The sequence below is a fragment of the uncultured Plantibacter sp. genome (genome assembly GCF_963518075.1).
In the GTDB taxonomy this organism is placed as follows: Bacteria; Actinomycetota; Actinomycetes; order Actinomycetales; family Microbacteriaceae; genus Plantibacter; species Plantibacter flavus_A.
On the sequence record NZ_CAUQHZ010000001.1, the window covers coordinates 1 to 55696 of the forward strand.

General features: G+C 70.3%; 56 protein-coding genes (1 of these 56 cut by a window edge). 26 read left to right on the top strand and 30 right to left on the bottom strand.

Annotation, left to right across the window (positions count from 1 at the left end; translation table 11 throughout):
- A partial coding sequence (locus RWN05_RS00005) for a DUF222 domain-containing protein (protein ID WP_314137728.1) occupies positions 1 to 926 on the top strand: 926 nt, incomplete at its 5' end.
- Between the two features lie 186 nt (positions 927 to 1112).
- Here the strand turns inward: RWN05_RS00005 and RWN05_RS00010 are convergent.
- Together RWN05_RS00010 and RWN05_RS00015 are read right to left on the bottom strand one after the other, a co-directional pair.
- Positions 1113 to 1718, bottom strand: coding sequence for a maleylpyruvate isomerase family mycothiol-dependent enzyme (locus tag RWN05_RS00010; protein WP_314137729.1), 606 nt, complete (start codon positions 1716 to 1718; stop codon positions 1113 to 1115).
- Positions 1719 to 1738: 20 nt separating this feature from the next.
- A complete protein-coding gene (locus RWN05_RS00015) occupies positions 1739 to 2311 on the bottom strand; it encodes a YdeI/OmpD-associated family protein (RefSeq protein WP_314137730.1) in 573 nt (190 codons plus the stop codon).
- 85 nt (positions 2312 to 2396) lie between these two features.
- Here RWN05_RS00015 and RWN05_RS00020 point away from each other — a divergent pair, with 85 nt between their 5' ends.
- On the top strand, positions 2397 to 3359 hold the full coding sequence (locus RWN05_RS00020; protein WP_314137731.1) for a proline dehydrogenase family protein: 963 nt from the start codon (positions 2397 to 2399) through the stop codon (positions 3357 to 3359).
- On the opposite strand, the gene RWN05_RS00025 is transcribed toward RWN05_RS00020, so the two are convergent.
- From RWN05_RS00025 to RWN05_RS00050, 6 genes are read right to left on the bottom strand one after another with little or no spacing between them, the layout of a single operon-like run.
- Positions 3360 to 3899, bottom strand: coding sequence for a flavin reductase family protein (locus tag RWN05_RS00025; RefSeq protein WP_079001123.1), 540 nt, complete (start codon positions 3897 to 3899; stop codon positions 3360 to 3362). It lies immediately after the preceding gene.
- A gap of 59 nt (positions 3900 to 3958) precedes the next feature.
- A complete protein-coding gene (locus tag RWN05_RS00030) occupies positions 3959 to 4381 on the bottom strand; it encodes an HIT domain-containing protein (RefSeq protein ID WP_314137733.1) in 423 nt (140 codons plus the stop codon).
- Between the two features lie 40 nt (positions 4382 to 4421).
- Positions 4422 to 4928 carry a DUF6328 family protein gene (locus tag RWN05_RS00035; protein ID WP_314137734.1) on the bottom strand — a complete coding sequence of 169 codons (507 nt, stop codon included), beginning with the start codon at positions 4926 to 4928 and terminating at the stop codon, positions 4422 to 4424.
- Between the two features lie 12 nt (positions 4929 to 4940).
- Positions 4941 to 5522, bottom strand: coding sequence for an SRPBCC family protein (locus tag RWN05_RS00040; protein WP_314137735.1), 582 nt, complete (start codon positions 5520 to 5522; stop codon positions 4941 to 4943).
- Between the two features lie 35 nt (positions 5523 to 5557).
- The gene (locus tag RWN05_RS00045) at positions 5558 to 7036 is read right to left on the bottom strand and encodes an NAD(P)/FAD-dependent oxidoreductase (protein ID WP_314137736.1); all 1479 of its coding nucleotides are present in this window, start codon (positions 7034 to 7036) and stop codon (positions 5558 to 5560) included.
- A gap of 5 nt (positions 7037 to 7041) precedes the next feature.
- On the bottom strand, positions 7042 to 8040 hold the full coding sequence (locus RWN05_RS00050) for an SDR family oxidoreductase (protein ID WP_175116991.1): 999 nt from the start codon (positions 8038 to 8040) through the stop codon (positions 7042 to 7044).
- A 207-nt stretch (positions 8041 to 8247) separates the two neighbouring features.
- Here RWN05_RS00050 and RWN05_RS00055 point away from each other — a divergent pair, with 207 nt between their 5' ends.
- From RWN05_RS00055 to RWN05_RS00075, 5 genes are all read left to right on the top strand, one after another.
- A complete protein-coding gene (locus RWN05_RS00055) occupies positions 8248 to 8952 on the top strand; it encodes a GAF and ANTAR domain-containing protein (RefSeq protein WP_158596587.1) in 705 nt (234 codons plus the stop codon).
- A complete protein-coding gene (locus tag RWN05_RS00060) occupies positions 8949 to 9689 on the top strand; it encodes a GAF and ANTAR domain-containing protein (protein WP_064297058.1) in 741 nt (246 codons plus the stop codon). Before RWN05_RS00055 ends, RWN05_RS00060 begins: the two co-directional genes overlap by 4 nt.
- 169 nt (positions 9690 to 9858) lie before the next feature.
- A complete protein-coding gene (locus RWN05_RS00065) occupies positions 9859 to 10059 on the top strand; it encodes a DUF2795 domain-containing protein (RefSeq protein WP_158596586.1) in 201 nt (66 codons plus the stop codon).
- A 190-nt stretch (positions 10060 to 10249) separates the two neighbouring features.
- Positions 10250 to 10555, top strand: coding sequence for a hypothetical protein (locus RWN05_RS00070; protein ID WP_064297056.1), 306 nt, complete (start codon positions 10250 to 10252; stop codon positions 10553 to 10555).
- A 58-nt stretch (positions 10556 to 10613) separates the two neighbouring features.
- Positions 10614 to 10823 carry a hypothetical protein gene (locus RWN05_RS00075; RefSeq protein ID WP_121291689.1) on the top strand — a complete coding sequence of 70 codons (210 nt, stop codon included), beginning with the start codon at positions 10614 to 10616 and terminating at the stop codon, positions 10821 to 10823.
- A 66-nt stretch (positions 10824 to 10889) separates the two neighbouring features.
- Here RWN05_RS00075 and RWN05_RS00080 read toward each other — a convergent pair whose 3' ends face one another.
- Complete coding sequence (locus RWN05_RS00080; RefSeq protein WP_314137737.1) at positions 10890 to 11045, bottom strand: hypothetical protein; 156 nt, start codon at positions 11043 to 11045, stop codon at positions 10890 to 10892.
- Positions 11046 to 11119: 74 nt separating this feature from the next.
- Entirely contained in the window at positions 11120 to 11401 is a 282-nt protein-coding gene (locus RWN05_RS00085; RefSeq protein ID WP_064297054.1) for a hypothetical protein, read from the bottom strand.
- A 256-nt stretch (positions 11402 to 11657) separates the two neighbouring features.
- On the opposite strand from RWN05_RS00085, the gene RWN05_RS00090 reads away from it, so the two are divergent.
- Positions 11658 to 11981 carry a hypothetical protein gene (locus RWN05_RS00090; RefSeq protein WP_314137738.1) on the top strand — a complete coding sequence of 108 codons (324 nt, stop codon included), beginning with the start codon at positions 11658 to 11660 and terminating at the stop codon, positions 11979 to 11981.
- A gap of 22 nt (positions 11982 to 12003) precedes the next feature.
- Here the strand turns inward: RWN05_RS00090 and RWN05_RS00095 are convergent, their stop codons facing one another.
- The 5 genes from RWN05_RS00095 to RWN05_RS00115 all read right to left on the bottom strand — a co-directional run bounded on the left by RWN05_RS00095 (position 12004) and on the right by RWN05_RS00115 (position 17078).
- On the bottom strand, positions 12004 to 12270 hold the full coding sequence (locus RWN05_RS00095; RefSeq protein WP_175116988.1) for a Rho termination factor N-terminal domain-containing protein: 267 nt from the start codon (positions 12268 to 12270) through the stop codon (positions 12004 to 12006).
- 116 nt (positions 12271 to 12386) lie between these two features.
- The gene (locus RWN05_RS00100) at positions 12387 to 14021 is read right to left on the bottom strand and encodes an MFS transporter (protein ID WP_314137739.1); all 1635 of its coding nucleotides are present in this window, start codon (positions 14019 to 14021) and stop codon (positions 12387 to 12389) included.
- Positions 14018 to 15055, bottom strand: coding sequence for a glutaminase A (gene glsA, locus RWN05_RS00105; RefSeq protein WP_175116986.1), 1038 nt, complete (start codon positions 15053 to 15055; stop codon positions 14018 to 14020). The genes RWN05_RS00100 and glsA overlap by 4 nt, the downstream gene beginning before the upstream one ends.
- A gap of 143 nt (positions 15056 to 15198) precedes the next feature.
- Positions 15199 to 15945, bottom strand: coding sequence for a ThuA domain-containing protein (locus RWN05_RS00110; RefSeq protein WP_314137740.1), 747 nt, complete (start codon positions 15943 to 15945; stop codon positions 15199 to 15201).
- Entirely contained in the window at positions 15942 to 17078 is a 1137-nt protein-coding gene (locus tag RWN05_RS00115) for a Gfo/Idh/MocA family protein (protein ID WP_071261738.1), read from the bottom strand. The genes RWN05_RS00110 and RWN05_RS00115 overlap by 4 nt, the downstream gene beginning before the upstream one ends.
- A gap of 117 nt (positions 17079 to 17195) precedes the next feature.
- Between RWN05_RS00115 and RWN05_RS00120 the strand changes: the two genes are divergently transcribed.
- Entirely contained in the window at positions 17196 to 18392 is a 1197-nt protein-coding gene (locus RWN05_RS00120; RefSeq protein ID WP_314137741.1) for an ROK family protein, read from the top strand.
- A gap of 258 nt (positions 18393 to 18650) precedes the next feature.
- On the opposite strand, the gene RWN05_RS00125 is transcribed toward RWN05_RS00120, so the two are convergent.
- The gene (locus RWN05_RS00125; protein WP_314137742.1) at positions 18651 to 19655 is read right to left on the bottom strand and encodes an SDR family NAD(P)-dependent oxidoreductase; all 1005 of its coding nucleotides are present in this window, start codon (positions 19653 to 19655) and stop codon (positions 18651 to 18653) included.
- Positions 19656 to 19828: 173 nt separating this feature from the next.
- Here RWN05_RS00125 and RWN05_RS00130 point away from each other — a divergent pair, with 173 nt between their 5' ends.
- From RWN05_RS00130 to RWN05_RS00140, 3 genes are all read left to right on the top strand, one after another.
- Entirely contained in the window at positions 19829 to 20386 is a 558-nt protein-coding gene (locus RWN05_RS00130; protein WP_314137743.1) for a helix-turn-helix domain-containing protein, read from the top strand.
- Positions 20387 to 20511: 125 nt separating this feature from the next.
- The gene (locus tag RWN05_RS00135; protein WP_071261734.1) at positions 20512 to 21138 is read left to right on the top strand and encodes an MSMEG_1061 family FMN-dependent PPOX-type flavoprotein; all 627 of its coding nucleotides are present in this window, start codon (positions 20512 to 20514) and stop codon (positions 21136 to 21138) included.
- Between the two features lie 123 nt (positions 21139 to 21261).
- Positions 21262 to 22206 (top strand): PDR/VanB family oxidoreductase, encoded by a 945-nt coding sequence (locus tag RWN05_RS00140; RefSeq protein ID WP_314137744.1) that lies wholly within the window; start codon positions 21262 to 21264, stop codon positions 22204 to 22206.
- A gap of 246 nt (positions 22207 to 22452) precedes the next feature.
- On the opposite strand, the gene RWN05_RS00145 is transcribed toward RWN05_RS00140, so the two are convergent.
- Entirely contained in the window at positions 22453 to 23292 is an 840-nt protein-coding gene (locus RWN05_RS00145) for a MaoC family dehydratase N-terminal domain-containing protein (protein WP_314137745.1), read from the bottom strand.
- Between the two features lie 72 nt (positions 23293 to 23364).
- Entirely contained in the window at positions 23365 to 24639 is a 1275-nt protein-coding gene (locus tag RWN05_RS00150; protein ID WP_314137746.1) for a CoA transferase, read from the bottom strand.
- A 169-nt stretch (positions 24640 to 24808) separates the two neighbouring features.
- Between RWN05_RS00150 and RWN05_RS00155 the strand changes: the two genes are divergently transcribed.
- The 5 genes from RWN05_RS00155 to RWN05_RS00175 all read left to right on the top strand — a co-directional run bounded on the left by RWN05_RS00155 (position 24809) and on the right by RWN05_RS00175 (position 30305).
- Positions 24809 to 25819 (top strand): iron ABC transporter permease, encoded by a 1011-nt coding sequence (locus RWN05_RS00155; RefSeq protein WP_064297045.1) that lies wholly within the window; start codon positions 24809 to 24811, stop codon positions 25817 to 25819.
- Complete coding sequence (locus tag RWN05_RS00160) at positions 25816 to 26871, top strand: iron ABC transporter permease (RefSeq protein ID WP_314137747.1); 1056 nt, start codon at positions 25816 to 25818, stop codon at positions 26869 to 26871. Before RWN05_RS00155 ends, RWN05_RS00160 begins: the two co-directional genes overlap by 4 nt.
- Positions 26868 to 27719, top strand: coding sequence for an ABC transporter ATP-binding protein (locus tag RWN05_RS00165; RefSeq protein WP_314137748.1), 852 nt, complete (start codon positions 26868 to 26870; stop codon positions 27717 to 27719). The genes RWN05_RS00160 and RWN05_RS00165 overlap by 4 nt, the downstream gene beginning before the upstream one ends.
- Before the next feature lie 60 nt (positions 27720 to 27779).
- Positions 27780 to 28778: an ABC transporter substrate-binding protein gene (locus RWN05_RS00170; RefSeq protein ID WP_314137749.1), complete on the top strand. Its 999-nt coding sequence runs from the start codon at positions 27780 to 27782 to the stop codon at positions 28776 to 28778.
- A 162-nt stretch (positions 28779 to 28940) separates the two neighbouring features.
- A complete protein-coding gene (locus RWN05_RS00175; protein ID WP_314137750.1) occupies positions 28941 to 30305 on the top strand; it encodes an MFS transporter in 1365 nt (454 codons plus the stop codon).
- A 60-nt stretch (positions 30306 to 30365) separates the two neighbouring features.
- Here RWN05_RS00175 and RWN05_RS00180 read toward each other — a convergent pair whose 3' ends face one another.
- The 6 genes from RWN05_RS00180 to RWN05_RS00205 form a co-directional block, all read right to left on the bottom strand.
- On the bottom strand, positions 30366 to 31154 hold the full coding sequence (locus RWN05_RS00180; protein WP_085512081.1) for an ABC transporter ATP-binding protein: 789 nt from the start codon (positions 31152 to 31154) through the stop codon (positions 30366 to 30368).
- The gene (locus tag RWN05_RS00185) at positions 31151 to 33010 is read right to left on the bottom strand and encodes a dipeptide/oligopeptide/nickel ABC transporter permease/ATP-binding protein (protein ID WP_314137751.1); all 1860 of its coding nucleotides are present in this window, start codon (positions 33008 to 33010) and stop codon (positions 31151 to 31153) included. Before RWN05_RS00185 ends, RWN05_RS00180 begins: the two co-directional genes overlap by 4 nt.
- A 4-nt stretch (positions 33011 to 33014) precedes the next feature.
- Positions 33015 to 34067 (bottom strand): ABC transporter permease, encoded by a 1053-nt coding sequence (locus RWN05_RS00190; RefSeq protein WP_314137752.1) that lies wholly within the window; start codon positions 34065 to 34067, stop codon positions 33015 to 33017.
- Positions 34068 to 34069: 2 nt separating this feature from the next.
- Positions 34070 to 35662 (bottom strand): ABC transporter substrate-binding protein, encoded by a 1593-nt coding sequence (locus tag RWN05_RS00195; RefSeq protein ID WP_071261723.1) that lies wholly within the window; start codon positions 35660 to 35662, stop codon positions 34070 to 34072.
- A gap of 106 nt (positions 35663 to 35768) precedes the next feature.
- Positions 35769 to 37373 carry a hydantoinase/oxoprolinase N-terminal domain-containing protein gene (locus RWN05_RS00200; RefSeq protein WP_064296013.1) on the bottom strand — a complete coding sequence of 535 codons (1605 nt, stop codon included), beginning with the start codon at positions 37371 to 37373 and terminating at the stop codon, positions 35769 to 35771.
- Positions 37370 to 38506 carry a DUF917 domain-containing protein gene (locus tag RWN05_RS00205; protein WP_314137753.1) on the bottom strand — a complete coding sequence of 379 codons (1137 nt, stop codon included), beginning with the start codon at positions 38504 to 38506 and terminating at the stop codon, positions 37370 to 37372. Before RWN05_RS00205 ends, RWN05_RS00200 begins: the two co-directional genes overlap by 4 nt.
- 73 nt (positions 38507 to 38579) lie before the next feature.
- Here RWN05_RS00205 and RWN05_RS00210 point away from each other — a divergent pair, with 73 nt between their 5' ends.
- Positions 38580 to 40079, top strand: a complete 1500-nt coding sequence (locus RWN05_RS00210; RefSeq protein WP_064296015.1) for a CdaR family transcriptional regulator — start codon at positions 38580 to 38582, stop codon at positions 40077 to 40079.
- A 51-nt stretch (positions 40080 to 40130) separates the two neighbouring features.
- Here the strand turns inward: RWN05_RS00210 and RWN05_RS00215 are convergent, their stop codons facing one another.
- Entirely contained in the window at positions 40131 to 40979 is an 849-nt protein-coding gene (locus RWN05_RS00215; RefSeq protein WP_314137754.1) for an alpha/beta hydrolase, read from the bottom strand.
- Between the two features lie 156 nt (positions 40980 to 41135).
- Between RWN05_RS00215 and RWN05_RS00220 the strand changes: the two genes are divergently transcribed.
- Positions 41136 to 41783, top strand: a complete 648-nt coding sequence (locus RWN05_RS00220; RefSeq protein ID WP_314137755.1) for a pyridoxal 5'-phosphate synthase — start codon at positions 41136 to 41138, stop codon at positions 41781 to 41783.
- 38 nt (positions 41784 to 41821) lie between these two features.
- On the opposite strand, the gene RWN05_RS00225 is transcribed toward RWN05_RS00220, so the two are convergent.
- Together RWN05_RS00225 and RWN05_RS00230 are read right to left on the bottom strand one after the other, a co-directional pair.
- The gene (locus RWN05_RS00225) at positions 41822 to 44698 is read right to left on the bottom strand and encodes an MMPL family transporter (protein WP_314137756.1); all 2877 of its coding nucleotides are present in this window, start codon (positions 44696 to 44698) and stop codon (positions 41822 to 41824) included.
- Between the two features lie 63 nt (positions 44699 to 44761).
- Positions 44762 to 45409: a TetR/AcrR family transcriptional regulator gene (locus RWN05_RS00230; RefSeq protein ID WP_064296018.1), complete on the bottom strand. Its 648-nt coding sequence runs from the start codon at positions 45407 to 45409 to the stop codon at positions 44762 to 44764.
- 155 nt (positions 45410 to 45564) lie between these two features.
- Between RWN05_RS00230 and RWN05_RS00235 the strand changes: the two genes are divergently transcribed.
- Positions 45565 to 46791 (top strand): MFS transporter, encoded by a 1227-nt coding sequence (locus RWN05_RS00235; RefSeq protein ID WP_314137757.1) that lies wholly within the window; start codon positions 45565 to 45567, stop codon positions 46789 to 46791.
- Positions 46792 to 46816: 25 nt separating this feature from the next.
- Here the strand turns inward: RWN05_RS00235 and RWN05_RS00240 are convergent, their stop codons facing one another.
- From RWN05_RS00240 to RWN05_RS00250, 3 genes are all read right to left on the bottom strand, one after another.
- Entirely contained in the window at positions 46817 to 47686 is an 870-nt protein-coding gene (locus tag RWN05_RS00240; protein ID WP_314137758.1) for an AraC family transcriptional regulator, read from the bottom strand.
- Between the two features lie 113 nt (positions 47687 to 47799).
- On the bottom strand, positions 47800 to 48966 hold the full coding sequence (locus RWN05_RS00245; RefSeq protein WP_314137759.1) for a hypothetical protein: 1167 nt from the start codon (positions 48964 to 48966) through the stop codon (positions 47800 to 47802).
- A 50-nt stretch (positions 48967 to 49016) separates the two neighbouring features.
- Positions 49017 to 50687, bottom strand: a complete 1671-nt coding sequence (locus RWN05_RS00250; RefSeq protein ID WP_314138578.1) for a 2-isopropylmalate synthase — start codon at positions 50685 to 50687, stop codon at positions 49017 to 49019.
- A 138-nt stretch (positions 50688 to 50825) separates the two neighbouring features.
- Here RWN05_RS00250 and RWN05_RS00255 point away from each other — a divergent pair, with 138 nt between their 5' ends.
- From RWN05_RS00255 to kdpB, 6 genes are all read left to right on the top strand, one after another.
- The gene (locus RWN05_RS00255; protein ID WP_314137760.1) at positions 50826 to 51503 is read left to right on the top strand and encodes an FCD domain-containing protein; all 678 of its coding nucleotides are present in this window, start codon (positions 50826 to 50828) and stop codon (positions 51501 to 51503) included.
- Between the two features lie 134 nt (positions 51504 to 51637).
- Positions 51638 to 52588 (top strand): manganese catalase family protein, encoded by a 951-nt coding sequence (locus RWN05_RS00260; RefSeq protein ID WP_314137761.1) that lies wholly within the window; start codon positions 51638 to 51640, stop codon positions 52586 to 52588.
- Positions 52589 to 52691: 103 nt separating this feature from the next.
- Positions 52692 to 53516 (top strand): polyphosphate kinase 2, encoded by an 825-nt coding sequence (gene ppk2, locus RWN05_RS00265; protein ID WP_121291291.1) that lies wholly within the window; start codon positions 52692 to 52694, stop codon positions 53514 to 53516.
- A gap of 262 nt (positions 53517 to 53778) precedes the next feature.
- Positions 53779 to 53868, top strand: a complete 90-nt coding sequence (gene kdpF / locus RWN05_RS00270) for a K(+)-transporting ATPase subunit F (protein ID WP_056009336.1) — start codon at positions 53779 to 53781, stop codon at positions 53866 to 53868.
- Positions 53868 to 55541: a potassium-transporting ATPase subunit KdpA gene (gene kdpA, locus RWN05_RS00275; RefSeq protein WP_079001075.1), complete on the top strand. Its 1674-nt coding sequence runs from the start codon at positions 53868 to 53870 to the stop codon at positions 55539 to 55541. The genes kdpF and kdpA overlap by 1 nt, the downstream gene beginning before the upstream one ends.
- 94 nt (positions 55542 to 55635) lie before the next feature.
- Positions 55636 to 55696, top strand: the beginning of a protein-coding gene (kdpB, locus tag RWN05_RS00280) for a potassium-transporting ATPase subunit KdpB (RefSeq protein WP_314137765.1). Its footprint extends 2105 nt past the window's final position; the window shows 61 of its 2166 coding nt (coding positions 1-61); its start codon is at positions 55636 to 55638; the stop codon falls past the right edge of the window.

The following is a 55696-nucleotide window of genomic DNA, read 5'->3' on the forward strand; positions in this document are numbered from 1 at the left end:
GTATCTCGGCGCGGCACGCGCAGACGATCATCGACCAACTCAGTGACGTCCCGGTCGCAGGGCGGGCGGCGTTCATCGCGGAAGTCTTACCGATCGCGGAGGAGTCCACCAACGCGAACCTTCGCAGGCGCGCCCGCGTCCTGCGCGAACGACTCCACCCCGAATCCATCACCGCACGAGCCGTCCGCTCCGAGGCCGACCGCCGGGTGGCATTCGAGCCCGCGGCGGACGGGATGGCGTGGGTGCACCTCTTCACGACGGCACCGATCGCGCAAGGCGTCTCCGAACGGATCGAAGCGGCGGCAGCGGAGTCACGCGCCGCGGGCGACACCCGCACCTGCGCCCAGCTGCAGGCCGACGCCCTGGCGGCGCTCGCCCTGACCGGTGTGACGCCTGAAGACGTCCTGTCGAGCCCGGTCCTCCCGCACCCGATCGAGGTGCAGGAGCACATCACACCGACCGTGCAGATCACCGTCCCGGCACTCAGCATGGCCGGTGTGAGCGATGCCCCGGCTACCCTCGACGGCTACGGCCCGATCGACCCCGAGACCGCGGCGCGTATCGCGGTGAACGCACCGAGCTTCACCCGGATCCTCGTCCAACCGGAAACAGGCGCGGTCCTCTCCGTCGGCCGAAACCAGTACCGCGTCCCGGCCGATCTCCAACGGGCGGTGCGCTTTCGGGACGGCACCTGTCGGGCACCGGGCTGTGGCAGACGAGCCAGAGCCTGCGACCTCGACCACTCAGTCGCGTGGGAAGACGGAGGCACCACAGATGTCGGAAACCTAGCGTGCCTCTGCCGACATCACCACCGGATGAAACACCTCCCCGGATGGAACCTCGACCATCAGCCGGGCGGGGTCCTCGAGTGGACGACACCCGACGGCAAGCAGTATCGGACCGAGCCAGATCCTGCACCGTTCTGACCCCCGACGGTCCCTGAGCCTGTCGAAGGGTTCCTCGTGAGCACTTCGACAGGCTCAGTGACCGGGAGAGGCGAGCCCGGAACCAGTTCGGTCCCTGAGCCTGTCGAAGGGCAGGCGAGCCGAGTCACATCAGTGCCCGGGAGCAGCCTGCCCGTGCAACTCCGTGCCCCACGCCCTGCCCCGCGCTCACCTTCCGGGCAGAGCCGGCCCGGTCTCTCGCCCTGACACCGCGAGCAGCAGGTCGAGCGCCGATCCCCGGACCTCGTCGCCCTCACCCCAGCTCGTGCCGGCGTCCTCGGCGACGAGCCGGACGCCCTGGGCGCGTTCCTTGCCGCCGCCCATCGAGACACCGGTCCGGAGCTGGTACTCCAACGCCACCATGACCGCTGCTGTCGGGTACTCCGCGCGGATGCCGAGCGGCCGACGGACGTCCTCGCCGTGCACGATGGCCTCGACGAGCCTGGTCGCGAGGTTCGCCGGCGGAGTGCATGTCAGCTCGGTGGCGTCCGCCAGAGCCCGGAGCGTCTCCTGTGGATCGTTCCTCCGCTCCCGCTCGACCCCGTGTGCGTTGTCGAGGTCGAAGTCGAACCGCGCGGCGATGAGTCGTCGTACGAATCCCAGCCGCGTCGTCTTCGCCGAGTCGACGAGATGGGCCACGACATCATGCACGTCCCATCCCGTGCACAGCGACGGCGTCGCCCACTGCTCGTCGTCCAGCACCGACAGATCCGCGACAAGCCGCCGACGCTCCTCGTGGACGACCGGCCACACGGCTCCCGGTGAAACCCGCATCCCCGCCGATCCACTCACCATCAGCGGTAGTGCTGCTCGCCCCGGGCAGCCTTCTCGACCACGTCGGCGATGCGCGCCGCCCTGATCGCGGGCGTCTTGATGTTGCTCAGGCGGAAGAAGACGCGGAAGCGGTCGGTGCGGCCGAGCGTCGCGAAGTACGCCGCCGCCTCGGGGTTCGCATCGAGCGCCGCCTGGAGATCATCCGGTGCGACGGCGTCCTTCTGCCGGTACGCCACATCCCACCGCCCGTCGGCCTTGGCACGCTCGATCTCCGCGAGCCCGGCAGGACGCATCCGCCCCTCCTCGATGAGGCGGGCGACGTGCTCCCGGTTGATCTGCGACCACGGGCTGTTCTTCCGCCGCGGAGTGAACGCCTGCAGCGTGTAGTCGTCATCGAAGCGTTTGCTCTGTCCGTCGATCCATCCGTGGCAGAGGGCGACGTCGAGCGCCTCCGACCAGGTGATCCCCGACGCCTTCGAGGTCTTCTTCCGCAGCTTCAACCGAACACCCGCGTCGCTCGGCGCGCCGGAGAGGTAGGCCTCCCAGTCATCGAGCGTGAGGTCCAGGATCGGTTTCTCCTCGAAGCTCGCCACGCAAGCGAGCGTAGCGCGCACGGGCGACGCAGCCCAGACCTCGGTGCCGTCCGGACCGTCACCCGGGACTGGATAGGGTCGAAGCATGCTGATGAACGACGAGACGCTGTCGCGCGCCGCCGACACCCTGCGAGCCTGGGCCCTCGACGAGGACCTCAAAGCGCGAGTCCTCGCTCACCCGGAGTCCGCCGCCGTCGCCAAGCGGGCAGCCCTGCGATACATCGCCGGCGAGGACGCGGCCTCGGCCTTGCAACTGCTCGAAGCGAACGCCGATCGTGGGCACCGCTGGAGCATCGAGCTCGTCGGCGAGTCCGTCCGCGACGCACGTGTCGCCGACGAGCAGACCGCCGAGTTCGTCGACCTCGCCCGCCGGATCAGCGAATCCGACCAGATCGCGACGATCTCGCTCGACCTCTCCCACATCGGTTCAGTCGTCTCCCCCGAGCTCGGCCTGCGCAACGGCCTGGCGCTCGCGCAGGCGGCACGGGACGCCGACACCTCGCTCATGATCTCCGCCGAGGGTTCCGACCGCACGGACCTCGTGTTGTCCATCTACGAGCAGATCGCCGACGCCTTCCCGGAGACCGGCGTCACCCTGCAGGCGAGGCTGCACCGCACCCCCGCGGACCTCGACCGCGTGATGGATCGACCCGGGCCGATCCGCGTCGTCAAGGGCGCCTTCCTCGAATCGACCGAGGTGGCCCACCCCCGCGACTCCGCACCGATGACCGCCGCCTACATCAGCATGGTCACGCGACTCGTGGGATCGGGTCACCGTGTCAACGTCGCCACCCATGACGCGAACCTCGTCGCCGCACTCGAGGGTGCGCTCGGCGACGATCTCCGTCAGCCGCACGTGGAGTTCGAGATGCTCCAGGGACTCGGCACCGAACTCCTCGACGACCTCCGCCGCCGCGGGTTCACGACGCGCGAGTACCTCGTCTACGGACCCGAGTGGTGGCTCTACGTCCTCAACCGGATCGCCGAGCACCCCGAGCGGGTCATCGAGGCGATCGCCGACATCGGCCCGATCGCGCTCCTCGCCTGATCAGCCGAGCGGGTCGGACTCCAGGCGGTGGAAGTTGCGGTTCTGGTAGACGAGCGCCGGCGCGTCCGTGCCGGGCGGGATGACCTCCAGTACCTCGGCGATGACGAGCATCGAGCTGCCGGCCGGGACCGTCTGCACGATCCGGCAGCGCAGTGCCGCCCGGGCGCTCGGCAGGTAGGGCTCGCCGGTCGCGAGTCGCTCCCAGTGCTGTTCCGGCGTGAAGCGCGGCTCCCCCGTCTTGGCGAACGCCTTCGCGACCTCCAGGTGGTGGTCCGCCAGGAGGTGGACGACGACCGTCCCCGCACTGAGCAATCCGCCCGCGGACCCCGTCGCTCGCGTGACCGAAAAGGACAGCATCGGCGGGTCGACGGCCACCGATGCGACCGATGACGCCGTCAGCCCGACGTCTCCCTGATCGGTCGAGGCACTGATCAGTGCGACGCCGGCCGGGTGGTCACGGAACGCCGTCTTGAACCCGTCGACGGTCGCGGCGCGGGCGAGGGCATCGGGATCAGCGGACGGCGTGGTGGGAATGGTCATGCTTCAACCGTAGAACCTCAATCGGTCTTGAGGTCAACTCTAGGCGCGGCGATCTCCGGCTACTCGAACATCTCCGCCAGGAGCGCGTGTGGGTCGCCGTCGACCCGGTGCTCCGAGCGGCCTTCGGGCCAGAACGTGACCCCGTCGTCATCCCAGCACGGGACGACGTGGAGATGGAGGTGGGGGACGCTCTGCCCGGCATCGGCACCGGACGCGCTCAGCACGACGACGCCGGTCGCCCCAAGCGCCGCCCGCATCGCGCGTCCCACCCGCTGGGCGAGGGCCGTCGTCGCCTGCAGGGCCCGCGGGTCGGCATCCAGCAGCCCGACGCTGTGCGCTCGCGGCACCACCAGGGTGTGGCCGGGGGCGAGCTCCGACTCGGGCAATGGCCGGAAGGCGACCGCCTCGTCCTCGCGCTCCACCCAGGTGACGTCGTCGGGCTCGTCACGCAGGAGGCGGCAGAAGGTGCAGGTGTCGGGCATCGTCCCATTCTCGGCGCTTACCGCGGGTACGTCGAGCACCTCAGGACACGCGGTCGCTCGCGCCCCGGATCAGGCGCGGGCCGACGATCCACACCAGCCCGACGACGACGACCACGGCCCCACCCGCCCACAGCCCAACTGCAGGCGACGCGACGAAGTCGAAGACGAACAGGACGATCCCCGCGAACAGCAGCGAAGCCGCCCCGAGACACACCATGAGGATCCTGCTGGACAGCCGCACCAGCTGTGGTTTCTCCAGCCGTCCGAAGACCAGCCGGTGCAGGATGACCGGCGCGAGCGCCAGGAGCGTCACCGTCACGGCCAGGACCACGAGGACGAGGTACAGCACGTGGTCGAATCCACTGAGCTCGGTGAACCGCGCCTGGAACGGCAGCGTCAGCAGGAATCCCGCGAGGATCTGCGTGCCCGTCTGCAGGACGCGGAACTCCTGCAGCAGCTCCGACCAGTTGCGGTCAGAGCGCTCGTTCAGCGTCTCGTCGCGGCCGTCCCCGGGCAGGGCGTCGGCCGGGTCACCCGTGGCAGGCATGACCGGACACCGTCACCGGGCGAGCTTGCGCGCCACCGCGACCACCGGCACGGCGATGACGAGGACCGACGCCACCCGCGCGAACAACGACCGCTTCGGGAACTCGGCGTCCTTCCGGTCGTCCGCCGTCGGTTCTGCCGCCTCCACGAGGTGGGTGCCGCCGGCACCGCCCTCAGCGAGGTGGGCGAGCCGGCGCAGCGTCTCGACGTTGCGGATGTGCAGACCGATGTCGAGGAGCCAGACCGGGATCAGCGCACCAGGGCCCGTCACGGCATGCTCGTGCAGGTGGACGACGCACCCGCGCTCGTGCGGTTCCACCTCGATGGCGACACGGGCCTCACCGAGCGGCCACCCCTTCGGCTGGATGACGAAGCGGTGCGGAGCATCCCATTGGAGCACGGTGGTCTCGTCGTCCAGCACCGCCGGCCAGACACCGAAGGAGTGGTGCAGCTTCCCGCCCACGTGCGGCCACCGGTCACCGACGTCACGCATGCGGGACGCACCGACCACCCACGCCGGGAACAGCCAGCCGTCGGCGAGGACGGCGAAGACGCGGTCGGGCGGGCAGTCGAAGACCTTGGTGGTGTGGGACACGGTGGTGTTCCTTTCGCTGAAAGCGGGGATGGAGGTCAGGAGGGGCGCGCGGTTCGGTCTGGCGCGAGCGACGGCATGCGGTCGCGACCGAACACCGAGCGGAGGGCGCTGCGGGCGGCGTGCCAGCCTGCGAGACCGTGGACGCCCGGGCCCGGTGGTGTCGACGAGGAGCACAGGAAGATCCCCGGCGTCGGCGTCCGCCACGGGTCGTTCGAGAGCACGGGACGCGCGACGAGCTGCGCGAAGGTCGCAGCGCCGGCGGCGATGTCGCCGAGGACGTAGTTCGGGTTGTACCGCGCCATGTCGCGGGCGGTCATCGACGCCGACGTCAGGATCACGTCGCGGAACCCGGGGGCGAAGCGCTCGATCTGCCGGGTGATCGCCTCGGTCTGGTCGAGACCGGACCCGCTCGGCACGTGCGTGTAGGCCCAGAGGACCTGGGCGTCACCGGGAGCGCGACCAGGATCGCCGACGTCGGGCTGCGAGACGAGGACGTAGGGCGACTCGCTGTGCCGACCGCGGGCGACGTCGCGCTCGGCGGCGGCGATCTCCGGGCGGGTGCCGCCGAGGTGGAGCGTGCCGGCCCGCGCCAGTTCCGGGTTCCTCCACGGGACGGGACCTGAGAGTGCGAAGTCGACCTTGGCCACGCCGTCGCCGTACCGGAATCGGGAGAGACGACGGAGGTACGCGTCGGGCAGACGGCTGCCCGCGATCTCGGCGAGCGCCTTCGGGGTCGTGTCGAACAGGACGGCACGGGCGGACGGAAGTTCGTCGATGGAGCGCACCTCGGTTCCGGTGACGATCTCACCGCCGTGGGCCAGCAGGTCGTCCGCGAGCGCGTCGACGATCGCTTGGCTGCCGCCGACGGGGATGGGCCAACCGCGGGCGTGCGCATACGCGCCGAGCGACAGGGCGGCGGCCGAGGTGGACAGGCTTGGCATCGGCCGGATGGAGTGGGCGGCGACACCGCTGAGCATCGCCGGAGCGGTCTCCTCACGGAACCGGAGGTTCCAGGCCGGGCTGCCCTGCTCGAGCGCGCGGAGGCCGAAGCGTGCGACCGTGACCGGGTGGGGCGGCACCTGCAGGAGCTTGCCGCCGGTGAACTGCGAGACGCGGTCGGCGTCGGCGGCGAGCGGTCCCATGAGCGAGCGCCAGGCCCCGCCGTCCCGTCCGAGGGCGTCGGCGGTGCGGTCGATGTCGCGGTAGGCGATTCCGGCCCGGCCACCGTCGAGTGGGTGGGCGTAGGAGATCTCCGGCACGACGAGGTCGATGCGGCGCTCGAGGCCGAAGGACCGGAAGAAGCCGGAGGCGAGCGCCATCGGGTGGACGGCGGAGCAGATGTCGTGGTGGAAGCCGGGCAGCGTCAGCTCGGCGGTCCTGGCTCCACCGCCGATCGTGTCACCTCGCTCGACCACCTGCACGTGCAGGCCGGCCCGCGCGAGGGTCACCGCGGCGGCGAGCCCATTGGGGCCCGCGCCGACGACCACCGCGTCGAACTGCTCGCGCCGCGCCATCGCGCTCAGCGCCGCTTCGCCGCGCCGGCCACGAGGGCGACGCCCGCTGCGAGGGTGCCGGCGGCCGCCGCGTACACCCCGCGACGGTGGCGGATGGCCCAGGTCTGCGGGCTCCACGAGTGGGCCTTGTCGCTGAACACGCCGCGGGCGCCGTGGTCACCGGGGGCCGGCGTGTAGACGTTGTCCGGCAGGCGCGGGTCGTGCTTGTCCGGCGCAAGCTGCCCGGAGTATCCGGTCCTGGCGAGGAACCAGTCGAGGAAGCCGCCGGCGAAGCGGTCGCCGAGGATCGTGCCGACGGTGGACTCGCCTACCCAGGTGCGTCGCCGCGGGCGGTCGGCGACGTCCGCGATGGCGGTCGCGCCCACCTCGGGCTGGTAGATCGGGGGCACCGGCTGCGGGTGCTCGGGCAGCTGCGACTTCACCCAGCTGAACTGGATGGTGTTGAGCGCCGGCATGTCGACGGTCGAGAGTTTGACGTTGCTGCCGTCGTGGAGGAGCTCGGCGGTGACCGACTCCGTGAACCCGCGGGCACCGAACTTCGACCCGCAGTAGGCGGCCTGCAGCGGGATGCCGCGGTGGGCGAGGGCGGAACCGACCTGGATCACGTGCCCCCGGTCGCGCGGGACCATGCGCGAGAGGGCGGCCCTGGTGCCGTTGACGAAGCCGAAGAAGTTGACGGCGACGGCGCGCTCGAAATCCGCCGGTTCGGTCGTGAGGAAGTCCCCGAACACACCGACCATGGCGCAGTTCACCCACAGCTCGATCGGTCCGAGTTCCGCCTCGACCCGGTCCGCCGCCTGCTCGACGGCCTCCCGGTCGGCCACGTCCGTCGGCACGGCCAGCCCGCGACGTCCGGCCTGCTCGACCTCGGCGACGGTGGCTGCGAGTCCGTCCTCGCCGCGGGCCAGGATCGCGACGTCCCAGCCACGGGCGGCGAGTTCGCGGACGGTCGCACGACCGAGCCCTGCGGTTCCGCCGGTGACGACGGCGACCCCGCGGCTCATCGCGCCGACCGATCGGCTGCTGCGGACCGTTGGGCGGAGGGGCGCGGAGAGGGTGTCGTCGTCAGAGGCATGACGCCACGTTAGGCGAATCCACCCCGCCGGGGCGGCCCCTTGCTTTCCCAGGCAGGACGGATCACCACCCGGCGGTCGCGGCGGGATGGCCGTACGATGAACGGAGACCTCCCTCGAGCCGGAAGGAATGCGGACATGAGCGACACCTTCGCCATCGTGTACAGCGCACTCGACCGGGTCGACGAGGACGACCAGCTGGTGGAGCCGATCCTGCGGCTCATGCCGCTCAGCGGTGTCTCGATCGCGACGCTCGGCGACACCCTGAGCCCTGAGACGATCGCCGCGAGTGACGAGCAGATCGCGCTGCTCGACGAACTCCAGTTCGACCTCTCGGAGGGCCCCTCCTGGGACGCGGTCGGCAGCGGCCGCCCGGTGCTGGAGGAGGCCGTCAAGCGGACCGGCTACGACTCCTGGCCGTCGTTCACCGAGGCTCTCCGCGACCACGCGGTCGGCTCCATCTTCGCCTTCCCCCTCCGCGTCGGGCCGCTCCAGGTGGGTGCGGTCGAGCTGTACGACACCGAGGAGCGCACGCTGGACACGCAGGCGGTCGGGGCCATGATGTCCCTCACCCGCCCGCTCAGCCGGTACGTCCTCCGACGCACCCTCGAACTCGCGAGTCTCCCCGACACGACGCAGCTGAAACCCCACGCACGACGCCGGATCCACCAGGCGACCGGATTCGTGATCGCGCAGCTCGGACTCTCCCCCGACGACGCCCACCTGCTGATCCAGGCTCAGGCCTTCGCCCAGAACCGCTCGATGTCGGAGGTCGCGGAGGACATCCTCGAACGTCGCACCGGCTACGTGATGCGCGACGAGACGATCGAAGACGAGCGATGAACGCGCGCGGCGACGACGGGACCGGTTCCGAGCTCCGTCACTCGACCGCCCTGCTCGACGTGTTCGCGACGCTCGCCGACACGCTGGTGGACGACTACGACGTGGTCGACCTGCTGCAGATCCTGGTCGATGCCAGCGTCGACCTCCTCGACGTCCAGGCCTCGGGCATCCTCTTGGCGGATCCGCACGGCGACCTCGAGCTGATCGCGTCGACCAGCGAGTCCGGGAGGCTCGTGGAACTCATCCAGCTGAGCGCCGACGAAGGCCCGTGCATCGACAGCTTCCGTGCGGCGACGCCGGTGTCGATCCCCGAGATCGCCGCGGTCGCAAGCGACTGGCCGAGGTTCGCCGAGGTCGCGGCGACCGCGGGGTTCCGGTCGGCTCATGCCTTCCCGCTGCGACTCCGCCGGACCACCATCGGCACCCTGAACCTGTTCCGCACGGCTTCGGAGGCCTTCGACCGGTTCGAGTCACGGGCCGCGCAGGCGATGGCCGACGTGGCGACCATCGGCATCCTGCACGAGCGCACCCTTCGCGAGAGCGACGTGACCCGCGGTCAGTTGGAGTCCGCGCTGCAGTCGAGGGTCGTCATCGAGCAGGCGAAGGGCGTCGTCGCCTACACCGCTGCGATCTCGGTGGAAGCGGCCTTCGAAGTGATCCGCAAGTACGCGCGGAGTCGCCGTCGTCCCTTGGCGGACGTCGCCCGCGACATCGTGGAGCGTCGCCTCGAGCTCTGAGGATGCAGCGTACCCGAACGGGTAGCAGCTCGACGGCGGAAAGGCAAGAGCGCGCCGAACGGTCGAACGGCGACGACACTCGAAGGAGGGCACGGCGGTCCGACGACCGGTCGACGCAGCCGTCCCGCCTGACATCGGGTGCCACGACGCGCCCAGAGAGGAGATGCTCGTGTTCACCGAGCTCGACGAATTCCTACGCGGCATGGAGTACCCCTGCCGCCCCAGCGACCTGACGCGTGAGGCCCGCCGCGACCTGCTCCCGACCCACCTCGTGGAGGCGCTCCGCTCGCTCCCCGAGCGCAGCTACACCAGCCGCTGGGACGTCCTGCACCGCACCTCGATCGCGGAGGCGCTGCCGATCAGCGTCTGAGCGATCGCGCACCACGGCTGAGCGGCACCGGCATCGCGCCGGTGCCGCTCCGTCGTGTCAGGTCCACCGGCCGACTCCACCGGCCGGACAGGTCGGAGATCATGCGGCGGTTCGCAACCCCCTCGGGCATCGTGGCGGTTCCTGGGGGCCGGGCCTACCGTAGGAAGCCGAGAGCGGAGCAGGAGGACCCATGGGCAAGATGATCTACGACGCCGAGGTGTCGGTGACGTTCGACGACCGGGTGCTCGCCCACCTGCAGCAGGTCATCGGCGCCAAACTGCGTCGCGGTGAGGGGTTCTACTTCGGGTGGAAGGACGACCCGCGGGCCGGCGACGGCCGGACGACGATCTGGCTGCACCCCGCGATGTCGCTGCGATTCAAGTACGCGGGCAGCGTCCCCGTCGAACTCAACCGCGCATGGCTCGACGCGCTCGCCGTCAGCGCCGACTCGAACCACGGCCTGGTGCTCGTCCCGGAACCGGGCCCGCGCGTCTGAGGCTCCACAAGCCCTGAGGCCGAGCCCGGACGCCGGGTCCGTGCGCTATCGTCTCGACATGACCGACAGCGACCAGACTCCGCACACGCACGACGAGAACCGACACGACCAGCTGACGACGGCCCCGAACGCCACCGAGGAGGACGCCGCGCCCCGCATCGACGTCACTGATCAGGGCGACGGCGTCACCCGCATCGACATCCGCGACGACGCGGCGGTGCGCCCGGGCGCAGACCCCGAGGACACCGAGCAGACGGACCGAGCCTGAACCCCGCCTGTTGCACGACGAAGCGCCGCCGACCCGAGGGCCGGCGGCGCTTCCACGTCTGACGGCTCAGCGAGCGTCGGGGTCGTCGAGGGGTGCCGTGTCCGGCTGCTCGAGCACGTCCGCCTCGTCCTCGGTGTCCTCATCCGGGATCTCGGTGGGCGGCGTGCCGACCACCATGTCCGGGTCGGTACCCAACGCGTCTGCTCCGGTGAAGTCGCTCATGTCGCTCCTGCTTCCTGTGGTGGTGGTCTGGGCGGTGCTGGTCTCGGGGAGATGCTGCTCTCGGGAGGTGCTGGTCAGGCGACGACGACGTGCAACCCGCCGGTGATCTCGATCTCCTCGAGCATCTCGGCGGCCATGCGTTCGTCGATCGGCGGCTCGAACTCGGCGTCGAACGCGAAGACGATCGGCTGCTCGGGCGAGACCGTGACCGGTTCCGATGATTGGAAGCGCCCGCGATGGAGTTGCAGCCGGAACGAGCGCTCGCCGAGCATCCGCGTGAGGATCACGCGTTCCAATTGGGCGAGCGTCTGATCGTCGACCTGTGATCGGAGCGCACCGAGGCGGAGGAATCCCATCGTCAGCCCCTTTCTCAGGTGTGCCACGCTAGCGCGCAGAGATGGGGGCGCCCGGGCCATTGCGCGGATGGCCCGGGCAGCGGACAATGCGCGTGCGCGTCGTCGATCGAGCACCGCATCGTGGATAATCGGGCGCGCGCCAAGAATGTCTCGTATCCTGAGAGAGCGCTTCACCGACCCGGACCCCGTCGCGATGCGCGCCGTGTCGGCTGTCTACGTCGACGACCATTTCAGGGGTTGGAAGTCGAGGTTCCCAATGGGACAACTGGTCTACGGCACCGGGGATGCACGCGTGCGGCTCGACGACCGCATGCTCGCCCATGTCAAGACGGTCGCACTCATGAAGCTGCGACGGAACGAGTCGTTCGCGCTCACGGTGCGACAGGACTCCACCACCGACGGACGCACGACGCTCTGGCTGCACCCGGCGATCGCCCTGCAGTTCTCCTTCGACTCCGACGAGGTCGGCGAGATGGACCGCGCACTGCTCGAAGGTTTCATGCACGAGGCGAACACCGGCGAGGTCGTCGTCCACGCGACGACCGGCGACGACGCGACCGCCGGGTCACCGAAGCGGTGACTCCGGCGGCCGAGCCGCCTGTTCAGCTGTCGCGGAGCATCGCGATCAATTCGCTCTTGCGCTTGTCGGAATAGCCGGTGAGGCCGATCTCCTTCGCACGCTCGCGGAGCCGCGCGACGGTCCAGTCGTCGTACGACCCGGACTCGCCGCCCTTCTCCCCGATCGCCGAACGTCCCTGCTTGGCCGCCGCGTTCGAGATGCGTGCCGCCTTCCCCTTCGAGGCGCCCTCGTCGCGGAGCTTCTCGTAGAGCTCGGGGTCCTTGATCGCTGGGTTCTGCCGTTCAGGCATCGCTCCTCCTTCGATGGTCGGTCGGGTCGACTGCCGCCGCCCTCGTTCCACTGTCTCGTCGCCACCGGCATCGCGCACGGGGTGGTGGATTCCTCCTTCACGCGCTAGCAGCGTGGCTAGCGCGACCTCGATGGCGACGGGTCCGGCACCTCATGCGGCCGATATCCGGGGAGGCGACTCGCGGGCAGGATGGCGAGCGCACTGACCGCCGCCATCGCGAGCAGGCCGAGCTTCAGTGCTGACAACCGTGCCTGCGTGTTGACGTCCACGGCAGCGTCGACCTGCTCCGGTGTCGCGTCGGTCGTCTCCTCGAGCGCGGTCCGGAGTTGCTCGTTGCTGACGAAGTTGACGCTGTCGAGGTCCACCTGCGAGACGAGCTCCGGCGGCAGTTCGACCCGCTCGGCGACCGCGGCGCCGACGTTCACCCCGAGGATCGTCACGAGGAGGGCACCCGCGACCGCGGTACCGACGGCGGAGGCCAGGTTCTGCGTCGTCCCGCGGATCGATCCGACGTCGCCCGCCAGTTCCTTGGGCGACGCCGTCACCAGGACGTTGAAGACGAGGGTCACGAGCGCTCCCTGGCCGACACCGAACACGAACAGTCCGAGGATGGTGGGCAGCGTCTCCCAGTCGTTCGTGACGACGAACGCCAACCAGAGCAGGGCGATGGTGGTGAGCCCGAACCCGACCATGCCGATCGTACGGGGCGGGAACCGCGAATACAGCCGGACGACGAGGGTCGCCGTGACGAAGACCGTGAGGTTGAACGGCATCATCGCGAGCGAGGTGTCGAACGCCGTCCGTCCCTGGACGATCTGGATGTACAGCGGCACGGTGAAGTTCAGGGCGGCCTCTAGCGAGACGACGATGAACATCGCGTACACGGCTGCACGCTCCCTGACTGACCCGAGGACGGCGAGGCTCACGAGCGGAACCCTGCCCACGGCGGTCCGGCGGCTCGTCCAGAGGAGGAACGCCTGCCCGAGCACGAGGCCGAGCACGATGAGGAGCGGCGCCGGAGACAGCCCGAGGACGTCGAACGGGGCCGCAGCTTCGGCTTGGAACAGTCCCCACCCGTTGAGGTTGTTGAACCCGAGCGTGAGAGCGACGATGCCGCCGCCGATCAGCACCGCCGCCACGAGGTCGATCTTCACCTCGGGGTCGCCGGCGTCCGACCGCAGTCGGAAGCTGAAGAGGAAGACGGCGACCGCGAGCGCCAGCACGATGCCGAAGACCGGCCGCCACCCGACGAAGGTCGCCAGCGTTCCGCCGACGAGGAACGCGCTGACACCGGCGAGTGCACGCGCGGAGCCGAGCGATCCGATCGCGGTCGCCTGCTGCGCGCCGCGATAGTTCTCGGCGATGAGCGCCACGAGGGACGGCACGATGATGGCCGCCGACGCCCCGGCGAACGCCTGCGCGACGATGACCCAGGTGACCGTCTGCGCGAGGATCATGAGGAGCGCCGACACCGCGAAGAGGGCGACCACGATGCGGAACATGATGATCCACCCGATGCGCTGCCCGAGCTTGGCGCCGACCATGACGAGGGCGGCGACGACCAGCCCGTACGTGACGATGGCCGTGCTCACGCTCGTCGGAGGAACGCCGAAGTCGGCGACCATCCCACCCAACGAGACCGGCAGCGCCGAGACGTTGAAGGACATGAGGATCTGGGCCAGGAACAACCCGACCATCGGGATCCACGACGTCCGCTCCACCACCGTCGATGTGGTCTGGCCTACGCTCATCGTGCCCCTCCCCGGTCGCCGTCGGTCGATCCATCCGGCGGCGCGTCATGCGCGGCGGACGCGAAGATGTTGAGGCCGAGTGCGCGGGACAGGTACGCGGTGGCGCGCTGTCCCCGGACACTGTTCCCCGCCGGGTCGAGCCTCGGCGAGAAGACCCCGATCCCGCCCTTGCCCGGAGCGACGGTCACGATACCGCCGGCGACGCCGCTCTTGCCCGGTAAGCCGATCTCGAACAGCCACTCGCCCGAGCGTTCGTACAGGCCGGTGGAAGCGAGCACTGCGAGCGTGTCCCGACACACCTCCTGCGACACGACCTGCTCCCCGGTGACGGGGTTGACGCCGCCGTCGGCGAGGGTCGCGCCCATCACCGCGAGGTCCTCGGCCGTGACGAGCAGGGCGCACTGCCGGGTGTACACGTCGACGACCGCCAACGGATCGACGTCGACCCGTCCGTAGCTCTCGAGCAGCCGCGCGATCGCTCGGTTCCGATGGTTCGTGGCGGCCTCAGAGGCGTAGACGACCTCGTCCAGCTCGAGCGGTCGACCGGCGAACCGGGACAGTCCGTCCTGGACGACGTGCCACTGCGCCTCGGGCGACCCGCCAGGCATGAGCGCGGTGGTCGCGATCGCTCCGGCGTTGACCATCGGGTTCATCGGATGTCCGTCGTTCAACTCGATCGCGATGACCGAGTTGAACGCCAGGCCCGTGTTGTTCACCCCGATGCGGTCGCGCACCACCTCGTGACCGAGCGCGTCGCACACGAGCGCATAGACGAACGCCTTGGAGATCGATTGGATCGAGAACGGGACGGCGGCGTCGCCTGCAGCATGCACCGCACCATCGGTCTCGACCACGCACACCCCGAAGAGGTCCGGATCTGCGGCGGCGAGTTCGGGGATGTAGTCGGCGACGACACCGCCGGTCGCTCCACGACTCCGCTCGTAAGCCGCCGCGACGTGCTCCTCGACCGCGTCCCAGCCCGGAAGCGCACCGGTGGACACCCGTTGTTCGACGTCCTGCGTGTCCAGTTCCATGTGCACCGCCCCCTCGGGCCGGCGACGAGCCCGCTCGTGGAACCCATCATGGCCCGACGGCGCCCGCACCGGAAGTGCCTGTCCGGTCCCCTGCGGGTGTCGCAGTGGACCGGACAGGAGCCCCCGGTGTCACCCGATCCGGGTCAGGCCAGGAACCAGTCCCGTGGGTGCTGGTCCGCGGTCGGCGGCGTGCGCTCGATCGTCGGACGGGCCCATTCGGCAGCATTGGCCAGTACGCGGCGGATATCGGGGTGGTGGTAGACCGGGTACTCCTGGTCACCGGGTGAGAAGTAGAACACCCGCCCGCGCCCGCGGTGGTAGGCGACACCGGACCGGAAGACCTCGCCGCCGGCGAAGGTGGAGAGGAACACCTCCTCGTCGGGACGCGGGATGTCGAAGTGCTCCCCGTACATCTCCTGGCGGTCGATGACGATCGGGTGCGGGACACCCTGTGCGATCGGGTGGTCCGGGAGCACCGTCCAGACGAGTTCGCGCTCGCCGTCGTTGCGCCACTTGAGCGCGCAGCTCGTCCCCATGAGGCGTTGGAAGACCCGCGAGTAGTGACCGGAGTGCAGCACGACGATGCCCATGCCGGCGTGGACGTGTCGGACGACCCGCTCGACGACCTCGTCGGAGACCTGGTCGTGGGCGATGTGCCCCCACCAGAAGAGGACGTCGGTGTTCGCGAGGACCTCCTCGGTGAGACCGTGCTCGGGATCCTGGAGGGTCGCGGTCGAGACGGACACGGCGTCCCCGAGCGACTCCTCGAGGCCCGCCGCGATCACGGCATGGATGCCGTCGGGGTAGTGCCCCAGCACCACGGCGTCACCGCAGGACTCGTGGACGAACTCGTTCCAGACCCGGATGCGGATCGGCGTCGTGGTGCTCATGCGGGGACCTCCAGTTCGTGCCCGGCGGCGGCCGAGGCGTAGGCGGCGTCGATGACGCGGCTGCGGTGCAGTGCGTACTCGCCGTGGTGACCGGCGAAGCGGAGTTCGCCGCCGGCGGTCTCGCCCGCGCGGATGGTGTCGAGGAACTCCGCGATGACCGACTGGTGGTGACCGGCCGGGACCTGCACGGCGGGTCGTTCGATCGTCGGCGCACCGGCGACGTCACGGTAGATCGTGACCGTTCCTTCGGTGTTGTAGTTGTCGACGTGGAGGCGGACGCCACCCTCCGAGCCGAGCAGTTCGACCGAGATGTCCTCGTGCGCCTTCGAGTAGGAGGCCCACGACGCCTCGAGGTGCAGGCTGCCGCCGTCTTCGAACCGCAGGAGGGCGGACGCGAAGTCCTCGACGTCGAAGGCGTGGGAGGACCGGCTCGAGACCGGACCACCGCCGGAGGAGCCACCGCGGCCGGCGCGGCCCAGCTCGTTGTACGCGACGGCCGACACGTGCGTCACGCGCGGCTCACCGAGGAGCGAGAGCGCGATGTCGAGGACGTGGGACCCGAGGTCGATGAGCGGCCCGCCGCCGGCCGCGGCCTTGTTGGTGAACCAGGAGTCGATACCGGGCACACCCTGGCGACGCAGCCAGGAGGCACGCGAGTGGTAGACGCGGCCGATCGGCTCCTCGGCGAGGTACCGCGCGAGGTAGGCGACGTCGGCACGGCGGCGGTGGTTGTAGGCGACCTCGAGGACGCGGTCGGCGGCGGTCGCGGCCTCCACCATCTCGGCGGCGAGGTCGGCGGTCGTGGCGAGCGGCTTCTCGCAGAAGACGTGCTTGCCGCTTCGGAGCGCGGCCACGGCGATCGGGTGGTGCAGGGCGTTCGGCACGCCGATCGACACGATGTCGAGGTCGTCGCGGGCGACGAGGTCCTCCCAGTCGGCGTAGGTCTCGGGGACCCCGCGGCTCTCGGCCAGCTCGGCGAGGCGCGCCGGTTCCTGGCCGGACAGGGCGACGACGGTGGCACCGGGGAGCGCGGTGAAGGCGTCCAGGTGCGTGGTCCCGGCGAAGCCGAGGCCGATGACGCCGACCCGGAGGTCCGATGCGTCTGTTGTGGTCGGGGCGGTACTGGTGCTCATGCTCGGACGGTTCCTTTCGGGGTGCGGAGCCGAGCACTGTCGTGACCGGCGGTGGTCGACCTTCGCCACTAAATATAGCGGCCATATCTAGTAATGCAACCCTGCTACAGTCACCCCATGGCCGAACCGGGGATCGAGACGGGCAGGGCGAGCGTCGAACTCGTCGCCGCCTACGCCTTCGACCACGGTGCGTTCACGGCGAGCGACGTCATGGACGGGACCGGCCTGACCCGCGCCACCGTGCTGAACGCCTGCGACGCCCTCGCCGACCGCGGCTGGATCCGTGAGCTCGACGACGCCCGGGCCGCCGGTGACTACCGGCGGGGACGACCCGCCAGGCGCTACGAACTCGCCGCGGACACCGCGTTCGTGGTCGGACTCGACGTGGGGCAGCACCGGGTCGCAGCACTCGTCGCGACGCTCCGTGGTGAGGTCGTCGGCCGGGCCGAACGCCCCATCGTGGGCGGGGACGAGGACCCAGACCTCCGCCTCGCGACCGCACGGACCGTCGTCGAGGAGGCGACCGCGCAGGCCGGCGCGACCCCGGGCCAGGTGCTCGTGACCGCCGTCGGCGTCCCGGCACCGGTGGACGCGCACGGCCGCTCCCCGCGCGGCGATCACGACTACTGGGCCCGGATGAACCCCGACTTCGCGAGCCGCCTCGGCCCCTGGGGCGAGGTCGTGCTCGAGAACGACGCCAACCTCGCGGCCACGGCCGAGCGCGCCCTCGGGGAGGTGGCGCGCGAGTCCATCGCCGTCCTCCTGGCCGAGGCGAGTTTCGGGGCGGGACTCATCGTCGACGGTGTGCTGCTGCACGGCGGGGCGGGCGGCGCGGGCGAACTCCGCGTGCTCGGCATGGTCGAGGGCGTCGGTTCACCGGAGGGCCTCGACGGTGCGGCACGGTCGTGGCTGGAGGAGGATCAGCGATCCGGTGCGGTGCCGGCGTCGTCTCCCCTCGCACGGACACCGGTCGACGCGCTCGACGTCGGCTGCGTCATCGACGCCGCCGCCTCGGGCGACGCCTACGCCGGCAGACTCGTCGAACGTCTCGGGGAACGCCTCGGGCGGGTGTGCGTCCTGTTCGGCAGCCTGCTCGACGTGGACGAGGTCGTCGTCGCCGGCGGCGTGGCCCGCGTCGCCTCGCCCGTCATCGCCGCGGCTCAGACCTGGCTCGACGAGGGGACCTACGCGCCGACGCCGATCGTGCGGGCCTCGCGACTCGGCGCGGACGTCGTCGCCCTGGGCGCGATCACCCGGGCGGTCGGGACGATCCGCTCCCAGCCGTGGCGCTTCGCCGCTCCGATCCCGCGCTGAGTCCGCGCGCCGCCCATCGCAGGCCGGACACGGCGCAGGGCCCCACCTTCCGCCAAGATCGGTGGGGCCCTGTGAGCGGTGTCACCGCAGTGCGAACGATCGTTCCGGCCGTACTCGTTCAGAGCGTTCGCAGGTGACGGGCGACGCAGAGCGGGCCCGTGTGATTCAAGATTCGCAGCAGAAATGCGTTCATCCCGCCCTGAGCGACTGTTAAGAATCGCGGTTCTTACCGATTGCTGAAGTTCTGTGCAACGGCTGCTACTGAACCGACCATCCGCCGTCGGACGGCAGGATGACGCCGTTGACGTTCACTCCGTCGTCGCTCAGCAGGAAGGTGATGGACGCGGCGAGCTGCTCCGCGGTCGCGATCGTCGGGATCGCCGCCTGGAACGGGCCGAGCCGCGCCGAGCCGGCCTCGGAGACGTGCGGCGGGAAGGGGATCCCCGTGGCGACACCACCCGGAGCGACGGCGTTGACCCGGACGCCGTGCGGTCCGTACATGAAGGCGGCGCTCTTGGTCATGCCGACGACCGCGTGCTTCGAGGTCGTGTAGGCGTTCCCCGAGGCGTTGCCGCGCAGCCCGGCCTCGGACGCGATGTTGACGACCGAGCCGGATCCGGCCGCGACCATCGACGGCAGGACGGCGCGGGTCAGCTTGAACGCACCGGTGACGTTCACGCCCATCACCCGCTCCCAGGTCGCGTCGGAGGTCTCGTGGAGCGGGGAGAAGTCGTCGTTGATACCGGCGACGTTGGCGAGCGCGTCGATCCGCTCGCCCGCCGCAGCCACGATCGCGTCGATGTCGTCCTGCTTCGTGATGTCGCCGGCGACTGTGACGAGGTCGGCGTCCGGCAGGCTCGAGGCGAGGTCGGCGAGCTTGTCCTCGAAGAGGTCCACGGCCACGACCCGGCCGCCCTCACGCGCGACGCGGGATGCCGTGGCACGGCCGATGCCGGAAGCGGCCCCGGTGACGATCACGGTCTTCCCGGCGAACCGACCCACGGTGATGCGCTCCTGCCACCCCTGGGGCGCGTCGTCGACGGGTACGACGCCGTCGTTCGCGGCGAGCACGAGGTCGTCGATGAGCGACTGGGGCAGCTTGCCCTGACTCAGGGCGACGAGCTGCTGGAGCGGGAGGCCCGAGATCGGGGCGAGCTGCGATGCCTCGGTGCCCAGCTGGGTGAGGAGGCCGCGGATGAGCGGCCCACCGGTGGGGTCGGCGAGCCACGCGGCGATCGGGGTGTTGGCGGTGAGGGCGCTCATGGGGGTTCCTTCGTTCTCGGGAGGGCGATGAGCGGCGGGACCGTGTGGGCCTGGATCCATACCGGACATCATTGTCCGGTACACGTTACGCCGTCCGGGTCATGGCCACCAGCCCTCACGGCGGGCTCCCAGTCGGGTGCTCCGGAGCGGCCGCGCGGCGTTACGCTACCGGGATGTCGTCCACGCCCCCGAAGCCGAACCGAGGCCCGAGCGCAGGCCCCGAGAACCGCCGAGCGCTCGTCGCCGCGGCGCGTCAGGTGTTCGCCGCTGACGGCTTCAGCGCTCCCCTCAGCGCGGTCGCGAAGCGGGCCGGCGTCGGACAGGGCAGCCTGTACCGGCACTTCCCCGACCGACTCTCCCTCGCCCTCGCGGTGCTCGACGAGAACGTCGGCGAGCTGGAGGAGCACACCGGGCGACCCGATGCGACCCTCGACAGCCTGCTCGACGTCGTGATCGACCAGGCCCTCGTCACCTCGCCCTTCGTCGAGGCGATCCTCGGCGAAGGCGACGACCCCCGCGTGATCGCGCTCGGCACCCGCCTCGACCGCCTCGCGCACGCCCTGCATGCGAAGGAATTGGCTGCGCACCGCATCGCCGACCACGTCGAGCCCGACGACATCCTCATGGCGATCTCGATGGTGGGAGCGACCCTCACCCGCATTCCCAATTCACATCGAGCCGACACCGCGGCGCGCGCGAAGGCGATGTTCCGCCGCTCCTTCGGCCGATGAGCCGGGGCGGGATGATGGATGCGGCTGGGTCGGTGGCACAGGACACCCGCGAACCGTGTGCCGACAGCCCATTGAGGCGTGCGAAGGACGACCGTAGGGTCGGAGGGACAGAGAAGGGGTCCGCCATGCAGGCCAGCGCGTTCGCGTCGATCGACGTCGACACCATCCGTCGCTCCCTCGGTGAACCGGATCCCGCGGCGACGGCCAAGATCATGGACGAGCTCGACGAGAACTGCCTCGCCTTCCTCGCCCACTCGCCGTTCTGCACCATCGCGACGTCCGACGCCGACGGCCGGTGCGACAATTCGCCGCGCGGGGACTACCCGGGGTTCGTCCGGGCGCTCGACACCCGCACGCTCGTGATCCCGGAGCGCCTCGGCAACCGCCTGGCCGACTCCCTGCAGAACATCGTCCAGAACGGCCACATCGGCATGCTGTGCTTCGTCCCCGGCATGAGTGAGACCCTCCGGATCAACGGCACGGCCACCGTCACCGACGACCCGGCGCTCATGGCCATGCTCGAGCAGGACCACGTGACGCCGCAGCTCGCGATCGTCGTGCGCACCGAGGAGGTCTACCTGCACTGCGGGCGGGCGCTGCTCCGCGGCGGGCTGTGGGACGCCGAGATGCAGGAGCTCGCGGCCGAGGTGCCGAGCGCGGGCAGGATCTGGGCGAGCATGTCGGGCCTGAGCACCGAGGTCGGCGACGCCATCGACGAGGCGGTCGCCGTCGGGAACCAGAGCCTGTACTGATGGCTGGAAGCAACGGGCCTGCACTGATGGCTGGAAGCAGCAGGGTTTCCTGATGCGCGACCGCGCGGGCATGACCGGTCCGGATCTCCAGATCGGCGATGCCATCGACACGAGGGATTTCTGATGCGCAATCGCGCGGGCATGACCCCGCTCATCGTCCAGGAGATCGTGCGCGAGACACCGACGATCGTCAGCGTCGTGCTCGCCGATCCGGAGGGTCGCCGGCTCCCGCCGTGGGACCCCGGAGCGCATATCGACCTGCAGCTCATCACCCGCCACGAACGGCAGTACTCGCTCTGTGGTGATCCTGCGGACGAGTTCCGGTACCGGATCGCCGTCCTGCGGGAGGAGCACTCGCGGGGTGCCTCGCACTACATCCACAACTTCCTCAAGGTCGGTCGGAAGGTGTTCATCCGGCCACCAAGGAACCTGTTCCCACTCTCGGACGCGAAGCGGCACCTGCTGCTCGCGGCCGGCATCGGGATCACGCCGCTGCTCTCGATGGCGCGTCGGTTGGCCGCGGGCGACGCCGATTGGACCCTGGTCTACGCGGTGCGTACCCGGGAGGACGTCGCGTTCGCGCCGGAGCTCGAGGCTCTGGGCGACCACGTGCGCATTTATGTCAGCGCGGAGAGCGGCCGTCTCGACCTGGCCGGCCTCCTCGCGGGCCTCGAGCCGGGCACCGACGTGTCGGCCTGCGGGCCTCGCGGGTTCACCGACACCCTGACGAACCTGGCCGAGACGCTGCCCGAGGGCTGCCGGTTGCACCTCGAGAGGTTCGAGCCCAAGCCCCGCTCCTACCTGCCGAACACGGCGTTCACCGTCGAGTGCGCGAGGTCGGAGCGGACCGTCGAGGTTCCCGCCGGGCAGACGATGCTGCAGGCGATGCAGGCCGCGCGGGTCGGTGTCGCCGGGTCGTGCATGCGGGGCGTCTGCGGCTCCTGCGCCGTGCAGGTGGTGGACGGGACGCCGGAGCATCGCGACTCCCTGACGACCGACGACGCGTCGATGATCATGTACCCGTGTGTGTCGAGGTCGCTGACGCCGACGCTCGTGATCGACGCGTAGGCGGCGCGGCGCGGCGCGGCCCGGCCTCTCAGCACCCGAACCCGGCCCCTGAGCCGCATCCCCGGTCCCTGAACCGCATCCCCGGTCCCTGAACCGCATCCCCGGTCCCTGAGCCTGTCGAAGGGCGACGTCCCCCGTGAGCACTTCGACGAGCTCAGTGACCGATGGAGGAGGGCTCAGTGACCGATGGAGGAGGGCTCAGTGACCGGAGGAACGCTCAGCAGCCGGCGGCACGCACCCCGGTGGTCAGGGGCGCCAAGCGGCGTCGGCGGAGGCGAGGACCGTACCGTCGGCTGCACGCACGACGACCGAGGTGCCCTCCGGGCCGTCCGTCCCCGCGATGCGGAACGCCGTGTCGACGAGCACCGGTGCCTTCGCCCGGAAGCGGACCGACGCGAGCCGACGACCACCGGCGTTCGCCGTGAGGGCGTCGAGCACCAGGATGCGGGTGAGCGGACCGTGCACGAGGAGGTCGTCGAGCCCCTCGACCTCACGCGCCCACTGTCGGTCATAGTGGATGCGGTGCGTGTTGCCCGTGACCGCCGAGAAGCGGAACAGCTGGCGGGAGTCGAGCGACCGGGTCACGGTCCAGTCGGCTCCGGCGTCGGGATCGACGTCCTCGGCGGCCACCTCGGGCACCGCCGTCCGCGGGGAGGGCACCGCGGGCTGCGCCTCGAGGAACACATCGTGCCAGGTGCTGCGGACGGCGACCTCGCCGTCGACGAGGTACTCACGCACGAGGTCGGCGAAGACCAGACGGCCGGCCCGCCCCTGCTTCTCGACGAGCGAACCGAGGCTCGTACGCTGCGTCACCACGTCGCCGTAGCGGAGCGGCGCCAAGAACTCGGTGTCCTCCCCCGCGTACATGCGGCGCGGCAGGTCGATGATCGGCAGCACGCCGTCCTCCGCGGGTGAGCCGTCCTCGCGGAGCTGCGCGAACGGCGTCTCGAACGGGAAGTGGACGCCCTCCCAGCCGGCGGGGAGCTCCTCGCCGAGGACCGGTTCCGGTGCCGCGGTCGCGAAGGTGCTGCGATACCAGGAGGCGGGACGGAGATCGAGCTGCTCTGTCCGCTCGACGAGCCCCACTCAGATCACCCCGTCAGACCGCAACGCGGCCATGCGTTCGGCAGGCTGCTCCGTCCGCTCCACGACTCCCACTCAGATCACCCCGTCGGACCGCAACGCGGCGATGCGGTCGGCGTCGTACCCGGCGAGCGCCGTCAGCACGTCGTCCGCGTGCTCGCCCATGTGGTTCGCGGGGCGGTCGGTGGTCGCGGGCGTCGCGCTCAGTTTGATCGGCTGGCCGAAGGAGCGGAGGGTGCCGAAGGAGCCGTAGTCGGTCTCGACGACCATGTCGCGTTCGGCCGTCCCGGGGTCGTCGACGACCTCGCCGATGGTCTTCACGGCGGTGAGCGGGACGACGTCGCCGGCCAGCTCCTCGAGCTCGGCGCGGGTGCGGTCCGCGAACCAGGAGACGACGAGCGGCTTGACGCGACGGGCGTAGACCTCCTCGTCGAAGCGTTTGCGCATGGTGTCGATCTCGGGGTCGGCGATCGCCTCGGGCGTGCCGAACAGCTCGCAGCTCGCCTTCCAGAGCTTGTCGGTGTACGCGCCGAAGAACACCTGGCCGTCGGCACAGGGGAACAGCTCGTAGGGCCGGACCCAGGCGTGTTCGTTGCCGGACGGCGACGCGACGGTCCCGTCGACGGTGTAGTCGACGACGGCGGTCTCGGTCATCGCGATGATGCTGTCGACCTGGGCGACGTCGACGAGCTGGCCCACGCCGGTGCGCTCGGCGTGCCGCAGGGCGGCGAGGGTGCCGATGACGCCGAACATCGTCGCGGAGAGGTCGCCGATGGTGACGCCGACGCGCACGGGCGGCTGGTCCGCGTAGCCGTTCATGGACCAGAGTCCGCCGGCGGCCTGCGCCGTGTTGTCGAACGCCGGGCGGCGGCTGCGCGAACCCGTCTGTCCGTAGCCGGAGATCGCGGTGTACACGAGCTTCGGGTTGATGGCGGCGAGCGCCTCGTAGGACAGGCCGAGCTTGGCCATGGTCCCCGGGCGGAAGTTCTCGACGAGGATGTCGGCGCTCGCGACGAGGTCGCGCAGCACCTCCTTGCCGGCGTCGCTCGCGAGGTCGAGCGCCAGACCGAACTTGCCGCGGTTGTACTGGCCGTAGTAGCCGCTGAACTCCTCGTCGCCGTCGCGCAGGTAGGGCGGGAAGCCCCGGGAGACGTCGGGGTCGTTCGGGTTCTCGATCTTGATGACGGTCGCGCCGAGGTCGGCGAGCATCGATGCGGCGTAGGGGCCGGCGAGGACACGGGAGAGGTCGAGGACCACGACGCCCTCGAGCGAGCCGGGCGGGACGGCGAGTCGTTCCGTGGCGGCGAGGACCGCTTCGGTGTCGGCTCCGGTCGACGGCTGCTCGGTCATTCGTGTCCTCCTGATCGCTGTACTCCGTACCGGTCAACGGTATCGGGCGGTGGAGGCCTCACCCATGGGTGAACCGCACACCTCCCGCGCCGTTCCATGGATCACCCCTCCTTCGCCCCGGATGACGGGCGTGCATCGCGACCGGGATAGGTGAGGCTAGGCTAACTCCATGCGCAGCGCGACCCTCCTCCGATCGAGACGCGCGCTCGCCGTCGGCACGCTGGCCGTAGCGCTCCTCGTCATCGCCCTCGCGAGCCTGATGCTCGGCAGCAACCTCATCAGTCCCGTGGCCGTCCTCACCGCCCTGTTCGACCCCGCCCAGGACACCGGCGCCGTCGTCTGGGGGTCGCGGGTGCCGCGCACGGTGCTCGGCGTCCTCGTCGGCGTCTGTCTCGGCATCGCCGGTGCCGTCATGCAGGGGCAGACCCGCAACCCGCTCGCCGACCCCGGCCTGTTCGGTGTCTCCGCCGGCGCGAGCCTCGCGGTCGTCGTCGGGGTCTACGTGCTCGGCACGAGCTCGGTGATCACGACCCTCTGGCTCGCCCTGCTCGGCGCCACCGTCGCCAGCGTCATCGTGTTCTCCGTCGCCGCGCTCGGCCGCGGACTGTCGAGTCCTGTCCCGCTCGCGATCGCCGGCACCGCCGTCTCGGCCCTGCTCGTCGCCCTGACCTCGTACCTCGTCCTGTCCGACGAGACGACGCTCGCCGCCTATCGCATCTGGGTGGTCGGTTCACTGTCCGGCCGATCGCTCACGGGCGTCGACGCGGCCCTGGTCTTCGCCGGGCTCGGCCTCGTGTTCGCGGTCGCCAACATCCGCTCGCTGAACGCCCTGGCGCTCGGGACCGAGCTGGCGAACGGCCTCGGCGAGAACCTCATCCGCGCACGACTCGTGGGGCTCGCCGCGATCACCCTGCTCACGGCCGCCGCCGTGGCCCTGACCGGCCCGATCGCCTTCGTCGGACTCACCGCCCCGCACATCGCGCGCACCCTCGTGGGCGGGCATCACGGCTGGCTCCTCCCCGCCTCGGGACTCGTCGGTGGGAGCGTGCTGCTCGCGTGCGACGTGATCGGTCGACTCATCGGCGGCACCGCCGAGGTGCCCGTGGGCGTCGTCCTCACCGTCGTGGGTGGGGTCGCGTTCATCGCCATCGTGCGCCGCGGACGGATGGCGGAGCTGTGAGCGCCGTGCGCGAGGGCAGCCGCTTCTTCGGCCGCCTGTGGCGAGGGCGGGTCGTCGGCGTCACGATCGCCTGTCTCGTCGTCGCGCTGGCGTTCACCCTGCTCGGGATCGTCGCCGGCTCGTCGTCCCTGACGATCCCCGACGTGATCACCACCCTGCTCGGTGGCGGGACGGGCGGCCAGGAACTCATCGTGTTCGAGCTCCGCCTCCCCCGGGTCGTCGGCGGCCTCCTCGTCGGTGCGTCCCTCGGACTCGCCGGGGCCCTGACCCAGACCTTCGCACGCAACCCGCTCGCCACTCCGGACATCCTCGGTGTCACCTCGGGTGCCGCGCTCGGGGCCGTGGCAGCGATCGTCCTGGTCGGCGGCAGCTACTCGGTCGGGGCCGGCGCCCTCAGCCTGGGCTTGCCCGCCATGGCCGCGATCGGCGCCCTCGTCACCTCCGCCGCCGTCTACGCGCTGTCCTGGCGCGGCGGCGTCGACAGCTTCCGACTCATCCTCATCGGCATCGGTGCCACCGCGACCCTCGGTGGCATCACGAGCTACCTCATCGCCCGGGCGCAGATCACCGAGGCGGCAGCGGCGGCACAGTGGCTCGTCGGCAGCCTCTCGGGCATCTCCTGGTCGAGCGTGTGGCCGGTGCTCGTCGCGCTGGTGATCCTGACGCCGATCGCGGTCCTGCAGACGAGCAGCCTCGACATCAGCCAGCTCGGCGACGAGTTGTCGACCGGCCTCGGCGTCGCGGTCCAGCGGCATCGGATCGTCGTCATCGCGTGCGCGGTCCTGCTCGTCGCCGCGGCCGTGTCCGCGGCGGGGCCGATCGAGTTCGTCGCCTTCGTCGCGCCGCAGATCGCCCGCCGCCTGGCCCGCACCGGTCGCCCGCCGCTGCTCGCCTCCGCGCTGCTCGGCGCCGTCTTCGTCACGGGCGGCGACGCGCTCGTCCGTGGTGTCCTGCCGGGCGAGATCCCGGTGGGCATCATCACGGCGATCGTCGGCGCGCCCTATCTCATCTGGTTGCTGACGCGCCGCAAGGAACGGGAGACCTCCGCATGACCGACCCCGCCACGACCGCATCGCCCGCGCAGGAGCGCCAGACGCCCGCCCTCGAGGCTCGGGGCGTCTCCCTGGCCTACGACCAGACGGTGGTGTTCGAGGGGCTCGACCTCCGCATCGAGACGGGCGAGGTCACGACCCTCATCGGCGCCAACGGCTGCGGCAAGTCGACGCTGCTCAAGGCGTTCGGTCGCCTGCTCACCCCGACCGCCGGCACGGTCGAGCTCGACGGCCGCGGCGTGCGGTCGATCCCGACCCGCGAGGTCGCGCGCCGGCTGGCGATCCTGCCGCAGAAGCCCCTGACGCCGTCGGCGACGACCGTCCGCGACCTCGTCTCGCGGGGCCGGCACCCGCACCAGAGCCTCCTCAAGCCGTGGACGCCCGCCGACACGATCGCCGTCGACGAGGCGCTCGCCGCCACCGGTCTCGAGACCCTCGCCGACCGCGACACGGCCTCCCTGTCGGGCGGGCAGTTGCAGCGCGCCTGGATCGCCCTGGTCCTCGCGCAGCGGGCCCCAACGATCCTGCTCGACGAGCCGACGACCTTCCTCGACCTCAGCCACCAGCTCGACGTCCTCCGACTCGTGCGGTCGATCAACCGCGAACGTGGCGCGACGGTCGTCATGGTCCTGCACGACCTCACGCTCGCCGGTCGCTACTCCGACCGCCTCGTCGTCGTCGGCGGCGGCCGGGTCATCGCCGACGGCACGCCCTGGGAGGTCCTCACCCCGGCCGTGCTCCGGGAGGCGTTCGACCTCGACGCGATCGTCATCCCCGACCCGAGCAGCGGTTCGCCACTCATCGTGCCGGTCGACCCCGACGACGCGATCGCCCTCGACGCGGAGTGATCCGGGCGATCGGGCATTCCGATATCGTTTCGTGACTTAGGTTCGGCTACCCTAAGTATCATGACGATCTCTTCACGCCTCCGCCGCGCCGCACTCGTGCTCGTGCCCGCGCTCGCCCTGGTCGGCCTCGCCGGCTGCTCCCCCACCGCCGCCTCCGACGCCGACAGCAGCGGCGCCTGGAGCTACACCGACGACACCGGCACCACGGTCAAGCTCGACGAGCAGCCCAAGCGCATCGCGAGCTTCGCCGACTACGCGCTCGGCCTGCACGGCAACGGCATCGACCCCGTCGCGGTCTTCGGTCGCGTCGACGTCGCCACCGACAAGCGCTTCACGGACTACGACCTCGGCGACACGGCCATCGTCGGCAACAGCTACGGCGAGATCGACCTCGAGGCACTCGCCGAGGCGGCACCCGACCTCATCGTGACCGGGATCTACCCGACCGATCGCGACGGCACGCTCGACCTCAAGGGCCCGTACTACGGTGTCGCCGACGTCGAGCAGCAGGAGCAGCTGGAGAAGATCGCCCCGGTCGTCGCCATCAAGGTCGGCGGCAAGGGTGCCGACGTCATCGCCTCGCTCAACAAGCTGTCCGAGGCGCTCGGAGCCGACGAGGACACCATCGCCGCGGCGAAGGAGAAGTACGACACCGCAGCAGCGGACCTGACCGCCGCAGCGAAGGAGACCGACCTCGAGGTCACGCAGATGTACGCGGACGCGAGCGGCATCTACGTCGTCAAGCCGCAGGACGAGCCGGAGACGGAGCTGTACAGCGAACTCGGCGTGAAGTACACGAACGCGAACCCGGACGGTTACTACTATTGGGACATCTACAGCTGGGAGAACGCCGGCCAGGCGATGACCGGTGACGTCCTGCTCGTCAACGTCGAGGGCTTCCAGCAGAGCGACCTCGAGGCGCAGGCGACCTTCGCCTCGCACCCGGCGCTCGTCGCCGGCCAGATCCACTCCTGGAACACCGCCGCCCTCGACTACACGTCTCAGGCGAAGCAGATGGAGACGCTCGCCGGGATCCTTCGCGAGTCGAAGGCGCTGTAGCGAGCACGGGGTGGGGCGGCCCTCGGGCGCCCCACCCGTGTGCTCCCGACGCACCGGATCGGCTCCGGAGTGTGCCGACCATACATGGGCCGGGCCTCCAGACGGCCGGTAGCCTCGTCAGGCGTCCCGGCCGTCCGGGTGCGCCCAACACGAAGGAGTGCCATGGCCATCCAGAGCGCGCGCGCGAGCGACCCACGCGGATCCGACACCACCGCCGTCGGCCAGAGCGACATCGATCGCGACGGCCTCGACTCCCGGGTGCAGCGTCGCCGCGCCATTCTCGCCAGCTCGGTCGGCACCGTCATCGAGTGGTACGACTTCACCCTCTACGGGCTGGCCTCCGCGCTCGTGTTCGCGCCGCTGTTCTTCCCCGGCGCCGGTGACCTCGCCGGCCTGCTCGGCGCGTTCGCCGGCTTCGCGGTCGGCTTCGGTGCCCGCCCGATCGGCGGCCTGATCTTCGCCCATTATGGCGACAAGCTCGGGCGCAAACCGACGCTGCTCATCACGCTCCTCTTCATGGGCGTCGCGACCACGATCATCGGGTTGCTCCCCACCGCCGAGACCATCGGCATCTGGGCACCGATCCTGCTCATCGTGCTGCGGATCTTCCAGGGCATGGGCTCGGGCGCCGAGTTCGCGGGCGCGATCACGATGGCGAGCGAGTCCGCCGACGTGAAGCACCGCGCGTTCGCCGCCTCGTTCCCCGGCGCCTCCGTGTACGTGGGCATGGCGCTCGCGACCACCGTCTTCGCCGTGGTGAGCACGCTGCCGATCGAGCAGTTCCAGAGCTGGGGCTGGCGGATCCCGTTCCTCGCGAGCGTCGTCATCGTGGCCTTCGCCCTGTACTTCCGCCTGCGCGTGAAGGAGACGAAGGCGTTCGAGAGCGCCGAGGAGCGCGGTGCCGTCACCTCCGCTCCGCTGGCCGGCGCGATCCGCTCGCACTGGCGCGTGATCATCTGCGGCATGGCGCTGTTCACGTTCGCCCTGCCATGGGTCTACGTCGTGCAGGTGTTCTCGCTGTCGTACGTCACGGGCACGCTGAGTGTGCACCCGACGGAGGCGCTCATCGGCCTCATCGTCGCCGAGGTCCTGACCATCCCGACGGCGCTGCTGTTCGGTCGCCTCGCCGACCGCATCGGTCGCAAGCCCGTCCTCATGGGCGCCGCGATCTTCGGTGTGGTCTACGCGTTCCCGATGTTCCTGCTCTACAACACGGAGCAGTCGACCCTCGTCGCGCTGGGCCTGATCCTCGGCCTCGCCGTCATCCAGGGTGCCACCATCGGCACCTCGGGGGCGCTGCTCGCCGAGATCTTCCCGACCTCGATGCGCTGGAGCGGCATCGCGCTCTCCCGCGAGATCCCGGCCGCCCTCGTCGGCGGGACGGTCCCGCTCGTCGCGACCGCGCTCGTCGCCGCGAGCGGTGGGGCACCGTGGTTCGTGGCGGCGTACCTGCTGGTGCTCAGCGCGATCGGCATCGTCGGGATCGCGTTCCTCCCGGAGACCCTGCCGCGCAAGCAGCGGGACTGACCTGTTCCCCCCGATCCCGCCCTTCGACAGGCTCAGTGACCGGGAGCGGGAATCCCTCCGCTACTCCTCGTCCCACGTCATGCGACGGCCCATCACGGGCACGGAGGCCAGGAGTTCTCGGGTGTAGGCGTCCTCGGGAGCAGCGAGGACGGTGGCCGTCGGACCCGCCTCGACGACCCGGCCGGCCTGCATGACGCTCACCGTGTCGCACATGTAGTTCACGACGGCGAGGTTGTGGGAGATGAACAGCACCGTGAGTTCGAGCTCGCGCTGCAGCTCGCGCAGCAGGTTGAGGACGACGCCCTGCACCGACACGTCGAGCGCCGAGGTGATCTCGTCGGCGATGAGGACCTCCGGTTCGGCCGCGAGCGCCCGGGCGATCGTGATGCGCTGCCGCTGACCACCCGAGAACGCCGACGGCAGGTCATTCGCCCGGTCCGGGTCGATGTGCACGCGCTCGAGCAGCTCACCCACCCGGGACCGCTGCTCCGAGCGACTCCAGGAGCGCCCCGTCGCCCGGGACCCCTCGGCGATCGACAGTCCGATCGGCATGCGCGGGTCGAGCGCGGAGTACGGGTCCTGGAAGACGAGCTGCACGCGTCGACGCGCGCGACGGGCAGCGGACGAGCGCCCCACGATGTCGGCGCCGTTCAGTCGGATGCCGCCGGCGCTCGGGATGACAAGGCCGACGGCGGCCGCGGCGACCGTCGACTTGCCCGAGCCCGACTCCCCCACGAGCCCGTGGGACGTGCCCGGTCGGACCGTGAGGTCGAAGCCGTCGACCGCGGTGTGCGCGGACGCGCCGTGGCCGTAGCGGACCGTGAGGCCGGAGAATTCGAGACCGGTCATGCGCGCCGTCCTTCGGTGGTGATGGGCCCTTCGAGAACCGGATCCTGAGGTTGTCGAAGGGCAGGGACCAGGGGGTCCTCCTCGTCGATCTCGTCGATCGCACCGATGACCGGGAGCGGCATGGTGCGGTCGGAGGTCATGTCGGGGACGCAGGCGATGAGCCCGCGGGTGTACGGATGCCGCGCCTCGTGGAGGCGGTCGGCGTCGAGCGATTCGACGATGCGGCCGTCCTTCATGACGAGGATGCGGTCGCAGAACCCGCTGACGAGGGCGATGTCGTGCGAGATGAGCAGGATCGCAGCGCCCGTCTGCTCCTGCGCCTCGTGGAGGACCCGGAGGACCTGACGCTGCACCGTCACGTCGAGCGCCGTCGTGGGCTCGTCGGCGATGAGCAGCTTCGGGCGGCCCATGAGTCCCATGCCGATCATGGCCCGCTGGCGCATGCCGCCGGACAGCTCGTGCGGGAACTGCTTCAGGCGCTTGGCCGGAAGCGGGATCCGCACCGACTCGAGCGCGGCCTCGGCACGCTTCGTGGACTCGGCCGTCGACAGCCCCTCGTGGACCTCGACGGTCTCGCGGAGCTGCTTCCCGATCGTGAGCGAGGGGTTGAGCGAGGTGAGCGGGTCCTGGAAGACCATGGCCAGCTCGAGACCGAGGCGGCTGCGCTCGGCCTTCGTGAGCGGTGCGGTCATGTCGATCCCGCGGAAGCTCAGCTCCGAGGCCTGTACCGAGGAGTCCGGCCCGAGGAGGGCGGCGATCGCCATCGCGCTCACCGACTTGCCCGATCCGGACTCGCCGACGACACCGACGACCTCGCCGGGCATGATCGTGAGGCTGATGCCGTGGACGCGCTCGACGAGTCGGCCGTCGCGGTCCGGGAAGGCGACGCGGAGGTCGCGCACCTGCACGACGGGCTCCTGGTCGGCCGGGGTCGCAGCCGCAGCCGACGCGGTCGCGGGAGCCGCGGTGCGACGTCGCGCCGGCGCAGGCAGGCCGAGCAGCCGCTTCGAGGACTCGTTCCAGAGCTCGCCGAGCTGCGTGAAGATGACGCCGCACACGACGAGCGCGATACCGGGACCGATCGCCGCCATCGGGTTGCCGTAGATGCGGGCGATCCCGAGGCCGAGGAGGCGCCCCCAGTCGTACTCGGGCGCCTGGACCCCGAGACCGAGGAAGGACAGGCCGGCGAAAGCGAGCAGCGTGCCGGAGGCGGAGACCGCTGCGTTCACGAGCATCGGCGGGAGCATGTTCGGCATGACGTGCCGGACGAGCACCTCCGCCTGCCCGACACCCGCGATCCGCGCGGCCTTCACGTAGTCGCGACCGATGAGCGACGACGCGAGCGTGTAGGTGAGGCGGGCGAAGGTCGGCACGCCGGCGAACCCGACGGCGAGCATCGCGCCGGTGGCGCTCGCGCCCCAGATCACCGAGAAGAACAGCGCCATGAGGAGCCACGGGAACGACAGCAGGATGTCGATGAGGGCGGTGACGAGTCGGCGGAGCGGTCGAGGCAGGACCGTCGCGACGGCCCCGAGCACGACGCCGCCGACGACCGAGATCGCCGTGGCGCCGAGGGTCAGGAGCACGGACACCCGCGTAGCGACCATGACCCGGGCGAAGACGTCCCGGCCGAGCTCGTCGGTGCCGAAGGGGTGGGCCAGGCTCGCACCGGCGAGGCGGTCGGCCACGGACGTCGTGTCGGCGGCGGACCCCCAGACGGTCGGGCCGACGACCGCGACCACGATGATCAGGAGCGCGCCGATCGCGCCGGTGAGGCCGCGCGGGGTGCGGAGGCGGTCGAGCACCGGCGATCGGCGTGAGGGTGTGGGACTGGAGGTGGTCGGACGGATGCTCATGAGCTCAGCCCTCCGTGATCGAGGAGCGCGGATCGATCGTCGCGAGCGCGATGTCGATGAGGAGGTTGAGACCGAGGACGAGGATCGCGTACACGAGCACGATGCCTTGGATCATCGGGTAGTCCTTCGAGGTGATCGACGAGACGATGCTCGTCCCGAGACCGGGGATGGCGAAGACCGTCTCGATGAGCACGGTGCCGGCGACCATACCCGTGAGGATGATGCCGCCGATCGTGAGCGTGGACGTCACCATGTTCGGCAGCGCGTGCCGGAGGTAGACGAGGTGTGTCGGGAGGCGCTTGCTCCGTGCCGTGGTCATGTACGGCATCTCGAGGACGGCCAGCATCTCCACGTGCACGATGCGGGCCAGGTAGGCCATCGGGCCGACCGCGAGGGCCACCACCGGCAGGATCGCCTGGTCGAAGCCTCCCCAGCCGGCGGCCGGGAGCACCTTGAGCCCGATGCTGAACACGGCGATGAGACCGACGGCGAGCAGGAGGCTCGGGATGGCGATCAGCACGCCGAGCAGACCCGAGACGCCGAGGTCGGCGAGTCGGCGGCGGCCGGTGCGCGAGGACACCGCGGTCGCGACGCCGATGGGGAAGGCGCCGATCGCCGCGAGGAGGAAGGACGCGACCGCGAGGGTGAGCGTCACCGGGAAGCGCTGCGCGATCGTGTCGGCGACCGGCCGCTGCGACCCGATCGCCGTGCCGAAGTCGCCGCGGAACAGTCCGCTGACGTAGTTGACGAACTGCTCCGGCACCGGCACGTTCAAGCCGAGGTCGGCGCGCGTCCGCTCGACGAGTTCCGGCGTCGCACTGTTCCCGAGCGCAGCCCGCACCGGGTCGCCCGGCACGAGCTGCACGATCAGGAACGTCGCGACGATGACGATGGCGAGGGAGACGAGCACCCGGCCGAGTCGTCGGAGGATGAAGGACGTCCGCGGGGAGAGTCCGCCGAGGACGCCACGACCCCCTCGACGCGCGACCGCCGGGCCGCCGGGGACCGTGGCCGGGTCGGTGGCCTGCCCGGTGGTCACGGTCGAGGGGATCGCCATGATCAGCCGACCATCCGGATGCTCGTCGGGCGGATGAAGTTCGGCCGCTCGACCTCGGCGCCGTTCAGGTACATGAAGTCCTGCGCGTCGGCGATCGGGAACACGTCCGTCCGCTCGATGAGCTTCGCCTCGGCCTGCTGCCAGAGGTCGCAGGTCTCCTCGGGGCTGGCCGTCTTGGCCTGCTCGGCGAGCGCGTCGTACTCCGGGTTGTCGACGAACATGAAGTTGTTGCCGCCCTTGTCCGGGGTCTCGCCACCGAAGAAGGTGTTCACGATGACCGGTCCGCCCGGAGCGATCTGCACGAAGCCGGTGTCCCAGTCGAAGGTCGAGAACAGCTGCTCGGACCAGGCGTTCGCGTCGTTGCCCGAGAGCTCCGTCGTGACGCCCAGCTCGTCCCAGGTCTGCTGCACGAGCTCGGCCGCTGCCGCGTGGCTCGGGGTGGCCGCGTCGTAGATGAACTTGATCGTCAGCGGCTCACCGTCCTTCGACCGCTTGCCATCCGAACCGAGCTTCCAGCCCGCCTCATCGAGCAGCTCGCCGGACTTCTCGACGTCCGTCTCGGGGAGCGTCCACTGCGGGCCGTCGGCGACGCAGAGGTAGGGGCTCTTCACGACGAGCGACTTCGATTCCTCGGCGGTGCCGTCGGTGACGACCTCGCCGACCTGCTCGCGGTCGATCGCGGTGACGAGGGCCTCACGGACGAGCGGGTCGGAGGTGGGACGCTCGGGACGCTCGTTGAAGAGCATCTCGCCGATCGGGTTTCGCACGCCCTCGCTGCCGAGACCGGCCGCCTCGACGCGGTCCTGGTCGGCGCCGCCGATGCTCGCGGCGTTCACGTCACCGGAGAGCAGCAGGTTCGCGGCGGTCCCGGGGTCGGTGACGACGCGGACCTCGAAGGTGTCCGGCAGGCCCTTGGTGTCGCTCGTGACGTCCTCGGGACCCCAGGTGTAGTCGTCGCGCTTCGTGAAGGTGTAGCTGGAACCCGGGGTCGCCTTGTCGAGGGTGAAGAGGCCGGTGCCGTTCATCGTCTCGACGAGGGAGTCGGGGTCGTCGAGGCCGGCCTGGCAGACCATCTCGACGGTGCCGGTGTTGGCGAGGATGAACGGGTCGGGCGTCGAGCTCGTGACGGTGAGCTGGTTGCCGTCGGCGGTCGCGGTCATCCGCTCGGAGACCTGCGCGCCGTAGTAGAAGGTCGCGTTGGCCGGGTCGGCGTTGTAGGTGATGTTCGCCGCGGCGGTCTCCGCGGTGAACGGGGTGCCGTCCGCGCAGGTGATGCCGTCCTTGAGCGTGTAGGTGATGGAGGTGGAGCTCGCGTCCTCCTCCCAGCTCTCGGCCAGCCAGGGCAGGAGCTCGCCGTCGGCGTTGACGTACACGAGCGACTCGTAGTGGAAGCTGATGATCTCGCGGGCCTCGAGGCTGATGCCCGTCATGGGGACGAGGCTGCCGGGGTCGCCGCTCATCGCGGTGACGAAGGTGCCGCCGGAGACGTACTCGCCGGAGGGATCGGAGGATTGCGAGGAGGTGCACGCGGTGAGGGCCACCGCGGTGAGGGCCGCGGTGGCGAGGGCCGCCGCGGCTTTCCGCTTGCTGTTCATGCTGGATCCTTCGTACTCGGGTGGCCGTGGTGCGCGGGTGGCCGGATCAGATGGGGTGAGGTGCCGTGCTGGTGCTGGTGGAGAGCTGTGCTGGTGCTGGGGTGGGTCAGATGCGCTGTCGGGTCGCCGTTCCGATGCGGGCGAGCGGACCCGCCGCCTTCACGGAGACCTTCAGGGTGGGACGGGTGGCGTACGAGACGGGGGTCTCGAGCACGTCGACGATCTCGACCGAGCGTGGGTCTGCGCCGGCCTGGATCGCCTTCTCGATCGCGGAGCGTCCTGCCTCCTCGATGGCGGCTGCGCGGTCGGCGAAGTCGCAGAGCTGATCGGAGCGCCCACCGGCGAGCGCGATGGCCGCGCCCACGGCGTTGGCGACGTTGCCGCGCGCCGGGCGCAGGACCTCGCTCGCGCCGAGGACGGCGTCCGGGACGAGGAATCCTCCGCCGCCGACGACGACGAGCGGGAGGCCGGTGCGGCCGAGCGACATGCGCTCCACGGCGGACTCGATGCGTTCGTGGGCGACGCCGAGCGCGTGCTCGAGTGCCTGGCGGGTGGCGCGGTCGAGGGGCGGCAGCTCGCGGTCGGCGATGCCGAACTGGAGCGAGGCCGCGTCGGTGAGGGTCGGGGTGGTGCCGCCGAACAGCAGCGCCTCCTCGGTGAGCCGGTAGCCGACGGAGTCGTGCCGCGGGACACCGGTCGCGGTGTCGACGATCGTGCCGCCGCCGAGGCCGACGCTCAGGATGTCGGGCATGCGGAAGTTCGTCCGCACGCCACCGACCTCGCGGGGCAGGGTCGACTCGCGGGGGAACCGGTCGACGAGCACGCCGAGGTCGCTCGTCGTGCCGCCGACGTCGATGATGATCGCGTTGTCGGCACCGGAGAGGAACGCGGCACCGCGGATGGAGTTCGCCGGCCCGGAACCGATCGTGAGCACTGGATAGCGCGCCGCGTACTCGACGGCCATGAGCGTGCCGTCGTTCTGGGCGAAGTAGGTGGTCGCGTCGAGTCGCTCCTCGGCGACGACGGTCGTGAGCGCGTTCGTGACGTCGCGGGCGACGGCGTAGAGGGACGCGTTCAGGACGGTCGCGTTCTCGCGCTCCAACAGGCCGAGCGCGCCGATCTCGTGGCTCAGCGACACCGGGATGTCGACCCCGACGTGGTCCTGGACGAGCGCCTCGACCTCGAGTTCCTGCTCGGGGAACGACGGGCTGAAGATACCGCAGACGGCGACGGCGTCGAAGGTGCCGGCCAGGGCGTCGAGCTCGCGGCGGATGAGGTCGCGGTCGAGCGGGGCGATCGGGTAGCCGTCGACGAGGTGGCCGCCGCCGGCGAGGATGCTCCCCGCGAGGACGACGTCGCGCAGCTCCCGCGGCCAGCCGGCGAGCGGCGGGAGCGAGGTGGCGGCGGGCGAGCCGAGCCGGATGACGACGACTCGTCCGAGGTCGCGACGGTTGACGATCGCGTTCGTCGCGTGGGTGGTGCCGAGCATGACGCGGGTGACGAGGCCCCGGTCGTCACCGAGCTGGTCGAGGACCTCGGCGAGCGCCGCCCGGATGCCGCCGGTGACGTCGCGGGTGGTGGGCTGCTTGGTCCACGAGACGACCTCGCCCGTACCCGAGAGCGCGACGGCGTCGGTGTTGGTCCCGCCGACGTCGATGCCGATCGCGAGCTCACCCGAGGTGTCGGTGACGGTGCTGGTGCCGGCGCTCATCGGGTCGCTCCAATGGTCTCGTCGGCGCTCACGCCGAACGGCTCGTAGTCGAGGTCGTAGCCGAACGCGCGCGGGCCGGCGAGTTCGAGGCCGCGCTCGGTGCGCCACAGTGGGTCGCACGCCCAGGCGAGGACGCTCACCCGTTGTCCGAAGCGCAGCATCTCGGTGGAGATCGCGTCGCCCGTCTCGGAGTCGACGATCGTGACGAGGTCGGGGACGCTGACGATGACCGCTCCGTCCTCCATGACGACGAGGTTCTCGTTCTGGATCTCCACGCGGGTGAGGCGACCGCGGTGCTCGCCGATCCCCTCGACCGTGACGGAGCCGCGGGTGAACCCGCCCTCGGTGCGGCGCTCGATGTCGACGACCTTGCCGCCGGTGATGAGGGATGCGCCGAGTTCGTCCGTGAGTGCGCCGACGGGGTCGGTGGCGGTGAGGAGCCGTCGCCCGACCTGCACGGCGCGACTGACGCTGCCCTCGATGACCGCGCCGCGGACGGTGTCGCGGTCCATGACGTAGTTGGCGCCGATCGAGATCGCTCCGCTGGCCACGGTGAGGGCGCGGGCGTGGCGCTCGAGCCAGGCGAGGCTGACCGGCCGCAGGATCGAGACGTTGCCGATCACGTCGCTGAGGACCGCGTACCCGGGCGGGAGGTTCGCGACGTTCATCGCGGTCATCGGCGCTTCCGGGAAGGCACGTCCCATGCCGTCGGCGTCGAGGATGCTGAGGCCGAGGCTCGCGGCCCAGCCGACGGGCCCGATGCCGTTGCTGCCGCCGATCTCCGTCGCCATGATCGTGGTGATGCGCTTGCCCGTGAGTCGCTCGATCTCCTCGACGATGATCTCGGCCTGGCCGCTCGCGCCGAGCATCTCGAAACCCACCGAAGGGGCACCGATGCCGGACATGGCGACGACCACGTCGTCCGCGTCGAGGTCGGCGACCTGTTTGACGGGGACCGGTCCGAACCGCTCCAGGGCGATCTCGACGCCGAGCTGCGGGGTCTGCACCGCGCCGCCGCCTCCGGTGCCGAAGATGGCGCATCCTGCGGCGAGCGCCGGCACGTCGGCCAGGGTGATGCTGGTGATCGGCGTGGCCGACGCTGCGGAGCGTGCAGCGGGGTGGTTCGTTGACATGTACCGAGCGTAGGCAGGGTCGGGAATCACGACAATGTTCCCCCAGCCCACACAATCGGGGCAGAATGTGCTCATGGCCCAAGTCACCGTCGCGGACGTCATCCTCCAAGCCGAGCATCTCGGCGCCCGTTGCGTCGCCGGTGCCCCCGCGGGCGTGCCGGTCACCGGCGTCGAGATCCTCGCGCTCGACGAGTTGAACGACGCGACCGAGCACTCCATCGCCATCGTGACGACCCCCGACGGCGCCGTCCCGAGGCCGTACCAGGTCGACATCGCCATCCGCCGGGCCATCGCCGCGGGCTGTGCCGGCCTCGTGTTCGTCGGTGCGTTCCCGGTCGCCGAGACCTCACGGGCCCTCGCGGACCGCGGTGGTCTGCCGGTCATCATGAGCGAGGGCATCGCCTCCGACCTCGCCGTGCTCATGGACCGCACCATCCGCGGCGGGGCCGAGGAGGCGATGTCGCGCGCCGAGTTCGCGATCCAACGGGTGATCAGCGCGTCCGCGGCCGAAGCGGAGCAGGCGTCGGGTGTCGGCGTGCGGGAGGCGATCCTCGAGGTCGCCAGCACGACGCTCGGGGTGCCGGTCACGCTCGTCGAGGATGCGAGTGCCAGCTGGCTCGAACCCGACGCGGTGTGCATCGGTGAGATCCCGATCGGCCGCGTCCACGCCGAGCGTGACGACCCGGCGGCGGCGATCGCGCTCCCGGTCATCGCCTCCGTCCTCTCGCGCGCCCTGCAACGGGAGCTGCACGGACGGTTCGGTTCGGTTCGCTCGCGGGCGGAACTCATCATCGAGCTGATCTTCGCGGAATCGTCCCGTATCGACGGCTTCGCGATGGACGCGGTCCGCGCCGGGCTGCCGTTGCAGCTGTCGCACGCGGTGGCGTGGCTGACCCCGAAACACGCGAGCGATCCCGACCGTCGGGCGCCCACGGTCCTCGCGCCGTCCGTCGAACTGTTCGCCCTCCAACTCGTCGACCAGCGCGAGGAGCAGTGGCACCTCGCGATGCGGCGCGACGAGATCGTCGTCATCGCATCGGAGGAGCTCGGCGCACCCGACCACCAGCGGCGCCTGCGCGACGTGATGGAGCGGATCGTCGCGCACGCCGCGACGATCGCGGGGCCGGAGTGGACGTTCACCGTCGGGCTCGGGACGCCGCAGAGCGGGGCGGCGGGGCTCCGGCAGTCGGCGACCGAGGCGCGGGTCGCTGCGGAGGCCGCCATCGCGGGTGGTCGCTTCGGCACCATGGAGGCGACGGACGTCACCGGGCTGCGGCGGGTGCTCCTCGACTTCTACGCCTCACCGCTCAGCCGGACGCTCCTCGACGACATCCTCTCGCCACTCGACGCCCTCGGACCGGAGCGGGCCACGATCTCGGTGCGGACGCTCCTCGCGTACCTCAGCCATCGCAACTCGCTGGCGCGTGCCGGAGCGGAACTGAACCTGCACCCGAACGCGGTGAACTACCGGATCCGGCGCATCGAGCAGTCGCTCGAACTCGACCTCGCCGACCCCGACGTCCGCTTCGCCGCGGAACTCGCCTGCCGGGTGCGCCTCATCGGCATGCCGTGAGGTGAGGCGAATCGTCGTTCTCGGGCGTCCAGTGCGACGAATCGCCTCATCTCAGCCCTGCGACGACGCGCTCCTCGCGACCCGGACGATGCCGGCGGCCAGCGTCGGCCAGAGCTCGGCGGGGATGAGGTGCCCCATGCCGGGGAGGACGTGGAGCTCGGCCGCCGGTATCGCCTGAGCGATGTCCACGGCGGAGGACCAGTGCAGGACGTCGTCCTCGCGACCGTGGAGCACGAGGGTCGGCACGGTCACGTCGCGCAGTCGTTCGAGTCGCTCCGGCGCACGCAGGAGCGCCGCCCACTGCCGGCTGAAGCCCTCTGGCGCGTAGCCACGATCGTAGGCCTCACCTGTCGCCCACACCTCCCAGGCGGTGTCCGGCTGGTAGCGCGCGCCGGGCACGGGTGCGGCGAGCTCCGCCATCGCGGCGACGGACTCCTCCCGGGTGTACCGCACCGGCTCGACGAGCAGCTCGGGCCGCTCGCCGTGCAGGATGTAGCGCGGGTCCTGGCCGGGGATCGTGGACAGCAGGCCGAGGCTCAGCACGCGCTCCGGGTGGTCGAGCGCGACCATCTGCGCCATCATGCCGCCCATCGAGTGCCCGACGAGGTGCGCCTGCTCGACCCCGAGATGGTCGAGCACCCGCAGGACGTCGTCGCCCATGTCGCCGAGCGAGTACCCGCCGTCGAGGTCGGTCTCGCCGCCGAACCGCTGCGAGAAGCCGACGTCGCGGTTGTCGAACCGCACGACCCGGAAGCCCTCGTCCACGAGCATTCTCCGGAACGGATCGCGCCAGGTGAGCAGCTGCGCGCCGCCGCCGGCGATGAGCACGATCACCGGGTGGGCGGGGTCGCCCTCCACCTCGTAGTAGATCGAGACGTCGTCGGTGTCGGTGTACGGCATGCGGTACCCACTCTCTCGGAGGTGCGCCCTGGCGGGCGTTTCGAGGCTAGCCCGCGGCCTGTCCGGGCACCATGTGCCCGGACACCACGGTTCCGGAGGAGACTGTGCCGACGCCCCAGTCGTCGGTACCGAGGGCAACGCGGGTAGGCTCGCGACATGAGCGCCGAACCCCTCTCCGGAGACGACACCCTGCAGCTGCCCGAGTTCGAGACCCCGCCCGCCGAGCCCATGCTGCTCGCTCAGCAGTGGCTCGCCGCAGCGATCGAGCGGGACGTCAGCGAACCCCGATCGATGACCCTCGCGACCGCCACCTCGGTGGGCGTCGTGAGCGCGCGCACCGTCGATGTGAAGACCCTCGACGATCGCGGCCTGATCTTCGGCTCCTCGACCGAGAGCCGGAAGGGCGGGCAGCTCGCCGAGAATCCGAGCGCCGCCCTCCAGGTGTACTGGCGCGAGACGATGCAGCAGCTCCGCTTCGAGGGCCGCGTCGAGCAGTTGAGCGATGAGGAGTCCGACGCGCTGTTCGCCGACCGATCGCCCAAGTCGCGAGCGGCGACGGCGGTCGCCCACCAGTCGACGCCGTTCCGCGACGGCCCGGAGGAGACCCTCGACGCCCTCATCGCGCAGGCGAACACGTTGCTCGAGCGCGAGGGCGATGATGTCCCCCGCCCGGCCACCTGGGTCGGATTCCGGCTGGTCCCGGACATGGTCGAGTTCTGGCACGCCAGCCGCGACCGCATGCACCGGCGCCTCCGCTACCTGGCGGCCGACGGCGGCTGGATCGTGGACCGCCTGCAGCCGTAGCGGAGAGGGGCTCACCGGCCGCCCGCACTACCTCGGCACTACCTCGGCGCGCGGACGACCACGACGCCACCGACGGGCGGCTCGACGACCGCGGTGCCGTTGTCGGCGTCGACCGCGATGACGTAGGCACCGACGGCCACGCGCTGCACACCGGCGGTCGCCGGGTGCACGATGACGTCGAGCCCGGGCTCCACCCGGGAGACCTGCCGGTCGGCCGGGTCGGGGTCGGTCGTGAGCACGTGCGCCGGGTGCGTCCGCTCGGCGGCGGCCGCCGCCTCCCGGCGGGTCAGCTCACTCGACGGTGCGGCCACGTGTGCGGCCGTCCCCGCGGTCACGCCGGCTCCGAGGGCCGCCGTCTCCGCGCCGTCGACCGCGTTCCGCGGCTCGCCGTTCGACGGAGCGGTCGCGACCGAACCCGTGTCATGCGGGTGGCTGCGCTTGAGCGCGGCACCCTCGACGTCGACGTTCGGGAGGATGCGGTCGAGCCACTTCGGGATCCACCAGGCGCTCTTCCCGAGCAGGTGCATGACCGCCGGGATGAGGAGCATGCGGACAACGAACGCGTCGACGAGCACACCGAACGCGAGACCGAACCCGATCGACCGGATCATCGCCGAGTGGGAGAAGATGAACCCGCCGAAGACGGAGATCATGATGATCGCCGCCGCCACGACGACCGTGCGGCCGGCGTGCAGCCCGCGCTGGACCGCCAAGCGCGCCGGGGCACCGTGGGCGAACGCCTCACGCATGCCGGACACGAGGAACAGCTGGTAGTCCATCGCGAGCCCGAAGAGGATGCCGATCAGGATCGTCGGCAGGAAGCTCAGGATGGGTCCCGGGTCGTGCACGCCGAACACCGGTCCGAGCCAGCCCCACTGGAAGATCGCCGTGATGCCACCGAAGGTCGCCGCGAGCGACAGCATGAAGCCGAGCGTCGCCGTGAGCGGCACGAGGATCGAGCGGAACACGAGGATCATGATGATCAGCGACAGACCGACCACGAGCGCCAGGTAGAGCGGGAGGGCGTCGGACAGCTGCTTCGAGACGTCGATGTTGCCGCTCGCACTGCCGGCCACGCCGAGCTCGACGTCACCCGACAGCGGCGAGAGGTCGCGCAGGTCGCGGACGAGCTGCTCCGTGGAGACCGCGTTCGGGCCCTCCTTCGGGATCACCTGGAAGGCGAGCACGGAGTTGTCGTCCGATGCGCCCACCGGTGCGACGGCCTTCACGTCGTCCTGGTCGGCGATCTCCTGGCCGATCCGCACCTGCTCCTCGAGGACCTCCTCGTCGGTGGCGGCGTCGGGCAGCGTGGCGACGACGAGCAGCGGCCCGTTGACGCCGGCACCGAACTTGTCCTCGATGAGTGTGTAGGACTGGTACTGCGTCGAGTCGACGGCTTCCGAGCTGCCGTCCGGCAGGCCGAGGCGCATGTCGAGCGCGGGGATCGCGACGACGCCGAGCACGACGAGTCCGGCGACGAGCGTGCCGACGGCGCGCAGCGAGCCCATGGGCTTGGTCGGGACGGCGTCCGGACGCGGCGTGCCGATGGTGCCGCGTGCCTTCCGGCTGAGGATACGGAGGCCGAGCAGCGACAGCAGGGCGGGCGTCAAGGTGACCGCGAGCAGGATCGCGACGGCGACGCAGATCGCGCCGACGGTGCCCATCAGGCCGAGGAAGGGGATCCCCGTGACGTTGAGCGCCAGCAGCGCGACGAGGACGGTCGATCCGGCGAAGACGACGGCGTTCCCGGAGGTGCCGTTCGCGAGCCCGATGGACTCGTGCAGCTCGACGCCCGCGAGCAGCTGCTTGCGGTGTCGGTTGAGGATGAACAGCGAGTAGTCGATGCCGACCGCGAGCCCGAGCATGACGCCGAGCACCGGCGTGATCGAGAGCATGTCGACGACGCCCGAGAGCGAGAGCGACGCGGTGACGCCGACACCGACGCCGACGATCGCGGAGACGAGCGGGAGCGATGCGGCGATGACCGTGCCGAGCATGACGAGCAGCGTGATCGCCGCGATGATGAGGCCGATCGCCTCACCCACGCCGAACAGCTGCGGCAGGCTCTGCGCGAGCTCGTTCGAGAACTCGACCTCGACGCCCGACGGGACGTCCTCCTTCACCTGGTCGATGACCGACTGCTTCGTCTCCGGCGTGACCTCCTGCTGACGCTTGTCGAAGACGACGTTCGCGACCGCAGTGGTGTCGTCGGTCGAGACGGTGCGGATGCCCGAGGAGAGGTCGAGGAGCTGGGAGGAGAGTTCGAGCTTCGTGCTCTGCTCGTCGAGCTTCGCGAGGTTCTCGGTGATGGTGGCCTGCTGGGCGTCGAGCGCCGTCTGCTGCTGCGTGATCGCGGTCTGCTGGGCGTCGAACTGGGCCTGTGCGGCGGCCGGGAGCGTGCCGCCGGCGGCCTGCTGCGCCTGGGCGAGCGCGGCGCTCAGCTGGGTCTGCGCGTCGGTCAGCTGCTGCTGTCCGGCGTCGAGCTGCGTCTGGCCGTCGGTCAGCTGGGTGCGGCCGTCGTCGATCTGCGTCTTGCCGTCGGAGATCTGCTTCGCCTGGTCGGCGATCGTCTCCTGCGTCTCGAAGGGGTTGACCGTGGTGTCGACGCCCTTCAGGTCGGCCGTCTCGTCGAGCAGCTCGCCGATCGCGGTCTTCTGGCTGTCGGTGAAGGCGTCGCCGTCCTTCGTGTGGAACACCATCGCCCCGGTGCCGCCGGACGCGCTCGGGAACGACTCCTCGAGCTGGTCGGTGACCTTCGCGGTCGGCGTGCCCGGGATGGTGACGGCGCTCGAGAGGGTGCCGCCGAAGGCGAGGAACGCGCCGACCGAGATGCCGAGGATCACGATCCAGGAGATGAGGACGGCCCACGCGCGACGCGCGGAGAAGCGTCCGAGGCGATACAGCAGTTCAGCCAAGGGAGTCTCGATTCTTCGGGAGGTGGTGCTGGTGTCGTGTGCGGGGACGGAACGGGAAGCGGGTCAGTGCGTGGACGCGTAGCCGGTGCGGACGCTCGCGATGAGCCGTTCCAGCAGGTCGGTCCAGAGGGCACGGGCTTCATCGTCCGTGGTGGCGCCGGTACTCGCGATCCAGTGGTGGGCGAGCACTTCGACACCGTGCATGAGGGAGGACACCAGGAAGCCGGCCTCGAGTTCGTCGACGTCGGTGTTGCGCTCGGCCAGTTCGTGGGCGAGCTCCTGGGTGGTGCGGGAGAAGGTGGCCTGGAAGAGCTGCTGCGGGCGCGAGTCGTCGGGTGCGAAGCCGCCGAGCGCGTTCCAGAGGAAGGCGATGACGCGGGGGATGTCGGTCGTGCGGAGCGCTGCGGCGACGTCCTCGAACATCGACACGCGCGACCCGGGGCCTGCCGGTCGTGCGTTGACGGCGGACCGGAAGCTCTCGATCACGACGGCCAGCTCCTCCGTGCAGGAGGTGGTGACGAGGTCGTCGATCGAGGAGAAGTGGTTGAACACCGTGCGGCGCGAGACGTCAGCGCGCTCGGCGATGACGTCGACGTTGAACCCCGCGATGCCCTGCTCCGCGATCATGACGCGGGCGGCGTCGAGGATCGCCCGATGGTGGCGCGCGCGGAGGGCGGCGCGTCGATCCTCGGCGGGGGCGGTGGTGGACACGTGGGTACATTACGTGCACCGATGCACTGAGTGCAACTTGTTGACCATGGTCTCAGGCGACTCTCGGCAGGGCACGGCGCCTCCGGTGGACTGGCGGTCGGCTCGAGTGGACGGGAGGTCGGATGCGACCGCTTCGTCTCGGGCAGGCTTGAGCCATGACGACAGACGAGAAGCTCGACGCTCCACGAACGGGCTCGGTCCCCACGACGAACACAGCCGCGTCCGCCGCACCGCGCACGCGGACCGCATGGGCCGCCGTCGCCGTGATGATGGCGACGAGCTTCGTGCTCGTGCTCGCCGAGTTCCTGCCGCCGAGCCTGCTGCCGTCGATGGCAGCCTCGCTCGGGATCACCGAGGGCCAGGCAGGCCAGGCCGTCACCGCGACGGCGTTCATCGGCTTCCTCACCGCACCGACGATCGGCGTCCTCGTCCCGCGGCTCGACCGCCGCCTCCTGCTCGTCCTGCTCGCAGCGGCCGCCGCGGTGTCGAGCGCGCTCGTCGCGATCTCCGGCGACTTCGTCATGCTGCTCATCGCCCGCCTCCTACTCGGCGCAGCCCTCGGCGCCTTCTGGGCGATGTCGATCGCGATCGCCGCCCGGTTGTCCGCTCCGCACCACCTCGGTCGGGCGATCATGCTCGTGAACACCGGCACCACCGTCGCGACGGTCGCCGGTGTCCCGGTGGGCACCTACCTCGGTTCGGTCATGGACTGGCGCCTCATCTTCGCCGGTGTCGCGGTCATCACCGCGGTGGTGGCGGTCGCCTTGCGACTCGTCCTGCCGCCCGTCGCCCCGGCGCCGTCCAGCGGCGGTCTGCGGTCGCTCGTCGACACGCTCCGGGTCCCCGGCATCCGCGTCGGCCTCACGGGGCACATCCTGACCGTCCTCGGCCACTTCATCGCCTTCACCTACATCCGGCTCGCGATCGAGCGGGTGCCGGACCTCGACGCGGCCGGTGTGGCCGTCCTCCTCGCGGCGTTCGGCCTCGGCGGCGTGGTCGGCAACTTCGTGATCGGACTCCTCGTCGACCGCCACCTCGCGGCTCTGCGCTTCGTCGTCCCGGCCTTCATCGGCGTCTCGATCGCGCTCGTGACCCTGTTCCCGGGGCAGCCTTGGATCGTGACCATCGCGATCACCACCTGGGGCATGGGCTTCGGCGCCTGGCTCACGACCCTGAGCACGTGGATGGGTCGCCTCGTCCCGGACCGCATGGAGTCCGGTGGCGGACTCGTCGTCGCGGGGTTCCAGCTCGCGATCACCGTCGGTGCCGGAGCGGGTGGACTGCTCGTCGACGCGGTCGGCATCGTCCCGGCGCTCACGGTCGCGGCGATCTCCGCGATCATCGGTGGCATCGTCTTCGGGTCGGCGCGCACCGCGCGGTGACGCCGAAGGCTGCCCGGCCGACCGCCTACGCGGCGAGCGCCGCCTCGGCACGCCAACGGGCGGGCGTCAGGCCCGTGTACCGCTGGAAGGCGCGCGCGAACCCGTCTTCCGACACGTAGCCGAGGGCACCGGCGAGCTCGGCCACGGACGCGTCGCCCGTGAGGATGAGCCCCTTGGCCGTCTCCATGCGCACGGTCGTGAGGTAGGCGCGCGGGGTGTGCCCGACGACCTCGCGGAACCGCTCTGCGAACGCCGACCGCGACATCATGGCGATGCGGGCGAGCGTCTCGAAGGTCCACGGTCGCCCAGGTTCGGCGTGCAGTGCGTCGAGGACCGCACCGATGTGCGGGTCGCCGATGCGCTGCAGCCAGCGCTCCGGTGCGCAGCCGGCCTCGTTCCAGGTGCGCAGCGCGGCCGACACGATCGTGGTCGCGATGCGGCTGCAGATGACGCTGTCGCCCGGCCGCGGACGACCAGCCGCCTGCGGGCAGCCCATACCTTCCAGGAGCGCCGCCATCGAGGGCTCCTGCCCGGCGAAATCTGCGACGTACAGGTGCTCGGGCAGCGTCTCCGCCACCTGCTGGCGTTGACCCGGCGGGGTGAACGCGACGTCGAGGAGCTCCGCGTCCTCGAGCGCGACCACCGTCGTGGTGTGGGCGCGAGGGAAGAAGACGAGGTCGCCGGCGTCGAGGTCGCGGGTGCCGTCGGTGGCCGTGAGGCGGACGCGGCCGCTGGAGAGGTAGACGAAGCCGGACGCCGCGTGCGGCCGCCGCAGCGGAACGTTCGCGGCGAGGCGGTCGCGGTCGGTGCCGTGGATCGTCCACTCCAAGCTCGCGAGCGCGCGATCGAAGGTGTCGGTCGCGGGCCCTGCGGGAGCGGTCAGGGTGGTGGTCACACCGTCGTGAACGCGATTGCGTCACCGGATGTTCCGCGATCCTGCACGCTGAGTCGCCCGGATCTGTCCGGTTTCGGAGTGGATCCGAGCAGATTCGGGCGACTCGGTTGCGGCTAGCGCCCGTCGATCACGGACATCAACCCCGCGAAGGCGAAGGCGCCCGGGATGAAGTACAGCAGCGTGCGGGTGACGAGCCAGCTGACCGCACCGACGGCCACCCAGATCGCATGGAAGCGCGCCCGCACCGTGAGGCGACGACCCTCCTCGCCGACGACCGTCTCCTTCCGGGTCCAGACCTGCTCAGCCTCCATGGCGTCCCGCGCCGCCTCGAGGACGCTTCCCGCGTCCTGCCCTGCCACCCGTTCGTCGCGGTACCGCTCGGCCCTCGTGATGAGACGCGGGACGAGGTCGCTGAGGATCGCGTCGACGGCGACCCAGGGGGCGGCGTACGAGAAGTCGGCGGCCGGCTTACTGAAGAAGACGACCCGATCGTCGACCATCTCCACGTTGTAGTACGCCGCGGCGCTGACGAGCGACGACATCACGTCGGGGGTCAGCACGTATCGCGCGTCCGTTCCGTAGCCGGACGGTGCGTAGACGCGGAACCACCGATCGAAGTCGCCCTCGAGGGAGATACGCAGACCCCGGTCGAGGCCCGGCGGCAGGTCGCTGCGGACGGTGTCGTTCGTCGTCGCGTCGAGCAGGAGGTGCGGGAGCGGGGCCGGTAGCTGCACGGTCAGGTAGTGCCAGTCCCGCGACCGCTTCACGTCGTCGACGAGGTTGCCGAACTCGACCCGGTCGCCGACGAACCGCGGGTGGGACGACAGCTGCGGCCCCGGCGTGGTGATGAAGGCGTTGTTGCACTTCCCCGTCGTGGTGATGAGCGAGGAGAACATCGTCCGTCCTTTCGGCTCCTCCTCGAATCCGTTCGCCACCGCCGTCAGGTGGGTCCGCCACTCGGCGAGGCGTGCCTTCGGGGACGGCGGACGTCGCGACCAGCGGTACAGGAACCAGGCCCCGACGAGGAGACCCACGAGGACGAGCACGGCGACGACCAACCCGACGACGTCATCGATTTCGACGCGACCGTCGTGGTACTCGTCGACGCTGACCCCGACCGAGACGAGGGCGATCGCGAGGTACCAGAGGACGAGACTGAAGTAGAGGTGGAAGAGCACCCTCCGCCCGGTGGGCACCCACTTGGACCGGCCAGAACGACGCTCGTCCGCCATCGCCGCGGCGACCTCGTGTTCGGGCGCCGTCAGCCACCGCAGTTCCACTGATCCAGATCCCCTCGACGCCCTCAGCCTCCCAGCGTAGGGCAGGGTGCCTACCGGCTCGCGGCGTTGACGACGGCGCGGACCGATGCCTCGAGAACGGAGCGATGCCGACCCGCTGCCCACACCGTCTCCGCTCCGCGGCGGACCTCGAGCAGGGTCAAGGCTTCGGCGCCGCTTCCGGCGCTGAGCGAGGTCTGATGCAGGGAGACGACCTCGACGTGGACACCGTGGTCGGCGAGGAGACGGGTCGCCGCCTCGACCGGACCGATGCCGACGAAGGTGGCCGCCTGGCGGTCCCCGTCGATCCGGAGACCGATCGTCGCCCGCGAGCTCTCGCCGGTCGTCGTCACATCGACCTCGAGCAGCTCGACCCGAGACGGCGTCACCGACAGGTAGCTGCGCTCGAACGCCGCGAGCAGCGCCTCGGCGTCCAGCTCGCGACCGGTCTCGTCCGCCTGCTGCTGGACGCGTCGTGAGAAGTCCACCTGGAGACGACGGGGCATCTCGATGCCGTAGTCGCGTTCGAGTAGGTAGGCGATGCCACCCTTGCCCGACTGCGAGTTCACCCGGATGACCGCCTCGTAGCTCCGGCCGAGGTCCGCCGGGTCGACCGGCAGGTAGGGCACCCGCCACGGGAGGTCCTCTGGACGACTGCCGGTGGCCTCGGCCCGTGCCCGGTGTTCAGCGAAGCCCTTCTTGATCGCATCCTGATGCGTCCCCGAGAACGCGGTGTGGACGAGCTCGCCGACGTACGGGTGACGCGGGTGGATCTCGATGCGGTTGCTGTGCTCGACGACCCGACGGATGTGGTCGATGTCCGAGAAGTCGATCATCGGGTCGACGCCCTGCGCGTGCAGGTTGAGCGCGAGGGTCGCGAGGTCGACGTTGCCGGTCCGCTCGCCGTTGCCGAAGATGCACCCTTCCACGCGTTGGGCGCCCGCGAGCACCGCGAGCTCAGCACACGCGATCCCCGTGCCGCGGTCGTTGTGCGGGTGGACCGACAGGATGACGGCGTCGCGGCGGTCGAGGTTCCGGTGCATGTACTCGATCTGGTCCGCGTAGACGTTCGGGCTCGCCGCTTCGACGGTCGCGGGCAGGTTGAGGATCACCGGGCGGTCCGGCGAGGCGTCCCACAGTGTCGTCATGGCGTCGCAGAGTTCGAGGGCGTAGTCCGGCTCCGTCAGGTTGAAGACCTCCGGCGAGAACTCGAACCGCACCCCGTCGAGGTCACCGGCGAACTCGAGGACGCCTGAGCCGCCGGCGAGGATGAGCGCGCGGAGCGAGTCGCGGTCGTGTCCGAGGACGACCTCCCGCCAGAGCGGCGCCGTCGCGGTGTACAGGTGGATGACGACCGGGTTCCGGATCCCACGGATCGACTCGACGGTGCGCTCGATCAGATCGCGACGGGCGGGCGTGAAGACGACGATCGTGACGTCCTCGGGAGCGATGTCGGTCTCGGCGATCAGGCGGACGAAGTCGTAGTCGGTCTGCGAGGCGGACGGGTAGCCGACCTCGATCTCCTTGTAGCCCATCGTGACCATCAGCTCGAAGAATGCCCGCTTCCGCTCGGGGTCCATGGGTTCGGCGAGCGCCTGGTTCCCGTCTCGCAGGTCCACCGGCACCCAGAGCGGCGCCTCGGTCAGTCGTCTCGACGGCCAGGTGCGGTCGAGGAGGGGGACGTCCACCCGCGAGTACAGGTCCTGGTAGCGATGGGACGGCATCTGCGAGCGGCGCTGGCGATTCCAGCTCGGCGCGGAGGGCGGGACGGGGCCGGCAGGGGTGGAGAGTCGGGAGTCTGCGGAGATCACGCGGCAACGCTAACACAACTTGTCAGACAAGCTGAGGACTATGATCGAGCCATGGACACCGTGCACCGCGAATCACTCTCCGACCAGGTCGCGCGCTTGCTCCTGCAGCGCATCCAGGCCGGCGAGTGGGAGATCGGCCAGAAGCTGCCCGGGGAGACGACCCTGGCACCGCAGCTCGGCGTCGGTCGGTCGACGATGCGCGAGGCGATCCGTCAGCTGGCCGGCCAGGGAGTGCTGTCGACCCGGCAGGGATCGGGGAACTTCCTCCAGGCGCGCTCGCCGGTGCAGGACTGGGATGCGCTCATCCTGCGGACCGCGATCGGGTCGGTCATCGAGGCGCGCATCGCCATCGAGTGCGAGGCGGCGGCCCTCGCCGCACAACGCCACACGGCGTCCGACCTGGCCGCCATCCGCGGGGCGCTGGCCCATCGGAACGCCGATCGCGTGACCATCGAGGGGCGGGTCGACGCCGACACGGCGCTTCATCGCAGCATCGTCGCCGCGAGCGGGAACGAGATCTTGACCGAACTGTTCGACACCTTCGCCGAGCGCAGCCGTGAGGCGATGATCCAGATGCTCCGCCTCAGCGGCGAGCCGGGGACGGACCACGACCAGTTCGTCCACGAGGAGATCGTGCAGGCGGTCGCGGATCGCGATGCCACCGCGGCGTTCGACCGCAGCCGCGCCCACCTCGTCGCCCTCCGCGACGGCATCGTGCCCTCGGACTGATCACAGCGCGCGCGTGACTATACGCCTGTCGGCACCCGGATGACACACCCCACGGGAATCGGTCGGCAGGCGCAGGCTGGGCGCGAGTGCCCGGGCCGAACGGCGACGGGGAACTCCGATCAGAGGGGAACACCATGTACTTCCACGTGCAGCGGTTCATCAACGAGATCGCCGAAGACGAGCCGGACCCCGCAGCGGCTGCGGCGCTGCAGGAGGGACTCGGCGGGCAGTTCGGCGAGATGCGCACCATGATGCAGTACCTCTTCCAGGCGATGAACTTCCGCGGCCCGAGCGGCAAGCCCTACCGCGACCTCATCCAGGGCATCGGCACGGAGGAGATCAGCCACGTCGAACTCATCGGCACCACGATCTCCCGCCTCCTCGACGGTTCGCCCGCCTATCAGGGCAAGCAGTCCGACCCGGTGGACCAGCCCGGGGCGGGCGGCGCGACACCGCTGTCGATCGCCCTCTCGGAGGTCAACACGCACCATTACCTCGTGGCCGCGCAGGGTGCCATGCCGGTGGACGCAGCCGGCAACCCGTGGAACGGGAGCTGGGTCTACAACTCCGGCAACCTCGTCCTCGACCTGCTGTACAACCTCATGCTCGAGTCGACCGGTCGCCTGCAGAAGTGCCGACTGTACGAGATGACGTCGAACAAGACGGCCCGTTCGACGATCGCCTACCTGATCGTCCGCGATCAGGCGCACGAGAACGCCTACGCGAAGGCGCTCGAGACCCTCGGTGTCAATTGGAAGAACTCCCTGCCGATCCCGAAGACCAACGCCGAACAATTCCCTGAGGTCAAGCTGCTGGTGGACCAGGGGCTGCAGAGCAAGCAGTTCTCCTTCGACCTCGCCGGACAGTCCGAGGCCGGCCGAATCTTCCAGGGCATGTCGCCGTCCAACGACGGCACCGAACTGGACGCGAGCGAGCAGGCTCCGGAGGGCGTGCCCTCGACGATCGCGCCAGAGCGGTTCGAGGAGTTCTCCCCCGGGGTCGACAAGGACCTCTTGGCGCTTATCCAGGCGACGGCGGAGATGGAGCTCGCCGACATCGATGCGACGTTCGGGCCGCTGAAATAGCGACCAACGGTGCCCGCTCCGCCGGGGCGGGCACCGAGCACTGCACCACCGCGCCGGTCAGGCGTCGAACCAGTCCTCGCGGGGACGGGCGGGAACACACAGCATGTCGAAGACTCCGAACCGGACCAAGCCGCCCAAACGCATCCGGAAGGACCGCTACGAAGCGGAGCTGGAACGGCTGCAGATCGAACTGGTCGCGATGCAGCGCTGGGTGATCGAGACCGGCGCGCGAGTCGTCGTGGTCTTCGAGGGCCGCGACGCCGCGGGTAAGGGCGGCGCGATCAAGCGCATCGTCCAATATCTGAACCCGCGTTCGGCGCGGGTCGCCGCGCTGCCGACCCCTGGTGAGCAGGAGCGCGGCCAATGGTACTTCCAGCGGTACATCCAGCACCTGCCGACCGCGGGCGAGATCGTGCTGTTCGACCGCTCCTGGTACAACCGTGCCGGCGTCGAGCGGGTGATGGACTACTGCACTCCGGAGCAGTACCGGCGGTTCCTCCGCCAGACTCCCGTGTTCGAGCGCATGCTCGTCGAGGACGGCATCATCCTCGTCAAGTACTGGTTCTCGGTCTCCGACGAGGTCCAGGAGCAACGGTTCCGCTCGCGCCTCGACGACCCGATGCGCCGCTGGAAGCTGTCCGACACGGACCTCCAGTCGATCACCCGCTGGGAGGACTACTCGCGCGCCAAGGACGAGATGTTCGAGGCCACGGACCACGCGGACGCACCCTGGTGGACGATCGAGAGCGACGACAAGCGGGCGTCCCGGTTGAACGCGATCTCGCACCTGCTCTCTCAGATCCCCTACGAGCAGCGCGCCCCCGAGCCGATCGACATCCCCGAGCGGCCGGGCGCCGACGGGTACGACCGACCCGCGCGCGAACGGTACCGGTACGTGCCGGATCACGCCCACACGCTCGGGAGCTGAGCAGGAGGGTAGGACGGCGGCCTGAGGAGGAGCACCCCGTAGGGAGGTCGTGAGGATCCACGCGGAAGGCGTATGGAAACCGTGAGGACCGCCGTCGGAGGTCGCTGACGGGTGTTGGCTCTGAGCTGTCCCGAACGGGACACCGCACCACGCACCCGCACCACGCACCCACTGGAGTCCTCTTGCTCGACCTCGTCTACGTGCTCGGCGTCATCGCCGTGTTCGCTCTGGTCGGCCTCGTCGCCCGGGGAGTGGAGAGACTGTGATCGTCTTCGAACTCCTCGCCGCCGTCCTGGCCGTCGCCGCCGTCGTGTACCTCGTGTACGCGCTCGTGAAACCCGAGAGGTTCTGATGCAGACCCTCTTCGCGATCCTGCAGGTCTCGACCCTCGTCCTGGTCCTCGTGCTGCTCTACCGTCCACTCGGCGAGTACCTCGCCCGCGTGTACACCTCCGGCAAGGACTTCGCCGTCGAGCGCGGCTTCTACCGCGTGATCGGTGTCGACGCCCGCTCCGAGCAGACCTGGCAGGCCTACCTCCGCGGGGTGCTCGCCTTCTCGCTCGTCGGCGTCCTCCTCGTCTACGCCCTCCAGCGTGCGCAGGCCGTCCTCCCCTTCGCACTCGGCCTCCCCGCCGTCCCCGAGGGACTGTCGTTCAACACGGCCGCGTCGTTCGTCGCCAACACCAACTGGCAGTCGTACTCCCCCGAAGTCACGATGGGCTACACCGTGCAGCTCACGGGCCTCGCGGTGCAGAACTTCGTCTCCGCCGCCGTCGGCATCGCCGTCGCCATCGCCCTCGTCCGCGGGTTCGCGAGTCGCCGCAGCGGCACCATCGGCAACTTCTGGGTCGACCTCACCCGTGGCACCCTCCGCGTGCTGCTGCCGCTCTCCGTCGTCATGGCAGTCGTGCTGATCGCGGGCGGGACCATCCAGAACCTCAACGGCTTCACCGACGTCACGACCATCACGGGCGCGACGCAGACCATCCCCGGCGGACCGGTCGCCTCGCAGGAGGCCATCAAGCTCCTCGGCACGAACGGCGGCGGGTTCTTCAACGCGAACTCCGCGCACCCCTTCGAGAACCCGACCGCGTGGACGAGCCTCGTCCAGAACATCCTCATGCTCGCGATCCCGTTCTCGCTGCCGCGCACCTTCGGCCGCATGGTCGGCGACCACAAGCAGGGCTACACGATCCTCGCGGTCATGGGCGTCATCTTCCTCGCCTCGTTCTCGATCCTCACGGCGCTCGAAGCCCGCGGCCTCGGAGCGGCACCGATGGCCGCCGGCGGCGCGATGGAGGGCAAGGAGCAGCGTTTCGGCGTCTTCGCCTCGACGTTGTTCGGCTCGACCTCGACACTCACCTCGACGGGTGCCGTCAACTCGATGCACGACTCCTACACGGCCCTCGGCGGCATGATGCCGATGATCAACATGATGCTCGGCGAGATCGCCCCCGGCGGCGTCGGCTCAGGCCTGTACGGCATGCTCGTGCTCGCCGTCATCGCCGTCTTCATCGGTGGGCTGCTCGTCGGCCGGACACCGGAATACCTCGGCAAGAAGATCGGCCCACGGGAGATCAAGCTCGCGAGCCTGTACATCCTCGTGACGCCGACCCTCGTACTCGCCGGCACCGCACTGAGCTTCGCCATCCCCGGCGTCCGTTCGGATGTGGAGACGACGTCGATCTGGAACCCGGGCCTCCACGGCCTGTCCGAGGTCCTCTACGCCTTCACCTCCGCGTCGAACAACAACGGTTCCGCGTTCGCCGGTCTCACGGCGAACACCCCGTGGTTCAACACGGCACTCGGTGTCGCGATGCTCCTCGGCCGCTTCGTCCCGATCGTGCTCGTCCTCGCGCTCGCCGGTTCGCTGGCCGCGCAGGACCGGGTGCCGTCGACCGCCGGAACGCTCCCGACCAACCGGCCGCAGTTCGTCGGCCTCCTCACCGGTGTCGCCGTGATCATCACCGCACTCACGTACTTCCCCGTACTCGCGCTGGGTCCTCTGGCGGAAGGGCTGTCATGAGCCACGTCCACGACGCACACGCCGTGATCATCACCGCACCCACCTCCTTCCCCGTACTCGCGCCAGGCCCCCTGGCGGAAGGGCTGTCATAACCATGTCCACCACGCACACGCTTCCCGCCCAGGCGGAACCCGAGCAGGAGCAGGACCACCACC

Bases quoted from the DNA above. Each gene is read 5' to 3' on its own strand.
- RWN05_RS00010 (WP_314137729.1), bottom strand. From the start codon at position 1,718: ATGCGGGTTTCACCGGGAGCCGTGTGGCCGGTCGTCCACGAGGAGCGT.
- RWN05_RS00020 (WP_314137731.1), top strand. From the start codon at position 2,397: ATGCTGATGAACGACGAGACGCTGTCGCGCGCCGCCGACACCCTGCGA.
- RWN05_RS00025 (WP_079001123.1), bottom strand. From the start codon at position 3,899: ATGACCATTCCCACCACGCCGTCCGCTGATCCCGATGCCCTCGCCCGC.
- RWN05_RS00030 (WP_314137733.1), bottom strand. From the start codon at position 4,381: ATGCCCGACACCTGCACCTTCTGCCGCCTCCTGCGTGACGAGCCCGAC.
- RWN05_RS00035 (WP_314137734.1), bottom strand. From the start codon at position 4,928: ATGCCTGCCACGGGTGACCCGGCCGACGCCCTGCCCGGGGACGGCCGC.
- RWN05_RS00045 (WP_314137736.1), bottom strand. From the start codon at position 7,036: ATGGCGCGGCGCGAGCAGTTCGACGCGGTGGTCGTCGGCGCGGGCCCC.
- RWN05_RS00050 (WP_175116991.1), bottom strand. From the start codon at position 8,040: ATGAGCCGCGGGGTCGCCGTCGTCACCGGCGGAACCGCAGGGCTCGGT.
- RWN05_RS00055 (WP_158596587.1), top strand. From the start codon at position 8,248: ATGAGCGACACCTTCGCCATCGTGTACAGCGCACTCGACCGGGTCGAC.
- RWN05_RS00060 (WP_064297058.1), top strand. From the start codon at position 8,949: ATGAACGCGCGCGGCGACGACGGGACCGGTTCCGAGCTCCGTCACTCG.
- RWN05_RS00070 (WP_064297056.1), top strand. From the start codon at position 10,250: ATGGGCAAGATGATCTACGACGCCGAGGTGTCGGTGACGTTCGACGAC.
- RWN05_RS00075 (WP_121291689.1), top strand. From the start codon at position 10,614: ATGACCGACAGCGACCAGACTCCGCACACGCACGACGAGAACCGACAC.
- RWN05_RS00080 (WP_314137737.1), bottom strand. From the start codon at position 11,045: ATGAGCGACTTCACCGGAGCAGACGCGTTGGGTACCGACCCGGACATG.
- RWN05_RS00085 (WP_064297054.1), bottom strand. From the start codon at position 11,401: ATGGGATTCCTCCGCCTCGGTGCGCTCCGATCACAGGTCGACGATCAG.
- RWN05_RS00090 (WP_314137738.1), top strand. From the start codon at position 11,658: ATGGGACAACTGGTCTACGGCACCGGGGATGCACGCGTGCGGCTCGAC.
- RWN05_RS00095 (WP_175116988.1), bottom strand. From the start codon at position 12,270: ATGCCTGAACGGCAGAACCCAGCGATCAAGGACCCCGAGCTCTACGAG.
- RWN05_RS00100 (WP_314137739.1), bottom strand. From the start codon at position 14,021: ATGAGCGTAGGCCAGACCACATCGACGGTGGTGGAGCGGACGTCGTGG.
- glsA (WP_175116986.1), bottom strand. From the start codon at position 15,055: ATGGAACTGGACACGCAGGACGTCGAACAACGGGTGTCCACCGGTGCG.
- RWN05_RS00110 (WP_314137740.1), bottom strand. From the start codon at position 15,945: ATGAGCACCACGACGCCGATCCGCATCCGGGTCTGGAACGAGTTCGTC.
- RWN05_RS00115 (WP_071261738.1), bottom strand. From the start codon at position 17,078: ATGAGCACCAGTACCGCCCCGACCACAACAGACGCATCGGACCTCCGG.
- RWN05_RS00120 (WP_314137741.1), top strand. From the start codon at position 17,196: ATGGCCGAACCGGGGATCGAGACGGGCAGGGCGAGCGTCGAACTCGTC.
- RWN05_RS00125 (WP_314137742.1), bottom strand. From the start codon at position 19,655: ATGAGCGCCCTCACCGCCAACACCCCGATCGCCGCGTGGCTCGCCGAC.
- RWN05_RS00130 (WP_314137743.1), top strand. From the start codon at position 19,829: ATGTCGTCCACGCCCCCGAAGCCGAACCGAGGCCCGAGCGCAGGCCCC.
- RWN05_RS00135 (WP_071261734.1), top strand. From the start codon at position 20,512: ATGCAGGCCAGCGCGTTCGCGTCGATCGACGTCGACACCATCCGTCGC.
- RWN05_RS00140 (WP_314137744.1), top strand. From the start codon at position 21,262: ATGCGCAATCGCGCGGGCATGACCCCGCTCATCGTCCAGGAGATCGTG.
- RWN05_RS00150 (WP_314137746.1), bottom strand. From the start codon at position 24,639: ATGACCGAGCAGCCGTCGACCGGAGCCGACACCGAAGCGGTCCTCGCC.
- RWN05_RS00155 (WP_064297045.1), top strand. From the start codon at position 24,809: ATGCGCAGCGCGACCCTCCTCCGATCGAGACGCGCGCTCGCCGTCGGC.
- RWN05_RS00165 (WP_314137748.1), top strand. From the start codon at position 26,868: ATGACCGACCCCGCCACGACCGCATCGCCCGCGCAGGAGCGCCAGACG.
- RWN05_RS00170 (WP_314137749.1), top strand. From the start codon at position 27,780: ATGACGATCTCTTCACGCCTCCGCCGCGCCGCACTCGTGCTCGTGCCC.
- RWN05_RS00175 (WP_314137750.1), top strand. From the start codon at position 28,941: ATGGCCATCCAGAGCGCGCGCGCGAGCGACCCACGCGGATCCGACACC.
- RWN05_RS00180 (WP_085512081.1), bottom strand. From the start codon at position 31,154: ATGACCGGTCTCGAATTCTCCGGCCTCACGGTCCGCTACGGCCACGGC.
- RWN05_RS00185 (WP_314137751.1), bottom strand. From the start codon at position 33,010: ATGAGCATCCGTCCGACCACCTCCAGTCCCACACCCTCACGCCGATCG.
- RWN05_RS00190 (WP_314137752.1), bottom strand. From the start codon at position 34,067: ATGGCGATCCCCTCGACCGTGACCACCGGGCAGGCCACCGACCCGGCC.
- RWN05_RS00195 (WP_071261723.1), bottom strand. From the start codon at position 35,662: ATGAACAGCAAGCGGAAAGCCGCGGCGGCCCTCGCCACCGCGGCCCTC.
- RWN05_RS00200 (WP_064296013.1), bottom strand. From the start codon at position 37,373: ATGAGCGCCGGCACCAGCACCGTCACCGACACCTCGGGTGAGCTCGCG.
- RWN05_RS00205 (WP_314137753.1), bottom strand. From the start codon at position 38,506: ATGTCAACGAACCACCCCGCTGCACGCTCCGCAGCGTCGGCCACGCCG.
- RWN05_RS00210 (WP_064296015.1), top strand. From the start codon at position 38,580: ATGGCCCAAGTCACCGTCGCGGACGTCATCCTCCAAGCCGAGCATCTC.
- RWN05_RS00215 (WP_314137754.1), bottom strand. From the start codon at position 40,979: ATGCCGTACACCGACACCGACGACGTCTCGATCTACTACGAGGTGGAG.
- RWN05_RS00220 (WP_314137755.1), top strand. From the start codon at position 41,136: ATGAGCGCCGAACCCCTCTCCGGAGACGACACCCTGCAGCTGCCCGAG.
- RWN05_RS00235 (WP_314137757.1), top strand. From the start codon at position 45,565: ATGACGACAGACGAGAAGCTCGACGCTCCACGAACGGGCTCGGTCCCC.
- RWN05_RS00250 (WP_314138578.1), bottom strand. From the start codon at position 50,687: ATGCCGTCCCATCGCTACCAGGACCTGTACTCGCGGGTGGACGTCCCC.
- RWN05_RS00255 (WP_314137760.1), top strand. From the start codon at position 50,826: ATGGACACCGTGCACCGCGAATCACTCTCCGACCAGGTCGCGCGCTTG.
- RWN05_RS00260 (WP_314137761.1), top strand. From the start codon at position 51,638: ATGTACTTCCACGTGCAGCGGTTCATCAACGAGATCGCCGAAGACGAG.
- ppk2 (WP_121291291.1), top strand. From the start codon at position 52,692: ATGTCGAAGACTCCGAACCGGACCAAGCCGCCCAAACGCATCCGGAAG.
- kdpA (WP_079001075.1), top strand. From the start codon at position 53,868: ATGCAGACCCTCTTCGCGATCCTGCAGGTCTCGACCCTCGTCCTGGTC.